The sequence below is a fragment of the Nocardia puris genome (assembly GCF_003315035.1).
GTDB lineage: Bacteria > Actinomycetota > Actinomycetes > Mycobacteriales > Mycobacteriaceae > Nocardia > Nocardia puris.
Window position 1 is genome coordinate 576,161 of sequence record NZ_QNRE01000003.1, and the last position, 43,214, is coordinate 619,374.

Here is a 43,214-nt window from a genome sequence, read left to right on the forward strand (position 1 = left end):
GGTGCTCGCGCCGAGCCGCTGCACGAAACCGCGGTCGATCTTCACCGCGTCCACCGGCAGCGCCTTCAGGTGCGACAGCGAGCTGTAGCCGGTGCCGAAGTCGTCGATGGCGATCTGCACGCCCATCCGCTTGAGCCCGCGCAAGGTCACCTGGGTGCGCGCCAGATCCTGCACCACCACGTGCTCGGTGATCTCCAGGCACACCGAACTGCCGTCGATGCCGAACAGCCGCAGGATGTCCTCGATGCGCTCCACGAAATCCAGGCTCACCAACTGCACCGGCGAGACATTGATGCGCATCACCACGTTGGAAGCCAGTCCGCGCCTGCGCCACTCGGCGAATTGCGCGCAGGCCGAACGGATCACCCAGCGCCCCAGCTCACCCGCCAGGTTGGTGGCCTCGGCCACCGTGACGAACGCGCCGGGCGGCAGCAGGCCCCTGGTGGGATGCATCCACCGCACCAGCGCCTCCAGCGCGACGATCCGCCCGGTGCGCAGGTCCACCTCGGGCTGGTAATGCAACAGCAGCGACCCGTCCGACACCGCGCCGCGCAGGTTCAGCTCCACATCGTCCTGTAGTTCGAACTGCGCGCGCATGGCGTCGGTGAACACCGCGACGCCGTTGCCGCCGCCCGACTTCGCCGACAGCAGCGCGTGATCCGCGCGGCGCAGCACATCGGCGACGGTGGTCTCACCGGGGATGCCGACGGCGACACCCACGCTGGCCCCTCGGCTCACCGACTCCCCGCCGACCTCGACGCGGCGGCCGATGAGCTGCTGGATCCGGGTGGCCTCGAGTTCCGCGGCGACCGCGTCCATGGGTTTGGCGGGCACGATGACGAATTCGTCGCCGCCCAGCCGGGCGATCATGTCGTGCGAGTCGAGGTTCTCGCGCAGTCGCGAGGAGAGGGTGCGGATGAAGTTGTCACCCGCGGTGTGACCCAGGAAATCGTTGAGCGCCTTGAGCCGATCCAGATCCAGGAAGAAGGCCGCGACCGGGCCGGGGCTGCCCGCGCGTAATCGCTCCTCCATGTGCTCGAGCAGCGCGCGGCGGTTGGCCAGGCCGGTCAGGTCGTCGTGCAGGGCGATGTAGCGCAACCGCTCCTCGGCCACCACCCGGGCCTGCACCTGGGCGAACAGCGCGGCGATCGCCTGGAGCACATTGAGCTCCCTGGTGCTCCAGTCCCGGTCGCCCTGTTTGACGAAACCGAGCACGCCGGTGGATTCGCCGCGCGAGACCAGCGGTACGCAGGCCATCGCGACCTGCGGGATGCCGGAGGAGCGCTGGATCGTCTCCTGGTAGTCGGCGTAGCTGCGGCCCGGCCGCACGATCACCGGTTCGGTGGTGTGCTCGAGTTCGCGGAACACCGAATCGGCGTTCTCGAAGTGCACGACGCGCAGCGGATCGGGGTCGGGGATATCGCTGCGGTGCGGCCATTCCGCGACGAGCAGGGTCGCGCGCTGTTCGCGGTCGGTGTGGCGCAGATAGCTGAAATCGACGTCGAAATGCTCGACCAGCCACGACAGCACGCGCTCGCTCGCCGCCACCATCGTGGTGGCGTCGACGCCCATCAACTCGGCGGCGACCTGCGTCACCAGTGAGTCGAGCGTTCGCCGAGGCACCTTGTCTCCGATCGTGCTAGCCGCGGTTGCCCGCACCCGGCACCGGAAGCCGCCTGCTGCGGACCGTGGCTGCTGCCGCGTAGCTCAGGCGAAGCACCAATGCCATGATCTCATGTCCGGGCACTCCCAGCAGGTCCAGGAAACGGCCCTGAAGTGACGTTAGTGTATCCGCGAAACCCGGGGAAATCGCGATCAGCTCATCGGGGTGGCGGGCATAGAGGAACACCGGCGAGACCGGTTGCACGGCCAGACCCCGCCGTCCGGCCTCCAGCCACACCCGTTCCAGGGCCGCCCCCGCCCGCGCGTAATCGGCAAGACCGGGCGCGCGGTCGGGGCACGGCAACGTCACGGCGATCACCGCCGAACTCGATCGCACCCGGTCGCGGGTGTATTCGCCGAGCGCCCGGCCGACCGACCAGTCGCGCAGCCGCGACATCACATCGTCGCGGCCGGCGATGCGCAGCTTGGCCTGTTCGTCGGCGGCCAGTTCCATCGCGCGCACGTCGATTCCGGTGCGCAGGTCCTCGCCCGGCCAGCGCAGTTCGCCGAACATCTCCTCGTGTAGGCGCGGGGTGAGATGGCGCACGCGGTCGGATTCGCCCAGCAGTTCGGCCACCTCGGCCAGGCGCTCGGGGCCGGAGACGGCGCGCACGACACCGCCCTCGGCGGCCGCGGCGGTCTCCAGACCGGCCAGCACCGCGTCGTCGAGCGGTGCGCCGTTGCCCATCCTGCGGTTGGTCTCGCGAGCCAGCGCGGCCGGGTAGTCGCGGGCCAGCAGCGGGTCGGAGCCCACGCCGAACTCGAGCACCGCCGAGAGCCCGGTGCGCTCGTCCTCCACCAGGTGGTGCGGGCCCAGGATGCCGTGCGCCGCGGCCGCCGCGCGTGCGTTGTGCAGCGCGGCGCCGATCGCGACGGCGCTGGCGCGGTAGCCGATGTCCATCGCCGAGGAGCGATGCGGTGCGAGTTCGAGGTGCACGGCGTCACCCAGGTCGCGGATCGTCCACGGCTGGGTGTTGCCGCCCGAGGGCGCGCGCTGGGCGCATTCGAGCACGTTGATCCGGGCGGGGCCGGCGGGCTGCACGGTGGCGGCGCCGTCGTCGTCCCAGTCCAGTTCCTCGACCGGCGCGGGTTCGGCCAACCCGTCGAGCCCGCGTTCCAGGTCGATCCTGGTACGGCCCGAGGACAGCTTGTGGCCCAGGCCGATCCGGCGCACGGCGGCCGCCACGATGGCCGCGCCCAGTTGCACATCGCTGCCCAGCTGCGGCCAGGTGGTGACGGTCTCGTCGATCTCGGCCATGCTGGCCGCCATCCGCGCCGACAGTTCCTTCGGATCGAGAATGCGCATCACGTGTGGCGCCTTGTCGTGGGTGGACAGGCCACGCAGCTCGGCGGCGGTGGTCGCGCCGAGCAACCCGTGGAACGGCGGGCGGTCCGGTTCCAGGTCGTAGCGCTCCACGTCGAACAGGCCGCGGTCGCTGGTGTCCATCAGCAGCGGCAGCCGGTGGCGGCGCGCGCCCTCGCGGACCGCGAATTTCACGTCGAGGGAATCGCATTCCTCCACCACGATCGACAGCCCGTGCAGGAACGCGTCGAGGTTGCGGTCGTCCACGCCGCCGGTGAACACCTCGACCGGCAGGTAGGGGTCGAGTTCGGCGATCCGGCGCGCGGTCACGACGGCCTTGTTCACGCCCAGGTCGAACAGGTTGCCGGGCACCCGGTTCAGATTGGACAGCTCGATCTCGTCGAAGTCGGCCAGCCGCAGCGCGCCGCAGTCGCCCTCCATGGCCAGCGTGTGCGCGATGGCGTGGCCCACGCTCTGCCCGACGATGCCGACGGCCAGCCCGGACAGGCGGCGCTGTTCGGCGCGGGTGAGCTTGTTGCGGTTGCGATCCAGCCGGACCGCGCGGTAGGCGCGTTCGCCGAGCAGGCCGACCAGGGTGCGCCGCCACGGGTAGTACACCCACCGGTCCTGTTCCGGGCCGCCGACGTCACCGGGCGGATTGTGGACGCCCGCGAGTTCGGCGCGCAGCGCGTCGCGCAGGTCGAGGATCCGGATCGTCGGCGATTTGCGCAGGTCGACCAGCACCTGCGCCTGGTCGGGCACGTTCTCGTCGAGGATCAGCGGTCGATGTTCCGCGCCGGGACCGGGGTCACCGTTCATGCCTGAGCCAGTCCTCCGATCCGCGGCTCGCGCGTCGGCGTGCGGTGCGACGGCCACGGCCGGGTGCCGAGCGTCGCGCGTTCCAGGGCGAGAAGCGAACCCTGCAACTTGGTGGCGTGTGTCCGATATGCCCGAGTATCCCACCATAGCGGGACCGTTCGATACCGGTCGTCCGGATACGGCACCGGCGGAATGCCCTTGGCGATACGCCCGCCGCTGGACTCGTAGAGCCGGGCGCTGTGAGCGGCCGCGGTGACGAAACCGTAGCGGGCGCCGAGCAACCAGGCCGCGTGCACCACGCAGCGGGCCACGGCGGCGCCGAGCTGGGACCGGCAGGAGAGACCGGCGCGGGTCACCCAGACGGCCTTGGCCTCCACGACACCCTCGTCCATCCGCTCGGCCAGCGCCTCGCGCAGCGCACCCGCGCCGGGCCTGCCCGTCCACGCGCCGAGGCCGTGCACCTCGTCCGGATTCCGGTAGGGCCCCTGGGCGCGCAATCCGGCGACGACCTGGCCGTCACCGTCCACTGCCGCGAAGAACAGCGAGGTCGAGCGGCCGTCGGCGACCCGGTCGAAGTCCAGTGCGCGCTCGACCCCGTACTGCCGGTAAACGTCCAGCGCACCGGACAGGTAGCGCCGCCACAGGTCGGGGTGGGCGTCCGGGGTGGCCACCTGGACGACGAATCCGGAATGCATGTCGCGAAACCGCAACACCTCGGCATCGCGCGCATCGCCGGCGCCGATCGCGACTGTTTCGACAGTCATGGTGTTCCTACTCCGTTGCCACCGCGCCCGCGCGCGGTTTTCGAGCCGGTCTGACCCACGCTCCCGGCGACTCGCGCTCCGGGAGGGTTTGCCTAGGGCAGTATCCGTCATCTGAAAGAAATTGACCAGGCGTCTGGTTAATCTCCCGGAAACTAATCGGAAGCCCCGAAATCACCGCAGGTCACGGGGTATGAGTTGCTCGAACCCCGGAATATGGAGACCAGTCGGTTCACGAATAGCTAACACATGGCTATCACACCAGGATGGAGATGAACAACTCCACCGATTCCGCACCGCGCCAGACCTCGATCTCCTCCCGGTAGGCGCGGGTGATCTCCGCCGACGCCGTGGCGTCGTCGACTTGTGCCCATACGTCCTCGACGGGGTCGTGGTAGTCCCCGTTCGGTTCGAACCGAGCGTAGACGCCCTTGGGCACCCGCACGAGCAGATCGCCCACCGGAACCGCCGCCGGGTCGGCGTACTCGAAACACACCATGGCGTTGTAGTTTCCGGCGGGATCGGGCACGTACACCGTGTGCATCGGCGCCTCGGCGGCGCCGCGATCGCGCAGCCGGTCCTTGAGGAACTCGATCAGATCGCTGTTGCTGACCTTGAAGCTCGGCCGCACCCTCGGTACCACCAGCCCGCCGTACAGCGCTTCGGCGCGGACCGCGATCGCGTAGGTCATCGTGGATCTACCGCCAGATAGAGATCGATCTTGTAGGCGTGCGGGTAACACTCGAAATCCCCGGTGTAGGTGCGTTTTATGCGGTTGTGCTCTTCGGCGTAGGCGATCTGGGTCCACAGGTCGGTCATCACCTGCGGGAAATTGCCCACCGAGGAGAACCGCGCGTACGGGCCCGCGGGCAGTTTGGCCACCAGGTGGCCGCGGGTCACCTCGCCGAACGACGCGCACTGGTAGCCGACGATCTGGGTGTTGTAGGTGCCGAGTTCCCCGGTGTAGTCGGTGTAGGCGCTGGCGAGCGGGCCGCCGAGTTCCTGATGCAGCACCGCCGCCCAGGCCGCCTCGAGATCGTGGTCACGCAGTTCCCCGAGGGCACGTTTCGGGCTGCGCACCGGGAGCCCGGCAACCCACGTCTCGTCCCGCTCGACGATTTCAAACTGCATGGAAAGACTCTTTCGAGGTGCATCCGGAGGTCCGCCCGCATCCGGTCGGCTAGAAACGCCATGCTATCAACACGATCCCGGCGTCGATGATCACCGGCCCGGCCGGGAGCCACGCCGCGCGCCCGCGCTGAACTGGACGGATGTCCTGAACAACGCCTCCCGAGACAGCGGCGCGCGAGGTCGCGGCACACGCCGTCCACCGGCCGCGCGCGCCGGGACCCACTGCCACTCGACACCTCTCAGCGAAGTCACGGCAACCTTTCAGCGACCATCGCTCCCGGCGTGTCGCGACCCGCGCCGGTCCCCTGCCGCGCGCGGCGCCGGTTTCCTTACTCGGGCAGCGCATCCTGGTCCAGCGGGCGGATCAGGCAGGCCAGGAAACGCGGCGCGGAGCCCGGCATCCGCACGCAGTGCAATTCCACCGCCCGCCACTCCCGGCGCAATGTCAGCAGCCGCACGGCCACCCGCGCCCGGTCCAAGCGGCCGTCCACCAGTTCGCGCAGGCCGGCCAGATACGGGGCGAGGTCGTCTGGGTGTACCAGATGCGTGGTGGCCAGGTTGAATTCGCGGCCCTCGCCCGACGGGTCCAGCCCGCGCGAGGCCGGGTGGTGCCGCCACGCGATGCCCTCCAGCGGCGGCGTCAGCCATTCGACGATCTGCATGGTGCGCGTGTCGATCAGCGCGGCCGTGCCACCGAGCAGCGCGACCGCCGCGTCGTCGCGATAGGTCGGCGGCAGCGGGCCCGGCTCACGGTCGGCGGCCACCTGGATCAGCAAGCCCCGCAACAGGCCACGGCCGTCACCCCGGAAGAACCCGTACACACCGGCGGTGCCGCCGTCGGCGGTGCGCACCTGCATGGCGCCGCGCCAGCGCGGGCCGGGCCGGGGGTCGAGGGCCGCGGCCATCAACCGGTCGCGGTCCTCGCATTCGATGATCCGCGAGAGGAACCACGCGCCGTGCAGCAGTGGATGTCCCGCGGGCAGCACCGGGCCGCCGGTGCCGTCGCTGCGCAACGTCCACTGGTGACTGTCCCACACGAACGCGTCGACCGCGGGTGGCTCGGGCGGCTCCGCCCCCGCCGCGCCGGCCCACAGCCGCACGGCGAGCGGTTCACCGTCGGGGCCCGGGACCGGCAGCGCCAGCACCCGTTGCGGCTCGCCGCGCACCAGGACCTCGCGACTGCTCGGCGCCCGGTCGGCGATCGCCTGCGCGACCACCGAGCCCGCCACCGCGGCCAGCGCGGCGGGCCGGATCGCGCGATGCAGCGACCGCACCCGCGCCGAACCGTCCTTGGCCACGTGCCGGATGCCCTTGTCCGGCTCCGCGCTGTCCACCAGAAACCACATACGCCCTCCCCTTCACGTATATCGGCCGAGCGCCGGAACACCCCTACCCCTGGCGACCGTCCGCCCGCGGATCGGACCGCGGGTATCAGGACACCGACTGTAATCGGCGCAACGGGCAAATGCGCGCGATCGGCCGGCGCCGCCGCCGCGGCGCGCGAGGCCGGACTCCCGCCCGCCGCGCCGGGATATCCTGCACCCGGGGGCCGAAACGCGTTCGGCGCGGAGGGCTCTCGCGCGCCCGCGGCCGGCGGCGAGCGCGCGCCACGTCCGGACGCGCCGGCGAGGAGCCATCGTGACCAGGTTCGCCCACGCCCGCCGCCCCTTGTCCGTCGTCGTGCTGACGCTGCTGGTCGGCGCGCTCGCACTGCTCGGTGCGCCGCACGCCGGCGCCGCCGAAGTCGAGCGCCGCACCTATTCCGGCGCGACGGGCGCGCGCGACTACTACCTGCACGTCCCGGCCGGTCCCACCGCGGGCAAGCCGCTGATGATCTACCTGCACGGGTGCACCGAGCCCGAAAGGCAGCTGGCGGGCACCGGTTTCGCGCTCACCCGGCTGGCCGACGAACTCGGTTTCGTGCTCGCCTACCCGCTCCAGGATCGCGCCGCCAACGAGCGCTGGTGCTGGAACTGGTACGACACCGCGCACCAGCGGCGCGGCGACGGCGAGGCGGCGCTGATCGCGGGCCTCACCACCGCGCTGGCCGAGGAGTTCGGGCTGGACCGCTCGCGCGTCTACGTCGGCGGCTACTCCGCGGGCGGCGGGATGAGCACCGTGCTCGGCGCGGGCTACCCGGACCTGTACGCCGCGATCGCCCCCATGGCGGGCGGGCCGTACGCGCCGAGCACGCGCCCGATGCTGGCCGACCTCACCGGCGCGTCCATCGTCGACGCGATGGGCGAGCGGGCCCGCCCGATGCCCGCGCTGTTCCTCCAGGATCTCGCCGACCAGACCAGCGTGTACCCGCTCGGGCGCGCCAACCTCGCGCAGTGGCTGGCCGCAGGCCGCCGCGCCGGACTGCCTGTCGCGAATACGCCGAGCGCCGTCACCACCCGCACCGATCCGGTGCCGACGACCGTCGAGCACTACCGCGTGGGCGACTGCGAGATCGCCCGCTTCCTCACCCCCGTCGGCCCCGACCACATCGCGGGCGGCCTGATGATGCAATCCGAATGGGGCCTGCCGATGCAGCGGGAGATGATGGATTTCCTGCTCTCGCACCGGCTCGCGCCCGGGCACACCGCCTGCGGCTGACCGGATTCCGGCACAACGCCGGAGTGCCCCTTTCCGTGCAGCCGACAGCACCCCGGCAAATCATTGTGTCCTGGACCACTCCTGCGCTACAGTCGCGATCTGAGACCGGACGGTTCCACAGATCCGGACCAGCCACGGAGGGGCCTCGACGATGAGGACGACTATCCGGCTGAGCGGCGCGGCGCTCACCCTGCTGCTCGCCATAGCCCTGCTCGGCGGACGCGCGAGTGCCGAAGCGCCCACGGCGCAGGAGGAGTTCAACCATCCCGGCGCGCATCCGGTCGCCACCGAGGTGCGCACCGCGCCCTGCCGGGAGTCGATCGCGGGGATGGTCGCGCACATCACCGTGCACCTGTTCGGCAACACCGGCGATCTCGCCTGCTCCCGGGCGTTCCCTTACGGACTGGAATCGCCTGTCGGCGTGCACACCTACTACCCGGCCGACATCGCGGACCTGCCGAGCGCGCCTTTGCTCGTGTACACGCCGGGCATCACCGCCGAGCCGGGCATGTACGAGTCGTTCGCGCGGCGGTTGGCCGGGCACGGCTTCGTGGTCGTGGTGCCCTACGACTTCTTCAACTCGCTGGCCTACGTGCCCGCGCTCGGACTCGGCGCGGCGATACGGGCCGACCGCGATCCGCATTCGCCCCTGCACGGCCGAATCGACCTGAGCCGCACCTTCTTCGGCGGTCACTCCGCGGGCGGTGGCGCGTCCATGCAGATCGCACCCCTCGCCACCGCCGCCGCGGCGGCGATCGATCCCGGGTTCCGGGTGGCGGGGATCCTCGCGGTCGCGCCGGGTCCGGTCGGGATCGGCACCGCGCTGACCGCGCCCACGCTGTTCCTCACCGGCTACAACGATGCCGTGGCCCCCGACTTCGGGTGGGTGCGGTGGTGGCAGTACAACCTCACCGCGAACGCGCCCGCGTGGATCGCGAACGCCCGTGGCGTCGGCCATTTCTCACCGGTCGACGAGGTCGAGCACTTCCGTTCGGCGGGCACGGCCGTCGCCTGGTTGCGCTATCTCGCGTTCGGCGACGAGGCCGCGGCGCGCTGGTTCACCGGCCCGGACTGGCTCCTGCGCACCGATCCCACATACTTCAGCGTGGAACGCAATCCACGCGCCGACGCTCTCGCCGGATGATCCGCACCACGCACGCAGAAGGACTCCCCACCATGTACCTGCGCCGCACCGCACGGGCGACGTTGCTCACCGCGTCCACGCTCCTGACGGCCGCCCTCCTCGCCCCCGCCGCTCCGGCAGCGCCCGCCGACTGCGCCGAACCGGGGATCGGTCAGCGCGCCGAGTTCCGCGACCCCGGCGCGGTCGGGATGGACGCGGCCGCCGTCGCCGACGCGATCGAGTTCGGCAAGCGCACCGGGGCGCACGCGGTACAGGTCTACCGGCACGGCTGCCTGGTCGGCGATCACACGCCCACCGGGAACGTGCCGATGCCGCTGGCCAGCGGTTCCAAGGGCGTCGCCTCGGTGGCCGTGGGACGCGCTATCACGTTGGGGCTGTTCGGAGTGGACGATCCGCTCTCGAAGTTCTTCCCCACCGCCGACGCCGCGCACGCGGGGATCACCGTGCGGCAGGTGCTGAACCAGACCACCGGCATCCACTTCAGCTGGCCCGCCGACGTCGCCGGGCTCACCACCGACTCGGTGCTGCAAAACCTCAGTGCTCCGGTCGAATTCGAGCCCGGCACCACCTTCCAGTACGCGCAGAACGTGCTCGCGTTGCTACCCGAGATCATCGAGATCACCTCCGGCGCGGACTTCCAGGACTTCGTGCAGCGCGAAGTGATGGGCCCGCTGGGCATCGCGCGCGAGAACTGGGTGTGGCTGCGCGACCGCAGCGGCAACACCGCCGTGAACGGCGGATTGGCCATGCGCCCTGACGATCTCGCGCGCATCGGGCGACTGCTGCTGCAGGAAGGCACGTGGGGCGGGCAGCAGCTGATCGATCCCGGCTACATCCGCCGAGCCGCCTCGCCGTCGGAGGCCAACGGCGGCTACGGATTCCTGTGGTGGCTCAACGCGAGCGACACCTACCGCGGGGTGAACGTGCCGATGCCCAAGAGCTACGACCATCCCGTCTTCGTCGGCTCCCCGCGCGACATGTACGCGTTCTCCGGCGCCCTCGGCCAGTTCCTGGTGATGGTGCCCAGCCGCGACCTGGTGATCGTGCGCCTCGGCGTCCCCGCGAGCCTGGGCCGGGGCGATATCTCCAGCGTGCTCACCGGCACCGCGAACCCGGACAACCCCGAACTGTTCCGCCGCCTCTCGGCCGCCGTCACCGACGTGCCCGCCACACCGTACCGGGACCCCTACGCCTACGCCGACACCGGCGGCACGCAGAGCCGCACCCCCGAGGAACTGGCGCAACTGGCCGATCCGATGACCGTCGCCCAGATCCTGCTCGGCGCGGGACCGTACGCGTCCGCACAATGCAACGTGCTGTGGTGCGACGGGCGACTGCTGCCGCAGGACGTGTTCCGGCTGATCCTGGATACCTCCCACCAGATCGCGGCGGCCAACGCCGCCCTGGGGAACACGCCGAGGTAGAGGTTCGCCCCCGAAATTCGGTGGCTACTCCGCGCGGCGCGCTGCTACTGTTCCGCGCACCATCGACACCGCGACCCAGTCGCACCAAGGAGGATGATCTATGACCCGGCCCGCGCCGAGAGCGCCACTGGTCCGCCTCTCCGCGTTTCTCGCCGGTCGATAGCACCGGGCTGAGTCGCTCACCGGGCTGCCTGTCGACCACTGGTCGACCTCTGGGCGTCCCGGCGAGTTACGAGAACGCTGACGCCACTCGAGGCGCGCTCGGCCTGCTCCGCTGCTGTACGACAAGCCACGGAGTAAGGAGAATCCGGGTGTCCCCCAACATTTCTCAGCACGACGGCCCCAGTCCGTCACTACGCACCGCCACCTTCGAATGCGTGCGGTGCGGTCTGCTCGTTTCCGCGCTCACGCCCGGCGACGACAGACGCAACCACTGCCCCAGCTGCCTGCACTCACGACACACCCTCGACCACGTCGCGGGTGGCGCCTCCGACTGCGGCGCCAGGATGGCCCCGCTCTCGATCGCGGTGCTGCGCAACGGTTCCTGGGCTCTGGTCCATCGCTGCACCCGCTGTCACGAACTCGCCATGCACCCCGTGTCCGGCGACGACAACCAGCTCGTGCTCATGCGCCTGGCGGTGCGGCCCCTCGCCGAACCACCCTTCCCGCTCGAAGTCTTCGGCGATCTGTAGGGGGTGCGCGATGCCACGGCGAAAGTCGAGAAGCGTTCGCGCGCAACGCCGCAAGACCGTGCTGCACGGTCGCGGCGGCGAGGCCGGCGAGGCGTTCCGCTGCGTCGGCTGCCGCCGGGACGTGCCGCTGTGGGCGCCGGGCACGGCGCACCGCAACCACTGCCCGCACTGTCTGGCCAGCAAGCACGTGGACGGCCGCATCCCGGGCGACCGGGCCGCGACCTGCCGGGGCCGGATGGACGCGGTGAGCCTGTCGGCCCGCGACGACGGCGAATGGTTGCTCGTGCACCGGTGCGTGGCGTGCGGCACGCTCAAGGCGAACCGCATCGCGGGCGACGACAACGCCCTGGCGCTGCTGCGCCTGGCGATGCGTCCGCTGGCCGATCCAAGACCGGCGCGACAGGCGTTACTCGCGTTGTGAGGGGGCGGGGCCGGATCCTCCCGGCCCCGCCTCACCACCAACCCAGGATGGGCCCGAGCTGGCGGCCCAATTCCGGTGCGAGGGAGCGCGAATAGCTCGCGGTGAGGTGGTGCTCGTCGTGGTAGACGAGGATGTTGCCCTCCACCACCGCGCACACCTCGGGCCCGCACATCGCCCGCGTCATGTCCACGGGGAACACGTTGGGGAAAGTCGCGGCGGGCGCCAGCGCGGGATTCACCTCGTCGAGCGCGTCCGCGGTGCGGATACCGCAGCTCAGCGCGTCACCGTTCTGCGCGAGGCAGTCGATGGCGCGGTAGCGCACGCCGTCGCGGCGCAGCCACGGGGTGTCGCGCATGGCGATCACGTTGAGGCCGTGGTCGGTCAGCCGCGACCACACCGCCACGTAGTCCTCGGGCGTCTCGTCGCCGATCTGGTCGCGCGGGCGGGTGCCGGTGGTGAACACCCAGTCGGGGCGGTCCACGCCGAGCCGGTCGATCACCTCGGCCGACCAGTCCCGGCAGTCCGGGATCTGCTCGCCCTTGTACATGGGCTCGGCCGCCACCGTCAGCGGGCAGCCCATCTTCAGGTACACGCTCACCCGGAAACCCTGTTCGCGCCCCAGTTCGTCGAGCGCGGGCACCCAGTGCTCGGCGTGTGAGTTGCCGACCACCGCGAGCGTGCGCTCGGCCTCCGCGTCGCCGTAGACGCAGGTGATCACCTCGCGGGTGTCCCAATCGGAGATACAGCCGTCGCGCGTCGGGTAGGCCGAGTCGGCGGGCGCCTCGAACACCGTCGGGCGCATCTTCGCGTGCGGCACCGCCGCGCCCGCGGCCAGCGCCTCGGCGCCGGGATAGCGCTCGGGGTCCAGGTAGGCGACGGGCTGCGGTGGCAACATGGTGGTCACCGCGTCGGACCCGATCGCCACCACCGCGACCACCGCGCCGACGGCAGCCACCGTGCGCCCCGTGCGCCTGCGGTAGTCCGCCGAGGCGTCCACGGCCCCGCTGCGCAGCGGTTCCTCGATGAAGCGCAGGGTCAGGTAGGCCAGGACGAACGAGACGGCCAGCACGAACAGCCCGGCCTCCACGCCGGCGGTCGGCGTGCCGCGCTCGGCGAGCACGAAGATCAGGATCGGCCAGTGCCACAGGTACAGCGCGTAGGCCAGCTCACCCAGCCGGACCATCGGCGCCGCGGCGAGCAGCCGGTTGGGCAGCGGCTGCGCGCCCGTCGCCAGGCCCGCGCCGGACAGGATGAGCGCGATCGTCGCGCCGACCGGGATCAGCGCGTACGGGCCGGGGAAGGTGTTGGCGCCGTCGACCAGCCAGCCGCAGGTGAGCACTACCGTGGCGCCCAGCACCGCCAGCACCACGCGCAGCGCGCGGGGCAGGTCGATGCGCGGCGCGACCACGGCGAGCAGCGCGCCCGCCATCAGTTCCCAGCCGCGCGCGAAGCTGTCGTAGTAGTTCCAGCCCTGGTGCAGGTCGGTGCCGCGCGCGGCGTAGGCGAACGACAGCAGGCCCAGCACGACCAGCACCGCGGCCGTCGCGGGCCGCAACGCCGATTCGCGCGCGAACTTGCGCAGCAGGGCCACCAGCAGCGCGATCCCGGCCAGCGCGCCCAGGTAGAACTGGCCCTGCACCGACATCGACCACAGGTGCTGCAGCGGGCTCACCGACGGATCGGCGGCGAGGTAGTCCGTCCAGGAGAACGCCAGGTACCAGTTCTGGTAATAGAACAGCGAGGCCAGTGTCTGCGAGGCCAACTCGGTCCACTGCGTGTACGGCAGGATCAGCACTGTGCCCACCGCGACCGCGGCGAGCACGACCACCAGCGCGGGCAGCAGCCTGTGCGCCAGTCTGCGCGCGGTGCTCACCAGCGGGACGCCGCCGGTCGATTCGGCCCGCCGCAGCAGCGAGCCGGTGAAGAAGAAGCCGGAGAGCACCAGGAACACGTCGACGCCGCCCGACACCCGGCCCAGCCAGATATGGAAGACGACGACGAGCGCGATCGCGACGCCGCGCAGGCCGTCCAGATCGTGCCGGTAGGTGGTGCCCGTCTCGCGCCGGAGAGTGCGCGGCGCCGCGGCGGCGCCGGCCCGCTCCTCGGTCCCCCGCCGTGCCGTCATCGACCGATTCGACAGGTTCGGGCAAACACGCCGCGCGACCAGGTGCCCGTATGCCGGACAGACGGTGTAGTGACCATGAAGAACCCTCTTTATCGCGTGCGTGTACCCGGGTCCGAACGCAGACCCGTGCGCCCGCCGCGAACGGCGGAGCAACGACCTGATTACCCAGTTGTCGGTGACTGGACACTCCTGATTCTCCGACAAGTCCCCGGCCGATCGCCAATCGGCAACATCTCCGCACCCGCGGCCCGGGTCGGTCGGGTGTCCCGGAATCGGTGTCTCACCTGGGCGAGAGCGCTCCACAAGAGACCAAAAAAGACCATATGGTCTTTTATTCCTGGATCACCTTCATCCGGCCGCCACGCCGCTCCGAATCAGATTCGTAGGAATCTCAGCTCGAAAAGAGGATGCCCATGGGCACATACGAGTCACGTCTCCCTTTCCCCTCCTTCTCCCTGCGGACCGCGACGCTCGTCGCGGGGGCGCTCGCCACGGCGGTGATCACCGCGGCGCCCGCGCTGGCCGAAGCCCCACCGGCCGACCCACAGGCTCCGGTGGCGGCCGTCACCGAACCCGCGCCCGTGCTCGGGACGAGTTTCTTCGGCATACCGTTGCCCGCTCCGGCGCCCGTCGCCGAACCCGCACCGGCCCCGGATCCCGCGCCCGTCGCGCACACCCCGCAGGTTCCCATCCCCGACACCGTGATCCGGGTCGGCAATGTGGAAGTCCCCCGGCCCGATTTCGTCACCCCGGAACAGGCCACCCAGTTCAACGACGCCAGCCTCGGCGCGGAGAACGGCCTCGCCAGCGCGCTCACCGCCGCCGGAGTGGAACCCTCGCGCTCGGATCAGATCGCCGCCGAAGTCCTCGGCACCTCCGCCCAGGGCGCGGTCGTCGGCGCGGCGCTGTCCACGCCGATCGCGGCCACCGGAGCGTTGATCGGCACCGTGGCGGGGCTCGTCGCGGGACTGCCGTTCGCCCCCGCGGGTCTGGTCGTGGTCCCCGTCATCGGCGCGGCGCTCGGCGCGGCGATGATCGCGGTCCCGTTCGCGGCGGCGGGTGCGGCGGTCGGCGCCGCCGTCGGCGCGGTGGAAGGAGCGCTCGCTCCACCCCTTCCGGAAGCCACTCCCTAACCTCTATTCCTTTAGCGCACAACGCAGTACAAGGTGATCGCGGGCCCGGCACACCGGGTCCGCGAACCCTCTCGGCGTCCGGTCCTCCACAGCCGCATCAGCCGATATTCCCGCGCACAGCGAACTGTCTACCGGCGGCGCTCGAACGGAGGCGGACTGCCGCTCAGACCTCAGCCGCGCCGGTCCGACAGTGCCCAGGCGGTGGCGGAGACTACGCCGGAGACCACGGCGACCGACGGCCACGCGCCGATCTTCTCGGCCTCTCCGCGTCTTTCGCCGGTCGAATGAACCAGCCGCGCGTCCGGTGCGTGTGTTTCTCCAACGACACACCCGGAGAAGTTCGATGGCTACCTTTCTGTTCGCGTCCGTCGCGATCGAGGCGCACACCACCAACCCGATGCCGATCGCCGCGCGGCTGGTCGAGCGCGGGCACACGGTGCTCTGGTACGCGGGCAACGCCTTCCACGACCGGCTGGCGCGTACCGGGGCGAAACCGCTGCCCTACGTCGAGGCGCCCGACTTCAGCGGGGTCGATATGTTCCAGTTCTTCCCGGAGTTCCGCGGCATGTCGGGGCCGAAGATGATCGGCAAGGGTTTCGCGGAGATCTTCGTCGGCCACGCGCCGCAACGCGTCGCCGACCTGCGCCGGATCCTCGCCGACCACCCTGTGGACGCCATGCTCACCGAGGGGTTGAGCTACGGCGTGGGCATGGCGTCGGAACTGGAGAACATCCCGTGGGCGACGTTCGCCGACGGGCCGCTCCCCTACGACGATCCCGATACACCCCCGTTCGGGCCCGGGTTGCTGCCCATGCGCGGCCCTCTCGGGCCCCTGCGCAACCGCGTCATCCGCGCGGCGGCCGCACGGCTGATCTTCGCCGACGCCGAGCGCACCTACCGGCGGGTGCGGGCCGATCTCGGCCTGCCACCCGACCCGAAACCCGCTCTGGCGGCGTTGATGTCGCCGATGCTGCACCTGCAGGCGTGCACCCCGTCGTTCGAGTACCCGCACCGGGACCTGCCCGCGCACGTCCACTGGATCGGCGCGCTGCGCCCCGACCCGCCCGCGTGGGAGCCGCCGGAGTGGTGGTCCGAGCTGGCGCGCGAGGAGCGTCCGCTGGTGCACGTCACCCAGGGCAGCCTGCGCAACGACCTCGACGAGCTGATCGTGCCCGCCCTGCGCGGACTCGACGGCGAACCGGTCCGCGTGGTCGTCACCACGGGCGGGCCTTCCCGCACCGAGGTGGAGCGCGCCTACGGCGGCCACCTGCCCGCCAACTGCGTGGTGGCCGAGTGGATTCCGTACGGCATCCTGCTCGCCCGCGCGAACGTCTTCGTGACCAACGGCGGCTACACGGGCGTCACTCTCGCACTGGCGCACGGGGTTCCGATCGTGCAGGCCGGGACCACGGAAGAGAAGGCCGAGAACGCCGCCCGCATCCAGTGGTCCGGCGCGGGCTTGCGCCTCGGCAAGACCCACCCCGCGCCCGGACGCGTCCGCGACGCCGTGCGCCGCGTGCTCACCGAACCCGGATTCCGCGCCGCCGCGGGGAAGATCAGGGACGAGATGGCCGAGCACGACGCCGCGAACGAGAGCGCGGACCTGCTGGAGAAGCTGGCCGCGACCCGAAAGCCGGTGGCGCGCACCGCGTGAGGCGACGATCCCGCTCACGGGAAGAGCGCCGCCACCTCCGTGGTGATGCGGGTCAGCACCGCGTCCTTGTCGGTGTTCGGGTTCCCATCCTTCTTGACCAGGTACACCGAAGCCGTTGGTATGGACGGGTTTTCGGGATCGATATCCGGATCCGGCACGTCCGCGATCGGCAGGTGGTAGGACAGCAGCGTCGCCTGGTCGCGCCGCGTGACAGTGCGACCTGCGACCGTCACCTCGCTCGCGGCCACATCACTGCCCGGCTCGGGCTCGGTGCCTAGCAACGACCGGGAGACGTACTCGTAGTGGATCATCGCCTGCTCACCCTCGAAGGTGAACGCGCAGACCGAACTCTGCTGTTCACCGGGCGTCGGGACGGCGTCGAGCCGTTCGAGCGCGGCGCACGGATCGGCGCCGACGAGAGCGGTGCGGGTGGGTACCTCGGAGGCCGTGGGCTCGGCCGCCCACCGCTCGAGCGCTACGCGCGCGGTGGACTCCGCGATCGCGCACGCCCGCTCCGTCGACGGCGCGTGCACGTAGGTCCCCAGTTCGACGCCCGCGGGGAGTTCCCAGCGCGCCGAGCACCCCGGCATGCGCTCGTGATCGGTGGCATCCGGGCCCGGCCGCCCCACGACCGAGCGCAACCGCCCCGACACCTCGCCCGCGGTCAACGCCGTGCCCTCGGTGGAACCGGCGCGCGCACGGGCCGCCTTCCCTGTCGCGACAGTCGTGCCGATCAGGATGCCCGGCGCATCCAACGAATCCAGCCGCGCCTCGCAGCGGTCGACATCGGCGTACCGGACCTTCACCACGGTCCCGTATTTCGCCAGTTCCTCGCCCGGCACCAGTGCGCACGGATCGATCGCCCGAGCCCGCTGGACCACCTCCCCCTCGCGCTCCCCGGATTCGGGTTTCACCGACCAGAAATCGGGCTCCTCGCGACTCTCCGCCGAACCGCCGCACCCCGCGGCGACGAGCACCAAGCCCGCGAGCACCAACCGACGAAACATTCGACCCCCTTCGCGTCCCGGAGCCGCCAGGGCTCCGCGGTCATTCGACCACGCGACCGAACTCTAGCTTGACGATCCGGTCGGCCAGCGAGAAGTACCGGTCGTCGTGGGTGATCACCACGACGGTCTTCCCGCGCCGTTTCAGGTCCGACAGGATCTCCCGGTAGAAGACCTCGCGGAAGCGGGGCTCCTGGTCGGCGGCCCATTCGTCGAACACGTAGATCTGCCGGTCCTCGAGCAGCGCGGTGAGCAGCGCCAGCCGTTTGCGCTGCCCCTGCGAGAGCGCGAGCGTGGACAGCCGCCCGTCACGCACGGTGACCTTGTCCGCGATCCGCAGCACCTCGAGGTAGTGGCGCACCTCGTCGTCGAGGTCGGGCCGGTCGAAGCCGAGGTAGTCCTCGAACAGGTGGAAGTCGGTGAACACGGCCGAGGAGTTCTGCCGGAACCACTCGATATTCTCGTGGTCGATCTTCTCGCCGTTGAGCGCCAGCGAACCGGTGCGCGGCACGTACAGGCCCGTGATCAGTTTGGCCAGCGTGGATTTGCCGCTGCCGTTGCCGCCGACCACGAACGTGATCTGCCCGGGTTCGAGCACGAGATCGATCGGGCCGAGGGTGAAGCCGTCCTCGGGGTCGCCGAGCGGGGGCGGCCCCATCGGCACCGGCCTGCCGTCGGCGCGACCGTGGTCGAGGCGGCGCGCGCCGTTCACATCCGGACGCCCGCCGGGATGCGGGCGGCCCGGCCCGCCGTGGCCCGGGGGCGGGAACGGCGGCGGTCCACCGTGCCCGCGTGGCGGAGGCCCGCCCGCGCCCACCGGCACCGGCGGGGGCGGCTCCATCAGATACGAATAGCTCACGTTCGCCAGCTCGAGCCGCGCCTCGTCCACCGGCGGGCGGTCGTCGAACGGGAGCCGGTCCTCGTCGTGGAAGGTCTCCATCGACAGGTTCATGGCGCGGATCTTGGCCAGCGCCACATCGCCGCGCAGCAGATCGGGGATGCGGTGCATGAAGTTCTGCATCGGCATGGCCAGGAAGGTCGTCACCAGGACGTAGCCGATCATCACGTCGCGCGGCAGGTCCAGCGCGGCGGCGATCACGAACAGGATCAGCGCCATGGTGGCCAGCTGCAGCAGCTGCCCGAAGCCTTGCGCCACCGAGAATTTCGTGCCCGCGTCCACGTTCTGTTCGCGCAGCTCGCCCGCGGTGCCGAGCAGGTGGCGATCCATGAAATCGCGCCTGCGGCCCCGGTGCAGTTTGAGTTCCTTGATCCCGAGGGTCACCGATTGGAACGAGCGCAGCAGCGCGTCCTCGTGCTCGCGCGCGTCCCGGTAGATGGCGCGCACGCGCTCGAGAACCATTTCCACGCAGGCGATGCCGAGCAGCGTGCCCGCCACCGTCACCAGGAAGATCGGCCCCGACACCACCGCGAGGAACACGAAGCACCCGATGATGGTGGCCACGTCGACGCAGATGGCCGGGATCGCGGTCACCGCCTGGGAGAGCGCGCGCACGTCCTCGGTGAGCGTCGCGACCAACCGGTGCATGCCGAGCCGCTCCAGATGCTCCAGTGGCGCGGCGACGATCCGGGCGCTGAGCTCGGCCCGCAGCCGGTAGATCGCGTCCTGCGCGAGCCGCACCAGCAGCACCTGCGACAGCACCCCCGCCACCAGCACCACCGCGACGGTCGCGGCGAAATGCAGCGCCAGGTGTTCGCGGTGCGGCTCCGGGGAGACGACGCTCTTGATCAGCGCCACCAGATAGGTGTTGGCCGCGCCGGTCACCAGACCGGCGAGCACGACGGCCGCGATCCGCGCCCAGGAGATGGAGATCAGGAATCTGACGAGTTGCACTGTTGCCGCCCTTGCGATTCGGCGCTACGGCCGGACGATGTCGAAGACGAAGCCTTCGAGCGTGACACCCGGCGCGAAGGAGAACCCGACGCCGGTGGACAGCGGCGCCGTCGCCTCCTGCCGGATCATCCGCTCCAGCACGAAGATCAGCGAAACGCTCAGCATGTTGCCGTACTCGGCCAGCACTTCCCAGCTCACCGCCGCCCGATCGGCGGGCAGGCCGAGCGAGCGCGCCGACTCCTCGATGATCTTGGGGCCGCCAGGGTGGATCGCCCACAGGTCGATGTCGGACTTGCGTAATCCGTTGCGCTCCAGCACTTCCGCGAGCACCGGGTCGACGCCGCGGTAGATGTAGTCGGGCAGGTTCTCCGACAGCTCGCAGGTGATGCCGTTGTCGTTGACGCCGAGCACGATGCCGTCCTCGGCGTCGTCGAACAGGTGGCTGAAGCTGTCGCGGAGCACGATGCTGCCCGCCGCGAGCGGCTGATGCACCTGGCTCGCGCCGATCACGAGCGCGCCGCAGCCGTCGCCGAACAGGCTGTGGGTGATGACATCGTTGATGTCGTCGTCGAACACCGCGTTCACCGAACTGAGTTCGAGGCAGATGACCAGCGCCTTGCGGTCGGGGTGGGCACGCACATGGTCCACTGCGGCGCGAATGCCATTCATCGCGGCCGCGCACCCCATGAAGTTCACCACTACGCGGTGCACCGTGGGCGCGAGCCCGAGCTGCTTCACCACCGCCACGTCCACACCGGGCGCGATCAGGCCCGTGCTGGTGACGAACACCAGCAACCCGATATCGGCGGGCTCGCAGCCGGCATCGGCGAGCGCCCGGCCCGCCGCGTCCACGGCCAGCGGCACGGCATGCCGGTAGAAGAGATGCATCCGGTCCCGGATGGTCGCGGATTCCCTGCTGTAGGAGAGGAATTCGGGATCGACGGGGTCGACGGCCAGGCGCCGGGTCGCTATGCGGGTTTTCTGGTAGACGCGCGGAATGCGCGCCCGCTGCGCGGGATCGGCGAACAAGCCCGCCACCAGGTCGGCGGCCGCGGCCTGATCGACGGACCGCTCCGGAGCGGCGGTGGCGACGCCCTCGATCACGCCGACCGTGGTCGGCGGGGCGGGTGGCAGCGCGTGGGCGAAGTCGTGCCCGCGCCGCGCCGTGTGCCGCGACGTCGCGGGCGCGACACCGCCTTCGTCGATGGTGACAGACACAGGAGTGGATTCCTTTCGGACAGAGTGGGTTTCGACGGGCACGCTCAGACGGTCCCGATTCCGGTGAAGCCCTGGACCGTGTACACGGCGCAGGTCTTCAGGGCGGTGGGCGAGCAGTGCTCCCGCACGAAACCCCAATCGCGTTCCTCCGCTTCGTGAGAGCGCGACATCAGGTAGGTCTTGACCAGCGCCGGGAAGCGGTCGCCGAAGAAGCTCTTGGGCGGCAGCCATTCGACGCCGAACTTCGCCGCCTCCTCGCGCACCACCTCCTCGGTGGCGATATTGGCGAATCCGCTGCGCTGGTAGGGCAATACGTGGTGCACGCGATGCGGGCTCAGGCCCGCCGAGAGGAAGCAGTCGACGTAGCGGTTGCCGACGACGGTCAGGTCGTAGGCCTGCTCGAGCTGGTTGACGCCCCAGTCCTCGGTGTCGGTGTGCAGATCCTCGGTGTCGACGTCGAAGTCGTGACTCGCCACCACGAGGAAGGTGCTGATCCACAGTGTGATCACGAATTGCAGTGCCCAGGCCCAGAAATCGCCCGCCAGGACGAACAGCACCAGCTCGGCCACCAGCAAGAAGCGCACCCCGAACGACCCGATGAAGTGCGGCAGCGCGCCGCCCCAGGTGCCGTACATGTCCTTCACGCCCACCTTGCTGGTGAGGCGGCACACGTCGAGCAGGCGGATCGTCATGCCGGTGACCGTGTGCCCGAACTTGTGCAGCGTGTGGATCGGCACCCGGTACAGCCGCGGCACCCGCATCATCATCGTGAAGACGTTCTTCTTGATGTCGACTTCGCTCTGCGTGTGCGGGTGGTGCAGCAGCGCGTGACCGTCGGCGGTGACGAACGAGAGCGCCACGTAGTTCAGGTCGAAGGCGTTGGTGTAGATCTTGTTCATGCCCTTCTGGGCACGGTGGATCGCGTAGTGACCGAACCCGGCGAGCGAGCTGCGCAGCACCACCATCAGGAAGACGAACAGCGGCAACGGCATCCACGCCGGCACCGACAACCGCAGGCCCTGCACCGCGAAGTAGGCGATGACCATCAGCACCGCCACGACGTCGAACAGGCGGTCCATGCGCTTCAGTTTCGCGGCCATCGCCGGCTCCTTCAGCCGGGCCTTGACCTTGTGCAGCAGGTCGTTCTTGTCGTCGAACCGGTACTTGGGGGTGTCGCGCCAGCTGTCGAAACCCTCCTTGAACAGGAAGTCGGGCGCGTTGTTCTTCGGGTGGATGTCCTCGGGCAGCGCGCGGCGGTCCAGCGCGTAGCGCTCGATCATCTTCCCGATCTTCTCCGGATCCTTGTGGTAGGAGCCGATGATCGAGGTGATATCGCGATTCTTGGTGCGGCCGATGAAGAATTCACCGCCGGGATGCTTCGAGATCCACTCGCTCAGGTCGTAGGCGCGCCCGTTGTAGACCCACACGTTCGACACCGGTGGCGGTCCGGGCGGACCGGGAGGCCGACGGAAGTCCCGCTCCTCGACGTCCGGGCGGTCACTCGTCGTCATCTGCATTCCTCCGTGCGCGGTCGTCCGATCGGAATCGGGCGTCCGCCGATCATGGTCATTCGCCGGTTCTGCTCCGGCACTGCGGCGTCGCGGGCTACGGCCGTGCGAACTTCCGGGCCGTAGCGTCCGCGCGACGCCTTGTATTTCACTGAACAATCGCTTAATCGGCTGCGCCGCCGCCTTTCTCACGGCAGCGCGCGTGACCGACGGCTCGGCGCCGTATCACGGTGCGCCGAGGCGTATCCCGTGAACGCGAAAGACGCCGGAACGCGGCCGGGAGTCCACGGGCAGGACTCCCGGCCGGCCGTTCGGCGGTGAACGACGGAGCGGAAACCGCTCCGGCCGTGCCGGTTTCGTCAGCCCTGCGGCTTGACGACCTCGACCTTCTTGCCCCACCCCGACAGGGTGACGGTGACGGTGCCGGAATCCTTGGTGACGACGGCGCGCACCAGGTTCGGGCCGGTGCCCGGCGACGCGTCCTGCGAGGGCAGCGACACCTCGGAGGTGGGCGGGGCGACGTCGGTGATCCACAGCGTGATCGGCATGGTGCCCGCGTTCTCCCCGACGCGCGGCACGATCGGGTCGATGACCTTCGCGTCGATGGTGCCGGTGACCTTCACGGTGTCGATGCCGTCGATCTTCTCGCGCGCTTCGGCTTTCGCGTTCTCCACGTTCGCGAGGACGTTGGCCAGACCCTTGTCCTTGTCCAGGATCACGCCCGGGTCGTACATCTTCTCGGCGTCGCCGACCGGCGCGTAGGAGGCGCCGCCGGTCTGCGCGTACAGCGTCTTGTCCACGACGATGAACTTGGAATCGATGAACGGGCCGTCGGGTTCGGTACGCACCTTGGCCTCGCCGATGGCCTGGCCCGCGCCCTGTGGCTGGTTGGTGACGTCGGCCGAGACGCTCTCCACCGGCAGGCCGGGGATGTTCGCGACCAGCAGGTCCAAGTGCACCGACTGCAACGTCTGGGTGGTCTTGGAGCTCTCCTGCACCAACTGCGCCCCCTCGGGGAGCGGTGTGCCGGGCGGCGGTCCGGCCGAAGCCGGTTCGGAGTCGGAGCCGCCGCCGCACCCGGCGACCAGCGCCGCCGCCATCGAGGCCGCCGCGACGGCCAGCAACGGCTTGCGCAAGCGCCGGGCCCGGACGCGCCCGCGAGATGCCAAGTCAGTCATGTATTTCAAACCCCCGGAGAGTTAATCCGTAAACGCATTCGCGTAGGACAGCAGCCCGCCGCCCCGACGTAGTATGCAGCACCCTCCCCGTTCCCGCCCACCGGATACCCGACCATCCGGAAATATCGCACCGCGAACCGGTACCGGCGCAACAGCTTTCACAGCCTTTCGCTATTACGCCGCAGCGAAATCCCTGACGGAATTGCCGTTTCCCATTTCGGATATCTACGGTTCGGAGTCGTAATGGACACGCGGACAATGACGGCGGCCGCGTCGAATTGCCCGATGTCGGACCTCCGTGAATACGGCGGCAGGCAACGAATCGGCGCGCCGATCTACTGGCCGCACCGATAGTCGCAGGGACCCGGATCGGGGACGGGTGCACGCGGTGCGGTGTGCGTGAGTGACTCGGGGAGGTCGGCGGCGCAGGCCGTGCGAACGGCCCGCCGAGTGCGACGGCCAACCTCCCGATGGACGCGCCACCGCCCACGGCCCCCGGCTCGCGAAAGGTAGCTCGCACAGGAGACCGCGCGGCGAGTTACCGTGGGACCCACCTCACGCGGGCGTTCGAACGGAGAGCTCATGTGTGCTGACAAGATCGACGGTACGGCGTTGCGTGGTGTCCCGGCGACGGCGCTGTGGACGTTGCGCAATCGCGCGGTCGAAGCCCTCCGGCCCGATTCCACGTACGAGGACCCGGAGTCGGTGCGGCTGTACGAGACGATCGACTACCCGTACGACGACTTCGGCGGGCCGAGCCAGACCCATCCGCTGCGGGCGCTCACCTTCGACAACGCCATCCGCGACTTCCGTGCGGAACATCCCGACGGCGTGGTGGTCGCGCTCGGCGAGGGTTTGCAGACGAGTTTCTGGCGCCTCGCCGACCCCACCGTGCGCTGGGTGTCGGTCGACCTGCCCGAGATGATCGCCCTGCGTGAGCGGCTGCTGCCCGCCGAACCCCGCCTCACGCACGTGGCCGCGTCCGCGCTGGACCGCTCCTGGTTCGACGCCGTCGAGCCGGGCACGCCGACGTTCCTCAGCGCCGAGGGGCTGTTCATGTACTTCGAGCGCGCCGACGTCCTCTCGCTGATCGCCGACTGCGCGGCCCGCTTCCCCGGCGGCAGGCTCCTCTTCGACAGCATCCCGGCGTGGTTCAGCAAGAAGACGCTGTCGGGCATGAAGCTCGCCAAGCATTCCGACTACCAGGCCCCGCCCATGCCGTTCCACCTCTCGGTCGCCGAGGCGGCCCGGTTGGCCGGCGAGATCCCCGGCGTCGCGTCGGCCACCGACGTGGACCTCGCCCCCGGCCGCGGGCTCTGGGGTTCCCCGCTGCTCAGCTTCTTCTCCCACGCACCGGTGCTGAAGAACTACCGGCCGTGCCTCACGCTGCTGCGGTTCGCGAACTGAAGGCGGATCGTTCCGGCCCCGGAGCACTCGGCAAAAGGCGGCAACTGTGAGGTAATGGTTCATGGCCACCGTGCGGGCGGTGCCTGATCCGGCGCTCATGGCCAGCGCCTCCAGCGGTCGCCTTTCCACCCTCGGCGGCGAAGTTCACGCGGTTCTCGGCGGTGCGCGGTGACCGTGCCTCCCCACCCCGGCGCTCGCGCCCGCGTGGGATCGCTTCGTCTCCCGCGCCGAGGTGCACGCCGTCGCCCTGCGCGGCGCGCCCCGCTCCGACATCACGCTCCCCCTCGCCGCCTGGCGCGGCGGCGTGGACGAATCCCGAGCGGCTCGCCTGCTCGCCGCGTAATCCGTTGCGGTTCATACCCTTCGATAAACCTCGGATACCCCGATCCCGGCCGGTGCGCGGATGCGCACCGACCGAGATCGGGCCGAGGGCAGGGATCCCTCCGCATACTCAGCGTGAGTTCTGTGTCACGCCAGCTACTTTCACTTCACCGGGAACGGTTCGTTGATGGTCGTGAAGTACTGGATCACCGCCGCCGTCGCGACCGGCGCGCCCACGAACAGCGACCCGCCGACGGCCCCGATGGGCGCCAACGCGCCCGCGCCGATGAGACAACCCGCGATCGGTCCCGCGCCGAACATCATCGCGATCGGGCTGGTCGCCGCGGCCAGCGTCACCCCGCCGACCAGGCAGCCGATCACACCCGCGCCGACGGCGCCCGCGATGCCGCCGACCACACCGGCGACCGTGATCGTGCTCGCCATCCGGGAGAACGCCGCGACCTCGCGCTCGTAGGGCGTCTTCCACGGCGCCTGATCCTGGAACGGCAGCGCGACCGGTTCGGTCCGTGCCCGGTCCGGGTCCAGGGACGGCGTCAATCGCGCTGTCCTGCCGTCGATCTCGGCGTCGATCGGGAACGCGACGTTGTTCACGTTGAACTCGAGCGGCACCCCGGCCAGCACCGTGCCGTCGTCGGCGCGGATCTGGAAGCGCCCATCGTCGACGATCAGCTGCCCCGCGTCCACGGTGATCACCGCGGTCGCACCGTTGTTGTAGGCGGTGTAGTTGACGTTCGGGGCGAGATCGACGCTCAACGGTTCCGCGTGGACCGTGCCCGCGGTAACCGAGAGGGACGCGACGGCCAGGGCCGCCGACGCGGCGAACTTACGAACCTTCATGAAAACGCATATCTTCGTTCGTACTTATTGTTGACATCAGATACAAGTTGGTGGCGCCGCGAAAGCACCCGCGACGCCACCGAACTCAGACGTAGAGGTGTTCGCCGGGAACGGCTTTCGGGTCGTTACGCACCTCGGGCGGGTTGGTCTCCTTCAGCACCCAGGCGCTGAACACCGTGATCAGACCCATCAGCGCCAGGTAGACCGACACCAGCACGGTCGTGCCGGTGTTGGCGATCAGCGCGGTCATGATGAACGGCGTGCCGCCGCTCACCGTGATGGCGGCCAACTGATACGCCAGTGACGCACCCGAATACCGCAGCCGCGGCTCGAACAGCTCGCCCATGAACGCGGCCAGCGGACCGTAGGTCATCGACTGGAAGATCGATCCCACCGCCACCGCCACGAAGAACAGCGGCAGCTGCGCGGTGTCGACGAGCAGGAAGTACGGCACGGCCCACAGCGCCAGCCCGGCGCCGCCGATCAGGATCAACGGCCTGCGCCCGACGCGATCGGACCGCGCGCCCGACCACAGGATCACCGCGCAGCCGATCAGCGAGGCGAGCAACGACATGGACAGGATGTCGTTGTGGTTCATGCCGAGATCCTTTGTGGCATAGCTGAGTACGCCCGCGATGCCGATGTAGAACGATGCGTTGGTCGCCGCGAGCAACCCGCAGCCGAGCAAGATCTTGCGCCAGTGCGACCGGACCGCCTCCGACAGCGGCGCCTGCGCCACCGCCGTGGTGCGCTTCTGCGCGACTTCCTTCTGCAATTCCCGGAATTCGGGAGTGTCCTCGACCTTGGTCTGGATATAGAGCACCACCGGGAACAGCAAAGCGCTGCACAGGAACGGAATTCGCCAGCCCCAGCTCAGGAAGGCCTCCTCGGAGAGCGCGGCGGTGGCGATCAGGAACACCACATTGCCGAGGATCACGCCCAGCGGGACGCCCATCTGCCCGAAAGTGCCTGCGAATCCCCGCTTTTTCGGACTCGCCGATTCGGTCAGCAACAGCACGATGCCGCCCCACTGCCCGCCGCACGCCATGCCCTGCACGAAGCGCAGCGAGACCAGCAGGATCGGCGCGGCGACGCCGATCGCGTTCGCGCTGGGCAGGCAGCCGATCAGGAAGGTCGCCACGCCCATCCCGATCAGGCAGACGACCACGGCCGGCTTGCGGCCGTACTTGTCGCCGAAGTGCCCGGCCAGCACGCCGCCGAGCGGCCGCGCGACGAACCCCGCCCAGAAGGTGCTGAACGAGAGCAGCGTGCCCATCAGCGCGGAGCTGTTCGGGAAGAACACCTGGGGGAACACCAGGGCGGCGGCGGTGCCGTAGAGGAAGAAGTCGTACCACTCGATCGAGCTGCCGACGAGTCCCGCGGCGAGCAGTTTGCGATGGGCGCGGCGGTTGTCGCGCGGCGGCGCGGCGGGCGCCGCGGTGCGGCCTGCGGGGTCCTGGGGTGGTGCGGTCATACGCGTGCTCCTCCGGCTGCTTCGCCCACTCCCGGCGCGAGGCCGAAAGTAAACTTGACACCAACTTCAATACGAGTCCGCCTAGTTTGAGACAGGAGCGGAGTAATGTCAATCACACCTTTTCGGCGAGCACCGCGGACCGCACCCCGGGGCCCGAGCCGAGAAGAGTTGTGTAAGTACTGTTCACAGGGCACTTATACCGACATACCCCGCATTCGCACCTGCGAGAAGGCGAATGCGGGGTACAGCCTGGGCAACTTATCTATAGCAATGTCACATCACATTGTGGCCCAGGATCTTTCGCGAAACACTCACGGCGCCCCCTCGAGCAGGGAGCGCTGGTAGCGCCGCATCCCCCGCAACCACCGGTCGTAATCGGCGCCCTTCTGCCGGTACATGTCGAGCACCTCGGCGTGCGGCAGGATCAGGAAGCGCTCCTCGGCGACCGCGTCCAGCACCGCCTTCGCCACGTCCGCCGGTTCGAGCACCGCACCCGCCGTGGTGACCGCCCGCGACGCGGCGGCGCCGAGCCGGTCACCCGAATCCTCCCCGGCGTAGAGCAGTTTCGTGTTCACGCCCATCGGGCACAGGCAGCTCACTCGAACACCCTGGTCGCCATAGGTGACGCTCAACCACTCCGCGAACGCGACGGCGGCGTGCTTGGTCACCGCGTAGGTCGCCGAACCGATCTGCGTGAGCAAGCCGGCGGCCGAGGCGGTGCTGACGAAGTACCCCTCGCCGCGCTCCACCCAACCGGGCACCAGCAGCTGCGCGGCTCGGATGTGCGCGCGGAGATTGACCTCGAGCGAGCGATCCCAGTCCGCCTCCCCCGCGTCCAGTCCGGGCGCGCCCGCGATGCCCGCATTCGCGAAATACAGGTCCACCGGGCCGAATTCGCGTTCGGCGAGCGCGATCAGGGCTTCGATTCGCGCCGCCTCGGCGACATCGCCACCGACCCCGACCGCCACCCCATCGCGGCCGTGCGCGACAGTCCGGGCGACGTCCACGGCCGCCGCGCCATCGATATCGGCCACCACCACGCACGCGCCCGCGGCGACGAGGCCGGCGGCCAGCGCCGCACCGATACCCGCACCGCCACCGGTGACGATCGCGACTTTCCCTTCGAGTTGCACAGCCGATCCTCTCCTCCGCGCGGGCGCATCCTGCCGCACACCGCGTCCTGACTGCAGCCTATCTCGAATCTGACGTCAGATTCAGATACTTGGCGCACAGATCGGCGCCAGTACTTAAAATTGACATCAGATTCATATACGCTCGGTGTGGTCCAGATCACAGTGCGCACCGAAGGATCCCGCCGATGGCCACCGTCTCCGACCCCGTCCGCCGCCATGCCGCCTCGACACCGGACCGGCCCGCGGTCCGCTCCGACCGGGTCGCATGGAGTTACCGTCAACTGTTCGAACTGAGTTCGCGCTACGCGGGCGCCCTGCGCGCGGCGGGCTCGCGACCGGGCGACCGCATCCTGCTCGCGGCGCCCTCGGTGCCGGAGTTCGTGGTCGCCTACCTGGGCATCCAGATCGCGGGCGGGATCGTGGTTCCGGTGAACACGATGTCCACGCGCGCCGAGGTCGAGTACTACCTGATCGATGCCGGATGCTCGCTCGCGCTCGCCTGGGACGACCTCGGCCCCGCCGTCGCCGAGGCCGCGGCGGCGACCGGCGTGCCGTACCGGGAACTCACCGCCGGCGCTGAAGCCGACGCCGACCCGATGCCCGCGGTCGAGCGCGACCCCGCCGACACCGCCGCCATCCTCTACACCTCCGGCACCACCGGACGGCCCAAGGGCGCCCAGCTCACGGTCGGAAATCTGTTGGCGGGCGGGGAGATCGGAGTGTCGGCCGCGCGCAGCACCGCGGCCGACCGCGTGGGGACGGCCCTGCCGCTGTTCCACGTGTTCGGCCAGTCGGCGGTGATGATGTCGTGTTTCACCGCGGGCGGTTCCCTGTCGCTGCTGCGCCGGTTCGAACCCGCCGCCATGCTGACGATGCTGCGGCGCGACCGGCTCACCGTCCTGGCCGGGGTCCCCACGATGTGGAATGCGATGCTGCATGCGGCGGCCGACGCCGATCCGGCCGATTTCGCTGACTTGCGGGCGGCCATCTCGGGCGGCGCGGCGCTGCCAGGGGAGGTCGCGCGCGCCTTCGAGACGAAGTTCGGCTGCACGATCCTGGAGGGCTACGGACTCACCGAGACCACCGCGTTCGGCACCTTCAACGACCTCGGGCGCGGGCCGAAGATCGGCTACACCGGGCACGCCGTCGACCGGATGCGGGTGCAGATCCGCGACGTCGACGGAAACCTCTGTGCGGCAGGCGAAGTCGGTGAGATCTTCATCGCGGGGCCCACGATCATGAAGGGCTACTGGAACCGTCCGGAGGCCACCGCCGAAGTGCTCTTCCCCGACGGCTGGTTCCGCACCGGCGACCTGGGCGAATTCGACGCCGACGGCGATCTGCGCATCGTCGACCGCCTGAAGGACCTGATCATCCGCGGCGGCTACAACGTGTATCCGGGTGAGGTGGAGGAGGTGCTGTACGAGCACCCCGACGTCGTCGAGGCGGCCGTCGTCGGCGTGCCCGACGATCAGTACGGCGAAGAGGTCGCCGCCGTGATCGTCACCGTTCCCGGCGCGGCCCTGGATGCCGCCGAGGTGTCACGATGGACGCGAGAACGGCTGTCCGCCTACAAGGTTCCGCGCATCGTCCAGTTCGCCGATGCGCTCCCCAAGGGCGCGACCGGCAAGATCCTCAAGCGCGCCATCGACCGCGAGGCGCTGCGGCGCGAGACCGTCGGCCGGTAGCGCGACGGCGCGCCGCGGATCACACCGGCGGCGCGCCGTGCACGAGGCCGATGCCGCGCACCCACAGCGTGCACAGCGTGGCCGACGCGGATTCGGCGTCGATGTCCGCGTCGGTCTTGGCCCACTGCGTGCAGAACTCGCGGACCATGCCGCACAGCGCGGTCGCGGCGTAGCGCGCGTCGACGTCGCGGGCAGCGAGGCGGTTGTCCTGCAGGCGGGTGATCATCTGCTCGGCACGGTCGATGAACAGCGCGATCTCGGCCTGTAAGAGGTCGTCCAGATCCGGGTTGAGCCCGGCGACCTCGCCCCACATCAGCATCAACCGCGCGTGGTCGCGAAACGCCGAAACATACGCGCGCACCGCCGATTCGATCGCCTCGACGGCGGTGGCGGGCGGAGCGCCGCGCCGGGCGCGCACCTTGTCGCGCATATCGGCGATGAGCTCGAGCACCACCGCGTGGAAGACGGCGTCCTTGGAGTCGAAGTAGACGTAGAACGTGCCGTGCGCGACGCCGGCTTCGGCGACGATGTCGGCGACCCTGGTCTCGACGAACCCGAGCCGGGCGAACACCACCTCGGCGGCGTCGACCAGCTTCGTGCGGGTGCGCTCACCGCGCGGCGTCAACGCCGACGTCTCCTTACCGACCCGCGTGGTCCCCGGTTCCGACACCGGCACATCGTCCCAGATCACGGCGGGCGCGGCCGACGGCGGGTTGGACGGGCGACCGGAACCGCCCGTCCCCACCGGCTGTCGCCTCGAGCCGGTTTCCCGTCCGCGAGGGCCCGCCGTGTCGCTCACGCGGCGATGCCGAACCTTTCGGCCAACTGCCGTTCGGTGTCGGCCGCGTCGGTGTGCAACACCCCGGCGATGCCCAGACGCGCCGCACCGTCGAGGTTCTGCCGCAGATCGTCGACCATCACCGCGCGCTCCGGGCGCACACCCAGTCGGGTGCAGGCGATCTCGTAGATCCGGCGTGACGGCTTACGAATCCCGACCTCCGCGGAGATCACCGCGACATCGGCGAGCGCGGCCAGGTCGAACCCGGCGTAGCAATCCCGGCCGAACGCGTTGGAGACCAGCGCCACCGGGATGCCCGCCGCGCGCAGCCGCCGGATCAGGTCGAGGCTCGCCTCGTCGGCGGTCAGTCCGCTCTGCATTCTGGCGCTCACGTCCTCGGCGTCGATATCGGCGCCGTGGGCGCGCAGCCGCTCGGCGAAACCGCGATCGAAGGCGTCGGCGTCGATACGCCCGGATTCGTGGTCGACGAGCAGGCGGCGCGCCTCGTCATCGGTGCTCAGCAACGTGATCGGCAGGTCCGGATCGCCCAGGGAGGCGCCGAAGGCGCGGAACGCGTCGAGCACGCTGCTGGTGAGCACACCGCCGAAGTCGACCAGGACGGCGTCGCGCGGGTCGATCGTCGAGGTGCTCACGGCTGGAACACGATTCGTCCGACGGTGCTGCCGTCACCGAGGCGCCCGAGACCGTCCGCGACGTCGGCCAGCGCGAGCCGCTCGCTGATCAGCGGCTTGATCGCGCCGTCGGCGGCGAGCCTGGTCAGCTCGACGTGGCAGTCCTGGATGGCCTGCGGGTCGTACTGCTTGTACAGGCCCCAGTGCAGTCCGATGATCGAATAGTTCTTGATCAGCGCGTGATTGAGCGCCGGCTCCGGAATGGTGCCGCCCGCGAATCCGATGACCAGGATACGGCCCTCGAACGCAATGCATTTCGTGGACTTGGCGTAGGCGTCGCCACCCACCGGGTCGTAGACCACGTCGACGCCGCGGCCGCCGGTGAACTCCTTCACGACGGGCAGGAAGTCCTCGCTGCGCCGGTCGATCACCAGGTCGGCGCCGAGCGCCCGGCAGTACTCCGCCTTGTCGGCGCCGCCGACGACGCCGATCACCGTCGCGCCCGCGGCCTTGCCGAGTTGGACGGCGGAACTGCCGACACCACCCGCCGCCGCGTGCACCAGCAGGGTCTCCCCCGCGCGCAGCCGCGTGCGCCGGTGCAGCGCGAACCAGCTCGTCTGGTAGCCGATGCTCAGCGCCGAGGCCTCGGCGTCGTCCAGCGCGGGTGGCGCGGGGAACGCGTTGCCTTCGTCCAGCACGGCCAGTTCCGCGAACGCGCCGCCGGGCAGATTCGGATTGCCGATCACCCGGTCGCCCACCGCGAACCGCGTGACGCCCTCGCCGAGGGCCACCACCTCACCGCACAGTTCCACGCCGGGCGTGAACGGCAGCGGCGGCGTGATCTGATACCGGCCCCGGCACAGCAGCACATCGGGGAAGTTCGCCGGCGCCGCCGACACCCGGACCAGCACCTGACCCGGGCCGGGCGCCGGATCCGCGGTCTCCTCGAGCCGCAGCACCTCGCGCGGTTCGCCGAGTTCGTGTACCCGCCAAGCTTTCACTGTCGACTCCTCGTGGTCGAATGTCTCGCCGTCCGCGCGCGGACGCTAAATCCCTGCGGCATCGGCGATTTCGGTCGCCTTACGCACCAGCGCGTCGATGCGCTCGACGGTCGGCGTGCCCGCCGCCGCCTTGTTCTGCGGCTCGTCCATGGCGCGGCGCATCACGCCCTCGGCGATCACCGCGACCTTCCACAGACCGAGCACCTGCCAGTACCACAGGGCGGCCGCGTCGCGGCCGGTCTCGGCCAGGTACTGCTCGGCCAGTTCGTCGCGGGTCGGGAACCCGGGCAGGGTGGAGGCCGGGAAGTCGCCGCCGGTGTCCTCGCCGGGTTCCGGCCAGTAGGCGAGCATGCTGCCCATATCGGCCAGCGGCTCACCGAGTGTGGAGAGTTCCCAGTCCAGGGCCGCCACCAGATCGCCGGATGCGCGGTCGGCGATGACGTTGCGCAGGTGGAAATCGCCGTGCACCAAGGTGATTTCGCGCTGTTCGGGAATGGCGGCCACCAGCCTGCGGGTGAGGGCGTCGAGTTCGGGCAGCTCCCTGGTCTTGGACTGTTCCCACTGGCCGGCCCAGCGTTTCAGCTGCCGCTGCGCGTACGGCTTGTGGCTGGCCAGATCCGACAGCCCGACGGCCTCGATGTCGACGGCGTGGATCTTCGCCAGCGTGCGCGGCAGTTCCCGCGCGATGTGGGCGCGCCGCTCGGGGGTGAGCGACCGCGCGATCTCCATCGTGTCGATGACCTGGCCGTCGACGAATTCCATCAGCACCAGCGGCACGTCCGAGACCGCCGCGTCCTGGGTGACGCCGAGGATGCGCGGCGCGGGCACGTCGGTGTGCTCCAGCGCCGCGATGATGCGCGCCTCGCGCACCACGTCGTGCGCCGAGGCCAGCAGGTGCCCGAGCGGCGGCCTGCGCAGCACCCAGCGCCGGTCGGCGGCATCGGTCACCAGGTAGGTCAGATTGGATTGGCCGAGCCCGATCCGCTGGAACCGCAACGGTTTCGCGTGTTCGACGCCCAGCGCGTCGAGCCACTCCGCCACCGCCGCCGGATCGACCGCGGTGGTGTCCCGTACCTCAGGCATCGACCGGCACCCCCTGGCGGAACAGGGCGGCGTTGCCGAGCCGCTGACCGCCGTCGATCACCATCGTCTCGCCGGTCACCCAGCTCGCCGCGTCGGAGGCCAGGAAGGCGACGGCCGCGCCGATGTCCTCCGGTTCACCGATCCGGTTCAGCGCCGTCATCTGGGTGAGCAGGCCCTCATGTTCCTGCCACAGCGCCGCCGCCAGTTTGGTGCGCACCACGCCCGGCGCGACCGCGTTCACCCGGATGCGCGGCGAAAGTTCCAGCGCCAGTTGCTTGGTGAGGTGGATCAGCGCGGCCTTGGTGGCGTTGTAGAGACCGAGATTCGGTTCGAAACCGAGTCCGCCGATGGAGGCGGTGTTGATCACGGAGCCGCCGTGCTCACCCATCCAGGTCTCGGCGGCCAGCGAGGTCCACAGGATCGGCGCCCACAGGTTCACGTCGAAGGTCTTGCGGAACCGGGCGTGATCCTGGTCGATCACCGGGCCGAAGGCCGGGTTGGTGCCCGCATTGTTCACGAGAATGTCCACGCTGCCGAACTTCTCGAGCGTCAGCTCGATGCACCGGCGCGCCGCGTCCTCCTCGACGGCGTGCGCGGCCACGCCCAGCGCCGAGCCGCCCACCTGCGCGGCCGCGGCGTCGGCGGACTCCTGCGAGCGCGAGGTCAGCACCACGTTGCCGCCCGCCGCCGCGATGGCGTGCGCCGCGGCGAGGCCGATGCCGCGGGAGGCGCCGGTGATGATGGCGGTGCGCCCGCTCAGATCGATACCCGTCATCACGCCGTCACCTTCTGTCCGTTGGTCGCGGCGGCCTCGGCCGCGCGGTACTTGCCGAGTTCCTGGCGCGCGATGGCGCGCTTGTGCACCTCGTCGGGGCCGTCGGCCAGCCGCAGCGTGCGCAGGTGCGCCCACGCCATGGCGAGCGGGAAGTCCTCGGTGACGCCGCCGGCGCCGTGCACCTGGATGGCGCGGTCCACGATCTTCAGCGCGATATTGGGCGCGGCCACCTTGATCGCGGCGATCTCGGTGCGCGCCTCCTTGTTGCCGACGGTGTCCATCAGGTGGGCGGCCTTGAGGGTGAGCAATCGGATCATCTCGATCTCGATGCGCGCCTCGGCGATCCAGTCCTGGATATTGGCGTTCTCGCTGATCGGCTTGCCGAAGGTGCTGCGCGACCGGGCCCGCTTGCACATCAATTCCAGTGCGCGCTCGGCCATTCCGATCGACCGCATGCAGTGGTGGATGCGGCCGGGGCCCAGGCGGGCCTGGCTGATCGCGAAGCCCTCACCCTCCCCCTTGAGCACATCCTTGGCCGGCACCCGCACGTCCTCGAACTCGATCTCGGCGTGGCCCTCGCGGTCCTGGTAGCCGAACACCGGCAGGCTGCGCACCACCGTGACGCCGGGCGCGTCGATGGGCACCACCATCATCGACTGCTGCCGGTGCGGGGCGGCGGTCGGATCGGTCTTGCCCATCACGATCAGCACCTTGCAGTTCTTGTGCATCGCGTTGGAGGCGAACCACTTCCGGCCGTTGAGCAGGTAGTCGCCGCCGTCGCGCACCATGGACAGCTCCACGTTGGTCGCGTCCGAACTCGCCACGGCGGGCTCGGTCATGGCGAACGCCGACGCCATGGTGCCCTCCAGCAGCGGCTTCAGGTATTTCTCCTTGTGCTCGTCGGTGCCGAAGAGCGTGAGCACTTCCATATTGCCGGTGTCGGGCGCGTTGCAATTACACGCCTCGGAGGCGATGACGCTGCGGCCCATGATCTCGGCCAGCGGCGCGTACTCCAGGTTCGTGAGCCCCGGGCCCCACTCCGGGTGCGGGTGGAAGAGGTTCCACAGCCCGCGGCGGCGCGCCTCGGCCTTGAGCTCCTCCAGGATCGGCGGCTGGAAGTGCGGATCACCGGATTCCCGCATCTGCCGCTCGTAGACCTCTTCGGCGGGATAGATGTGCGACTCCATGAAGTCGAGCAGATCCGCCTGATACTTCGCGGCGCGATCGGAGATATCGAACAGGGACATCCTGGCTCCTGACGGTCGGGCGGGTTGTCGGTGGGGCGCGATCCGGCGCCGGGAGACATCGGATCCGCGATCCACATCCCTCCCCAAGGGTATATCTGAAACCGGCTTCAATTTCAAGTATCGCCAGCGGAAATGGTCGTTCACCTGCGTATACGGTAGTCGAATTCTGTGCATCAGAGCGGTTGTTTCGAGGGCGGAAACCCACCGATGCGCCGCCGGCGCCGAGACGCCCGGCTTGCACTCAACCGCAGTTGAGTTGCGACCGTCGCTCGCATGGCGCTGTCGAACACCGAGGCCGACCTGCAGGCGGCCGGGCCACCACCGGAACGGCGGCCTCGCCACGCGCTCGCCTTCCCCTCGATCCTGTCGATCCCCTACACGATCGACACGACCCTGACCCGGCTCGCCGCCGCCCTGCGGTGACATCAAGGGCCTTCCCCGAAAACGATTGCCGCTCAATGGAACACCACCGTGAGCGCGGTGTGCAGCGACGCCGCCGCCACCATGGCGGCGTGCGCCGCGTCCATCGCCACGAGCACCACTCGCTCCCCGCCACCGGAGCGCTCCCCCGGCGCGGCCACCAGCACCACGGCGGCGTCGACGGCCAGGGCTCGCGCGGGCCGCGCGCCGGTGCCCTGTTCGCCGCCGCCGATGACGTCCACGCGGTCGCCCGCGCGCAGGATCTCCGCGACGGCGGTATCGGCGAGGCGGATCGGCACGATCCTGGCGTCGGCGCCACCCGTCGCGACGTGCGCGAGCCTCGGGCCGACCACCCGCAGGTCGGTGAAGATCTCGCCCGCGCGCATACCGCCGGTCAGCGTCGAGCCGACCAGATCGGCGGTGGAGGTGGTGGCGCCCTCGGGCAGCGTGCCGGATTCGCGCGGCACCGTGCGCAGATCACCCGGTTCGAGTAAGCGGCCCGGCGCCAGTTCGCGCTCCGCGACCACGACCTCGGTGCGGGCGGCCTCCGGGTCGCCACGCACGACGAGGATCAGCGCGAGGACGGCGAGCGCGGCGGCCAGCAGCCGCCGCAGCAGGACACCGTCGGCCCAGGACGGGCGATTGTGGAGCACCGACCGCAGGGTGTCGGCGCGTCCGAGATCGGCGAGTGCGCGAGTCATGGCCGAAGCCTATGGCCGCGAGCACCCCCGACAGGCCCCGGAAACGACCTCCTGTGGAGACCGCCGGGCCTGGGGATGAATCAGGAAATCAGCTGGCCACGGCCGTGCTGGTGGACGAACTCGCGGTGCTGGAAGACGCCGACGAACCCGAATCCGAACTCGACGAACTCGACCCGCCGTCGGACTTGGCCGGCTCGCTCGCGGTGGACGCGCCGCCGCGGCTGTCGGTGCGGTAGAAGCCGCTGCCCTTGAACACGATGCCCACGGAGTTGAACAGCTTGCGCAGCTTCCCGGAGCACTTCTCGCAGACGGTCAGCGCATCGTCGGAGAAGGACTGCACGATGTCGAAGCGGTTGTCACACTGGGTGCACGCGTATGAATAGGTTGGCACAGGATCCTCCGCAGGTTTCGTCGATCTAGCACTCTACCGCCGACAGTGCCAACGCCGCCAATCGGCCGTTCATTCCGCTGGACGGCCGCCCAGCCGCCGCAGTCCGCCGCGCGGGGTCAGCGCCCAGCCCATCCGCAGGTCGTGCGGCTCTTCCGGCAGCGATTCCACCAGCTCGTCGTCGCGCACCACGGCGACCAGCAGCGCGTCCGGCCGCGCCGCGCCCAACGTCCGGTCGTAGTGCCCGGCCCCGCGACCGAGCCGCACCCCGCGCCGGTCCACAGCGAGCGCCGGAATGAGAATCAGCCCCGCTTTCCCGACCGCGTCACTCCCCAGCCGCGGTCCCGCGGGTTCCCGCAACCCATACTTCGCCGGGCGCAGGTCACGTTCCCCCGTGTACTCCGCCCAATCGAGCGGTTCCTTCCCCCCGGTCAGCGGCAGCAGCACCCGCGCTCCCCCTGCGCGCAACGCGTCCAGCATCGCGATCGACCCCGGCTCGCTCCCCACCGGGACATACGCGCACACCCACTCCGGAACGTCCAGGCCGGCGACCGTTTCCGCCAATCCCGCGGCGTCGCGGGCCCGCTCCTCCGCGGGAACAGCTGAGCGCCGAGTGAGAATCTCCGCACGCCATGCATGTTTGTCCCGCCCACCGGGCATGTTCATGAGGATCACCATAAGCTCACCGGGTGCCGCGCGGTCGCGACGACCGCCCGGCCATGGCACGGATGGATAGGGTGTGCGTATGACAGCAATGGCAGGACCGTCCGCGAACGACGCGGCGTTGTCGTGTTTCCGCACGGCCGTCGTGCCCGCGGCAGGGCTCGGGACCCGGTTCCTGCCCGCGACGAAGACGGTGCCCAAGGAACTGCTGCCCGTGGTCGACACCCCGGGCATCGAGCTCGTCGCCACCGAGGCGGCCGAATCCGGCGCCGAACGGCTGGTGATCGTGACCTCGCCGGGCAAGGACGGCGTGGTGGCGCACTTCGTCGAGGACCTGGTGCTGGAGAGCACGCTCGCCGAGCGCGGCAAATTCCAGTTGCTGGAGAAGGTCCGCAAGGCGCCCGCGCTGCTGGACGTGACCTCGGTCGTGCAGGAGGAGCCGCTCGGCCTCGGCCACGCCGTCGCCCAGGCCGAACGGGTCCTCGACGACGACGAGGACGCGATCGCCATCCTGCTCCCCGACGATCTGGTGCTGCCCTCCGGCGTGCTCGACGTGATGAGCCGGGTCCGCCGCAAGCGCGGCGGCAGCGTGCTGTGCGCCATCGACGTGCCGAAAGACCAGGTCAGCGCCTACGGCGTCTTCGACGTGGCCACCGTGCCCGACGCGGTGAACCCGAACGTGCTGCGCGTCAACGGCATGGTGGAGAAGCCCGCCCTGGCCGACGCGCCCTCCACCTTCGCCGCCGCAGGCCGCTACCTGCTCGACCGAGCCATCTTCGACGCGCTGCGCCGGATCGAGCCCGGCGCCGGGGGTGAGCTGCAACTCACCGATGCCATCGCGCTGCTGATCGCGGAGGGTCACCCGGTCCACGTGGTGGTCCACCGTGGGTCGCGCCACGATCTGGGCAACCCGGGCGGCTATCTTCGAGCTGCGGTCGATTTCGCACTGGAGCGGGAGGAATACGGCCCCGCCCTGCGGGAGTGGTTGCAGCACCGGCTCGGTCCCGACTGGGATCCGCAGCTGGTGACCGGCGAATAGCGGGCGCGCGGGACTTCCGCGCGACACGGGCCGTCGGGTAGTACAGAGGGTTCACCGGACGCGGCGGTCCGGTCGAGGTGCGGAAAGGATCGGGAAGAGCTGGATGCGCTCGGTTGAGGATCAGCAGATCAAGGTGACCGCGGCGGCGGTCGCGCCCAGGCCGGTGCGCGTCGCGATCTCCGAGGCCCAGGGCCTGCTGTGCGCCGAGGACGTGGTCACCGAGCGTCCGCTGCCCGGTTTCGACCAGGCGGCCATCGACGGATACGCGGTGCGCAGCGTCGACGTGTCCGCGGCCGGCTCCGACATCCGCGACGAGGACGGCGACCTCGTCGACCTCACGCTGCCCGTGGTCGGCGAAGTGGTGGCCGGTTCGCGCCAGCCGATCCGGCTGCAACCGCGCCAGACGGTGCGCGTCGACACGGGCGCCCCGCTGCCGACGCTGGCCGACGCCGTGCTGCCGCTGGACTTCACCGACGGCGGCCGCGCCAGGATCCGAATCTACGAGCCGGTGCGCTCCGGCGATTACGTGCGCCGCATCGGCGACGACGTGCAGCCCGGCGACGTCGCCGTGCGCGCGGGCACCATCATCGGCCCGGCCCAGGTGGGTCTGCTCGCCGCCGTCGGCCAGGACAAGGTGCTGGTGCATCCGCGCCCGCGCCTGTCGGTGATCTCGGTGGGCGGCGAACTCATCGACATCGACCGCACACCCGGCCCCGGCCAGGTCTACGACGTGAACTCCTACGCGCTGGCCGCCGCCGCGCGCGACGCGGGCGCCGACGTGAACCGCGTCGGCATCGTCAGCACCGACGCCCGCCGGCTGCGCGACGTGGTGGAGGGCCAGCTGGTGCGCTCGGAGGTCGTGGTGATCGCGGGCGCGGTCGGCGGGTCGGCCTCCGAACAGGTGCGCGAGGCGCTGGAAGGGCTCGGTGACCTCGAAATCGCCAGGGTCGCCATGCATCCCGGCTCGGTGCAGGGATTCGGCAGGCTCGGGCGCGACGAGGTGCCGACGTTCCTGCTGCCCGCCAATCCGGTCGGCGCGCTGGTGGTGTTCGAGGTGATGGTGCGGCCGCTGATCCGGATCGCGCTGGGCCGCAGACATCCGATGCGCCGCGTCATCCGGGCCAGGACCATCACGCCCATCAGCTCGATGGAAGGCCGCAAAGGTTATCTGCGGGCGCAGCTCATGCGCGACGAGACCACCGGCGACTACCTGGTGCAGCCGCTCGGCGGCTCGGGGTCCTCGCACCTGCTCACCACCATGGCCGAGGCGAACAGCCTGATCATCATCGATCCGGAGGACACCGAGGTGAGGACCGGGGACGAGGTTCAGGTCGCCTTTCTCTCCCAGCGCGGCTGAAGCGTGGAGTCGATGAACGTCTTCCGGGTCACGCAGCATCCGGGGTGGCCCGCGCACCTGGGCCCGGTGCGCGTCGCGGCGGGCAAAGTGACGTTGCGGCCGGTGCGATTGCGCGACGCGGCCGCGTGGAGCCGCATCCGGCTGCGCGACCGCGAACACCTCGAACCGTGGGAGCCGACCGGGCGCGGCGCCTGGGAGGCGCGCAACCACGCGTCGAACTGGCCGTCGCTGTGGTCGAGCCTGAAAGCCGAGGCCAGGCGCGGATCGATGATCCCGCTCGTGATCGAGGTGGACGGTACTTTCAGCGGCCAGTTGACGATCGGCAACATCGTGCGCGGGGCCTTGCGCTCGGCCTGGATCGGGTACTGGGTGGCCAAGGACCTCAGCGGGCAGGGGGTCGCGACGGCCGCGCTCGCACTCGGTCTCGACCACTGCTTCGGCCCCGTCGGACTGCACCGCGTCGAGGCGACGGTGCGGCCGGAAAACCTTGCCAGCCAGGCCGTTCTGCGCAATGTGGGCTTCCGGGAGGAAGGTCTGCTGCGGCGCTATCTCGACGTGGACGGCGCCTGGCGCGACCACCTGCTGGTCGGGCTCACCGTCGAGGAGATCAGCGGCACGGTGCTGGACCGGCTGGTGCGCGACGGGCGGGTCATCCTGCCCTGAACGCTCGAATTGGTTGCTGCCGCATAGCTGAATGGCGTGCGGCGCACCGCATCACACAATCGATAGACGGCCGGGAACGATACCGCCGTGACACGTCATGTCCGGCGCGAAACGCGGATAGGTGGGGCAGATTTGTGACGGGTGTGGCGGATGTGCACGGCGCGCCTGCCGGATTCGCGCGGTGCGCCGAATTAACCTACGGACGTCGGTGCTGCGTCCTGCGGTATCGGCAGGGAGCCAGTGCGGCGCCGGTGACCGTGGGCCGCGTCCGAGCGCGTGAGCGGGACCGAACGCACACCGCGGTGCGTCACACCGGGCACGGGCACGGCGAGGAACAGGCGGGACCGGAGGTGATGACCTGATGCCGAATTCGATTCTGTGGATCGGGCTGGTCGTGCTCTGGGTGTTCGTGCTGTTCCCGATCCTCGCCGACCGGCACCCGAGGATCAGGCGGACCACCGATGCCGCGCTGAACACCCGGGTGCTGCACCGCGGTGGCTCCAAGCGGCGCATGAAGAAGGGCCCGGCGGCCGGACACGACAGTGATCCGGACTACCGGCCCACCCGAGTCCACAGAAGGCGAATCCACAGCGATGATGCGGAGGACCGGATGAGCACACCGGCCGACGAGAACGTCACCGAGAACGACGAGAACACCGGCGCGGCGTCCGCGGGCGGGAAGACCGGGCGGGGCGGTGAGCGCCGTGGCGCCGAAGTCGCCGAATCGGATTCGACGCGGGAGCCGGACGCCGAAGAGTCGGCGGGTGCGGACTCCGAGCAGACTGTCGTCGCCTCGGAGGACGTGGTCGCCGAGGGTGCGGAGTCCGACGGCTCGGACGTGGTGGCCGATTCCGACGACGACGCGGACGTCTCGGGGACTGTGCGCGCCGATTCCGACGACACCGCCGATGCGCGCGGCGCTGCGGACGAGCGCGACACAGCTGACTCGGAGGACGCGCCTCGCGAACCGGCTACCGCGCGCATCCCACCGGCCCGTTCGGCCGCGCCCGCGCGCGTCCCCGACCTCGAATACGACGCGGACGACCCCGAATTCGACACCGACTTCGTGCCCACCCGGCGTGGCCGCGGCGGCTTCGACCCCGAAGCCGACGCCATCGCCCGCGCCGCCCGCTACACCTTCCGCCAGCGCGCCGTCCTCGGCCTGCTGCTCACCGCCATCCTCTGCGGCGCGCTCGCCCTGGTGATCAACCCGCTGATCTGGTGGGCCTCCGGACTGTCCGCCCTCGGCCTCATCACCTACCTCGCCTACCTGCGCAAGCAGGTGCGCATGGAAGAGGAGATCCGCCGCAGGCGCTCCGCGCGCCTCGCCCGCAACCGCGACGCCGAGCACGCTCAGGACGACGACACCGAACTGCGCCGCGCCGCCCAGCGTGCCATGGACCGCGACACCGCCCGCGCCCTGCGCCGCCGCTCCGTCCTCCTCGATGCCGACGACGAAGACCCCGCGTTCGACCACCTCGACACCTTCGACCCCGCCACCGCCCGCGCCCTGCGCGACCGCACCGGCACCGCGGGCATGCGCCGAGCCGCAGGCGAATAACCCCAGCTCAGAGGTACGATTCGGAATCCTGTGACCAGTCCTGCTACAGTGTCACAGCGCGGTTCGCCAGAGCCGCACGGGGCTATAGCGCAGTTGGTAGCGCGTCTCGTTCGCATCGAGAAGGTCAGGGGTTCGATTCCCCTTAGCTCCACCATAGGGTCACTACTAGAACCCGGGGCTGAATGAACGCCCTGGAGTAGGACCCCTACTCCTCCCTTCATTCGGGAGTTGCCTGATTCAGGAGCATCCCGGCTTGTCTTGTGCCGGGTTGCGCCGCATGTTCCTGCTTGTGCCCGTTGGGCGGCGTGTAGCTGTCCGAAGGGTTCGTGCAGGCGGTGGCCGTTGATCTGCTCGTCGTCGATGTAGAGCTGTTGGAAGATTGCCTGATTGAACAGGCG

The 43,214-nt window shown here is 70.0% G+C and carries 39 protein-coding genes and 1 tRNA gene (1 of these 40 cut by a window edge); 15 read left to right on the forward strand and 25 right to left on the reverse strand.

Annotation, left to right across the window (positions count from 1 at the left end; translation table 11 throughout):
- The 6 genes from DFR74_RS12805 to DFR74_RS12830 form a co-directional block, all read right to left on the reverse strand.
- Positions 1-1,623: the 5' portion of a putative bifunctional diguanylate cyclase/phosphodiesterase gene (locus tag DFR74_RS12805; RefSeq protein ID WP_267898904.1), read on the reverse strand. Its footprint begins 246 nt before the window's first position; only the first 1,623 of its 1,869 coding nucleotides appear in the window; its start codon is at positions 1,621-1,623; the stop codon falls past the left edge of the window.
- Positions 1,624-1,639: 16 nt separating this feature from the next.
- Positions 1,640-3,784, reverse strand: a complete 2,145-nt coding sequence (locus DFR74_RS12810; RefSeq protein ID WP_067513486.1) for an Rv1355c family protein — start codon at positions 3,782-3,784, stop codon at positions 1,640-1,642.
- Positions 3,781-4,548 (reverse strand): hypothetical protein, encoded by a 768-nt coding sequence (locus DFR74_RS12815; RefSeq protein ID WP_195124718.1) that lies wholly within the window; start codon positions 4,546-4,548, stop codon positions 3,781-3,783. Before DFR74_RS12815 ends, DFR74_RS12810 begins: the two co-directional genes overlap by 4 nt.
- Positions 4,549-4,801: 253 nt before the next feature.
- The gene (locus DFR74_RS12820) at positions 4,802-5,236 is read right to left on the reverse strand and encodes an effector binding domain-containing protein (RefSeq protein ID WP_067513484.1); all 435 of its coding nucleotides are present in this window, start codon (positions 5,234-5,236) and stop codon (positions 4,802-4,804) included.
- Positions 5,233-5,676, reverse strand: a complete 444-nt coding sequence (locus DFR74_RS12825; RefSeq protein WP_067513482.1) for a GyrI-like domain-containing protein — start codon at positions 5,674-5,676, stop codon at positions 5,233-5,235. Before DFR74_RS12825 ends, DFR74_RS12820 begins: the two co-directional genes overlap by 4 nt.
- Before the next feature lie 329 nt (positions 5,677-6,005).
- A complete protein-coding gene (locus DFR74_RS12830) occupies positions 6,006-7,022 on the reverse strand; it encodes a GAF domain-containing protein (protein WP_113975085.1) in 1,017 nt (338 codons plus the stop codon).
- A gap of 292 nt (positions 7,023-7,314) precedes the next feature.
- Here DFR74_RS12830 and DFR74_RS12835 point away from each other — a divergent pair, with 292 nt between their 5' ends.
- The 5 genes from DFR74_RS12835 to DFR74_RS12855 all read left to right on the forward strand — a co-directional run bounded on the left by DFR74_RS12835 (position 7,315) and on the right by DFR74_RS12855 (position 11,955).
- Entirely contained in the window at positions 7,315-8,274 is a 960-nt protein-coding gene (locus DFR74_RS12835; RefSeq protein ID WP_147265788.1) for an extracellular catalytic domain type 1 short-chain-length polyhydroxyalkanoate depolymerase, read from the forward strand.
- A 151-nt stretch (positions 8,275-8,425) separates the two neighbouring features.
- Positions 8,426-9,418 carry a poly(ethylene terephthalate) hydrolase family protein gene (locus tag DFR74_RS12840; RefSeq protein ID WP_067513859.1) on the forward strand — a complete coding sequence of 331 codons (993 nt, stop codon included), beginning with the start codon at positions 8,426-8,428 and terminating at the stop codon, positions 9,416-9,418.
- Entirely contained in the window at positions 9,415-10,842 is a 1,428-nt protein-coding gene (locus tag DFR74_RS12845) for a serine hydrolase domain-containing protein (protein ID WP_067513860.1), read from the forward strand. Before DFR74_RS12840 ends, DFR74_RS12845 begins: the two co-directional genes overlap by 4 nt.
- Before the next feature lie 311 nt (positions 10,843-11,153).
- A complete protein-coding gene (locus tag DFR74_RS12850) occupies positions 11,154-11,534 on the forward strand; it encodes an RNHCP domain-containing protein (protein ID WP_067513861.1) in 381 nt (126 codons plus the stop codon).
- Between the two features lie 10 nt (positions 11,535-11,544).
- Positions 11,545-11,955, forward strand: coding sequence for an RNHCP domain-containing protein (locus DFR74_RS12855; RefSeq protein ID WP_067513862.1), 411 nt, complete (start codon positions 11,545-11,547; stop codon positions 11,953-11,955).
- A 31-nt stretch (positions 11,956-11,986) separates the two neighbouring features.
- On the opposite strand, the gene DFR74_RS12860 is transcribed toward DFR74_RS12855, so the two are convergent.
- Positions 11,987-14,080, reverse strand: a complete 2,094-nt coding sequence (locus tag DFR74_RS12860) for an acyltransferase family protein (RefSeq protein WP_067513863.1) — start codon at positions 14,078-14,080, stop codon at positions 11,987-11,989.
- A gap of 413 nt (positions 14,081-14,493) precedes the next feature.
- On the opposite strand from DFR74_RS12860, the gene DFR74_RS12865 reads away from it, so the two are divergent.
- Together DFR74_RS12865 and DFR74_RS12870 are read left to right on the forward strand one after the other, a co-directional pair.
- A complete protein-coding gene (locus DFR74_RS12865; RefSeq protein WP_067513864.1) occupies positions 14,494-15,213 on the forward strand; it encodes a hypothetical protein in 720 nt (239 codons plus the stop codon).
- A gap of 343 nt (positions 15,214-15,556) precedes the next feature.
- Positions 15,557-16,867, forward strand: coding sequence for a glycosyltransferase (locus DFR74_RS12870; protein ID WP_067513865.1), 1,311 nt, complete (start codon positions 15,557-15,559; stop codon positions 16,865-16,867).
- A gap of 14 nt (positions 16,868-16,881) precedes the next feature.
- On the opposite strand, the gene DFR74_RS12875 is transcribed toward DFR74_RS12870, so the two are convergent.
- The 5 genes from DFR74_RS12875 to DFR74_RS12895 all read right to left on the reverse strand — a co-directional run bounded on the left by DFR74_RS12875 (position 16,882) and on the right by DFR74_RS12895 (position 23,627).
- Positions 16,882-17,874 (reverse strand): hypothetical protein, encoded by a 993-nt coding sequence (locus tag DFR74_RS12875; protein WP_147265789.1) that lies wholly within the window; start codon positions 17,872-17,874, stop codon positions 16,882-16,884.
- A gap of 40 nt (positions 17,875-17,914) precedes the next feature.
- Positions 17,915-19,723 (reverse strand): ATP-binding cassette domain-containing protein, encoded by a 1,809-nt coding sequence (locus tag DFR74_RS12880; protein ID WP_067513867.1) that lies wholly within the window; start codon positions 19,721-19,723, stop codon positions 17,915-17,917.
- Between the two features lie 24 nt (positions 19,724-19,747).
- Positions 19,748-20,941: a type III polyketide synthase gene (locus DFR74_RS12885; protein ID WP_067513868.1), complete on the reverse strand. Its 1,194-nt coding sequence runs from the start codon at positions 20,939-20,941 to the stop codon at positions 19,748-19,750.
- Between the two features lie 44 nt (positions 20,942-20,985).
- Positions 20,986-22,452, reverse strand: coding sequence for a fatty acid desaturase (locus DFR74_RS12890; protein WP_067513884.1), 1,467 nt, complete (start codon positions 22,450-22,452; stop codon positions 20,986-20,988).
- A gap of 356 nt (positions 22,453-22,808) precedes the next feature.
- A complete protein-coding gene (locus DFR74_RS12895; protein WP_067513869.1) occupies positions 22,809-23,627 on the reverse strand; it encodes an LppX_LprAFG lipoprotein in 819 nt (272 codons plus the stop codon).
- A gap of 582 nt (positions 23,628-24,209) precedes the next feature.
- Between DFR74_RS12895 and DFR74_RS12900 the strand changes: the two genes are divergently transcribed.
- Complete coding sequence (locus DFR74_RS12900; protein ID WP_067513870.1) at positions 24,210-25,034, forward strand: class I SAM-dependent methyltransferase; 825 nt, start codon at positions 24,210-24,212, stop codon at positions 25,032-25,034.
- Positions 25,035-25,517: 483 nt separating this feature from the next.
- Here DFR74_RS12900 and DFR74_RS12905 read toward each other — a convergent pair whose 3' ends face one another.
- The 3 genes from DFR74_RS12905 to DFR74_RS12915 all read right to left on the reverse strand — a co-directional run bounded on the left by DFR74_RS12905 (position 25,518) and on the right by DFR74_RS12915 (position 28,820).
- Positions 25,518-26,213: a hypothetical protein gene (locus tag DFR74_RS12905; RefSeq protein ID WP_067513871.1), complete on the reverse strand. Its 696-nt coding sequence runs from the start codon at positions 26,211-26,213 to the stop codon at positions 25,518-25,520.
- Between the two features lie 85 nt (positions 26,214-26,298).
- The gene (locus DFR74_RS12910) at positions 26,299-27,687 is read right to left on the reverse strand and encodes an MFS transporter (RefSeq protein ID WP_084538156.1); all 1,389 of its coding nucleotides are present in this window, start codon (positions 27,685-27,687) and stop codon (positions 26,299-26,301) included.
- 311 nt (positions 27,688-27,998) lie between these two features.
- Positions 27,999-28,820: an SDR family oxidoreductase gene (locus tag DFR74_RS12915; RefSeq protein ID WP_067513872.1), complete on the reverse strand. Its 822-nt coding sequence runs from the start codon at positions 28,818-28,820 to the stop codon at positions 27,999-28,001.
- 185 nt (positions 28,821-29,005) lie between these two features.
- Here DFR74_RS12915 and DFR74_RS12920 point away from each other — a divergent pair, with 185 nt between their 5' ends.
- Positions 29,006-30,508 carry an AMP-binding protein gene (locus tag DFR74_RS12920; RefSeq protein ID WP_067513873.1) on the forward strand — a complete coding sequence of 501 codons (1,503 nt, stop codon included), beginning with the start codon at positions 29,006-29,008 and terminating at the stop codon, positions 30,506-30,508.
- Positions 30,509-30,527: 19 nt separating this feature from the next.
- Here DFR74_RS12920 and DFR74_RS12925 read toward each other — a convergent pair whose 3' ends face one another.
- The 6 genes from DFR74_RS12925 to DFR74_RS12950 are packed head-to-tail and all read right to left on the reverse strand — an operon-like array spanning position 30,528 to position 36,024.
- Positions 30,528-31,253 (reverse strand): TetR/AcrR family transcriptional regulator, encoded by a 726-nt coding sequence (locus tag DFR74_RS12925; RefSeq protein ID WP_170160742.1) that lies wholly within the window; start codon positions 31,251-31,253, stop codon positions 30,528-30,530.
- 50 nt (positions 31,254-31,303) lie between these two features.
- On the reverse strand, positions 31,304-31,939 hold the full coding sequence (locus DFR74_RS12930; RefSeq protein ID WP_067513874.1) for an HAD family hydrolase: 636 nt from the start codon (positions 31,937-31,939) through the stop codon (positions 31,304-31,306).
- Positions 31,936-32,919 (reverse strand): NADPH:quinone oxidoreductase family protein, encoded by a 984-nt coding sequence (locus tag DFR74_RS12935; protein ID WP_067513875.1) that lies wholly within the window; start codon positions 32,917-32,919, stop codon positions 31,936-31,938. Before DFR74_RS12935 ends, DFR74_RS12930 begins: the two co-directional genes overlap by 4 nt.
- A gap of 45 nt (positions 32,920-32,964) precedes the next feature.
- Positions 32,965-34,002 (reverse strand): phosphotransferase family protein, encoded by a 1,038-nt coding sequence (locus tag DFR74_RS12940; protein WP_067513876.1) that lies wholly within the window; start codon positions 34,000-34,002, stop codon positions 32,965-32,967.
- Positions 33,995-34,777, reverse strand: coding sequence for an SDR family oxidoreductase (locus DFR74_RS12945; RefSeq protein WP_067513877.1), 783 nt, complete (start codon positions 34,775-34,777; stop codon positions 33,995-33,997). Before DFR74_RS12945 ends, DFR74_RS12940 begins: the two co-directional genes overlap by 8 nt.
- Complete coding sequence (locus tag DFR74_RS12950; protein WP_067513878.1) at positions 34,777-36,024, reverse strand: acyl-CoA dehydrogenase family protein; 1,248 nt, start codon at positions 36,022-36,024, stop codon at positions 34,777-34,779. Before DFR74_RS12950 ends, DFR74_RS12945 begins: the two co-directional genes overlap by 1 nt.
- A gap of 273 nt (positions 36,025-36,297) precedes the next feature.
- Here DFR74_RS12950 and DFR74_RS35925 point away from each other — a divergent pair, with 273 nt between their 5' ends.
- The gene (locus DFR74_RS35925; protein WP_157115888.1) at positions 36,298-36,447 is read left to right on the forward strand and encodes a hypothetical protein; all 150 of its coding nucleotides are present in this window, start codon (positions 36,298-36,300) and stop codon (positions 36,445-36,447) included.
- Between the two features lie 32 nt (positions 36,448-36,479).
- Here DFR74_RS35925 and DFR74_RS12955 read toward each other — a convergent pair whose 3' ends face one another.
- The 3 genes from DFR74_RS12955 to DFR74_RS12965 all read right to left on the reverse strand — a co-directional run bounded on the left by DFR74_RS12955 (position 36,480) and on the right by DFR74_RS12965 (position 38,199).
- The gene (locus DFR74_RS12955; RefSeq protein ID WP_067513879.1) at positions 36,480-37,145 is read right to left on the reverse strand and encodes an SAF domain-containing protein; all 666 of its coding nucleotides are present in this window, start codon (positions 37,143-37,145) and stop codon (positions 36,480-36,482) included.
- Positions 37,146-37,233: 88 nt separating this feature from the next.
- Positions 37,234-37,536, reverse strand: a complete 303-nt coding sequence (locus DFR74_RS12960; RefSeq protein WP_067513880.1) for an FmdB family zinc ribbon protein — start codon at positions 37,534-37,536, stop codon at positions 37,234-37,236.
- 69 nt (positions 37,537-37,605) lie between these two features.
- Positions 37,606-38,199 carry a 5-formyltetrahydrofolate cyclo-ligase gene (locus DFR74_RS12965; protein ID WP_067513887.1) on the reverse strand — a complete coding sequence of 198 codons (594 nt, stop codon included), beginning with the start codon at positions 38,197-38,199 and terminating at the stop codon, positions 37,606-37,608.
- 88 nt (positions 38,200-38,287) lie between these two features.
- Here DFR74_RS12965 and DFR74_RS12970 point away from each other — a divergent pair, with 88 nt between their 5' ends.
- From DFR74_RS12970 to DFR74_RS12990, 5 genes are all read left to right on the forward strand, one after another.
- Positions 38,288-39,235 (forward strand): UTP--glucose-1-phosphate uridylyltransferase, encoded by a 948-nt coding sequence (locus DFR74_RS12970; protein ID WP_113975087.1) that lies wholly within the window; start codon positions 38,288-38,290, stop codon positions 39,233-39,235.
- A 103-nt stretch (positions 39,236-39,338) separates the two neighbouring features.
- Positions 39,339-40,592, forward strand: a complete 1,254-nt coding sequence (gene glp, locus DFR74_RS12975; protein ID WP_067513882.1) for a molybdotransferase-like divisome protein Glp — start codon at positions 39,339-39,341, stop codon at positions 40,590-40,592.
- A 12-nt stretch (positions 40,593-40,604) separates the two neighbouring features.
- The gene (locus DFR74_RS12980) at positions 40,605-41,255 is read left to right on the forward strand and encodes a GNAT family N-acetyltransferase (protein WP_067513888.1); all 651 of its coding nucleotides are present in this window, start codon (positions 40,605-40,607) and stop codon (positions 41,253-41,255) included.
- Between the two features lie 361 nt (positions 41,256-41,616).
- Positions 41,617-42,816 carry a divisome protein SepX/GlpR gene (sepX, locus tag DFR74_RS12985; RefSeq protein WP_067513883.1) on the forward strand — a complete coding sequence of 400 codons (1,200 nt, stop codon included), beginning with the start codon at positions 41,617-41,619 and terminating at the stop codon, positions 42,814-42,816.
- 78 nt (positions 42,817-42,894) lie between these two features.
- A tRNA-Ala gene (locus tag DFR74_RS12990) sits at positions 42,895-42,970 on the forward strand.
- Between the two features lie 63 nt (positions 42,971-43,033).
- On the opposite strand, the gene DFR74_RS36640 is transcribed toward DFR74_RS12990, so the two are convergent.
- Positions 43,034-43,214, reverse strand: a 181-nt coding sequence (locus DFR74_RS36640; RefSeq protein WP_211334137.1) for a hypothetical protein, incomplete at its 5' end; no start/stop codon positions are given.

What these genes read in the sequence shown, in the direction of transcription:
- DFR74_RS12815 (WP_195124718.1), bottom strand. Translation starts at nt 4,548, where the DNA reads ATGACTGTCGAAACAGTCGCGATCGGCGCCGGCGATGCGCGCGATGCC.
- DFR74_RS12965 (WP_067513887.1), bottom strand. Translation starts at nt 38,199, where the DNA reads ATGAACATGCCCGGTGGGCGGGACAAACATGCATGGCGTGCGGAGATT.
- DFR74_RS12940 (WP_067513876.1), bottom strand. Translation starts at nt 34,002, where the DNA reads ATGCCTGAGGTACGGGACACCACCGCGGTCGATCCGGCGGCGGTGGCG.
- sepX (WP_067513883.1), top strand. Translation starts at nt 41,617, where the DNA reads ATGCCGAATTCGATTCTGTGGATCGGGCTGGTCGTGCTCTGGGTGTTC.
- DFR74_RS12920 (WP_067513873.1), top strand. Translation starts at nt 29,006, where the DNA reads ATGGCCACCGTCTCCGACCCCGTCCGCCGCCATGCCGCCTCGACACCG.
- DFR74_RS12820 (WP_067513484.1), bottom strand. Translation starts at nt 5,236, where the DNA reads ATGACCTACGCGATCGCGGTCCGCGCCGAAGCGCTGTACGGCGGGCTG.
- DFR74_RS12865 (WP_067513864.1), top strand. Translation starts at nt 14,494, where the DNA reads ATGGGCACATACGAGTCACGTCTCCCTTTCCCCTCCTTCTCCCTGCGG.
- DFR74_RS12855 (WP_067513862.1), top strand. Translation starts at nt 11,545, where the DNA reads ATGCCACGGCGAAAGTCGAGAAGCGTTCGCGCGCAACGCCGCAAGACC.
- DFR74_RS12955 (WP_067513879.1), bottom strand. Translation starts at nt 37,145, where the DNA reads ATGACTCGCGCACTCGCCGATCTCGGACGCGCCGACACCCTGCGGTCG.
- DFR74_RS12970 (WP_113975087.1), top strand. Translation starts at nt 38,288, where the DNA reads ATGGCAGGACCGTCCGCGAACGACGCGGCGTTGTCGTGTTTCCGCACG.
- DFR74_RS12945 (WP_067513877.1), bottom strand. Translation starts at nt 34,777, where the DNA reads ATGACGGGTATCGATCTGAGCGGGCGCACCGCCATCATCACCGGCGCC.
- DFR74_RS12890 (WP_067513884.1), bottom strand. Translation starts at nt 22,452, where the DNA reads ATGACGACGAGTGACCGCCCGGACGTCGAGGAGCGGGACTTCCGTCGG.
- DFR74_RS12840 (WP_067513859.1), top strand. Translation starts at nt 8,426, where the DNA reads ATGAGGACGACTATCCGGCTGAGCGGCGCGGCGCTCACCCTGCTGCTC.
- DFR74_RS12875 (WP_147265789.1), bottom strand. Translation starts at nt 17,874, where the DNA reads ATGTTTCGTCGGTTGGTGCTCGCGGGCTTGGTGCTCGTCGCCGCGGGG.
- DFR74_RS12825 (WP_067513482.1), bottom strand. Translation starts at nt 5,676, where the DNA reads ATGCAGTTTGAAATCGTCGAGCGGGACGAGACGTGGGTTGCCGGGCTC.
- DFR74_RS12845 (WP_067513860.1), top strand. Translation starts at nt 9,415, where the DNA reads ATGATCCGCACCACGCACGCAGAAGGACTCCCCACCATGTACCTGCGC.
- DFR74_RS12895 (WP_067513869.1), bottom strand. Translation starts at nt 23,627, where the DNA reads ATGACTGACTTGGCATCTCGCGGGCGCGTCCGGGCCCGGCGCTTGCGC.
- DFR74_RS12830 (WP_113975085.1), bottom strand. Translation starts at nt 7,022, where the DNA reads ATGTGGTTTCTGGTGGACAGCGCGGAGCCGGACAAGGGCATCCGGCAC.
- DFR74_RS12860 (WP_067513863.1), bottom strand. Translation starts at nt 14,080, where the DNA reads ATGACGGCACGGCGGGGGACCGAGGAGCGGGCCGGCGCCGCCGCGGCG.
- DFR74_RS35925 (WP_157115888.1), top strand. Translation starts at nt 36,298, where the DNA reads ATGGCGCTGTCGAACACCGAGGCCGACCTGCAGGCGGCCGGGCCACCA.
- DFR74_RS12905 (WP_067513871.1), bottom strand. Translation starts at nt 26,213, where the DNA reads ATGAAGGTTCGTAAGTTCGCCGCGTCGGCGGCCCTGGCCGTCGCGTCC.
- DFR74_RS12900 (WP_067513870.1), top strand. Translation starts at nt 24,210, where the DNA reads ATGTGTGCTGACAAGATCGACGGTACGGCGTTGCGTGGTGTCCCGGCG.
- DFR74_RS12810 (WP_067513486.1), bottom strand. Translation starts at nt 3,784, where the DNA reads ATGAACGGTGACCCCGGTCCCGGCGCGGAACATCGACCGCTGATCCTC.
- DFR74_RS12870 (WP_067513865.1), top strand. Translation starts at nt 15,557, where the DNA reads ATGGCTACCTTTCTGTTCGCGTCCGTCGCGATCGAGGCGCACACCACC.
- DFR74_RS12980 (WP_067513888.1), top strand. Translation starts at nt 40,605, where the DNA reads ATGAACGTCTTCCGGGTCACGCAGCATCCGGGGTGGCCCGCGCACCTG.
- glp (WP_067513882.1), top strand. Translation starts at nt 39,339, where the DNA reads ATGCGCTCGGTTGAGGATCAGCAGATCAAGGTGACCGCGGCGGCGGTC.
- DFR74_RS12910 (WP_084538156.1), bottom strand. Translation starts at nt 27,687, where the DNA reads ATGACCGCACCACCCCAGGACCCCGCAGGCCGCACCGCGGCGCCCGCC.
- DFR74_RS12950 (WP_067513878.1), bottom strand. Translation starts at nt 36,024, where the DNA reads ATGTCCCTGTTCGATATCTCCGATCGCGCCGCGAAGTATCAGGCGGAT.